The organism is Actinomadura barringtoniae (assembly GCF_017573505.1).
Lineage (GTDB): Bacteria > Actinomycetota > Actinomycetes > Streptosporangiales > Streptosporangiaceae > Spirillospora > Spirillospora barringtoniae.
Genome location: NZ_JAGEOJ010000042.1, coordinates 1 through 55,466, shown reverse-complemented (window position 1 = coordinate 55,466; position 55,466 = coordinate 1). Strand labels below are relative to the sequence as shown.

The following is a 55,466-nucleotide window of genomic DNA, read 5'->3' as shown; positions in this document are numbered from 1 at the left end:
CCAGGCAACAGTCCCGCCAGGAGAGGACCGAAGTCCCTTTTGGTGTGGTTGAGACGTACATAACTTGGTCCTCCTCACGCAAGGGGGACCAATGCGACGGGGATTCATCGGCCTGCTCCTGGCAGGCACCATGCTCACGCTCGGCGCCTGCGGGCAGGACACGGGAACCAAGACGGCCGCGGCCGGGACGCCATCGACCGCATCGCAGACGAGCACCGCATCGCCGACGACCACCGCGGCCGTGGCCGCCACACCCAAGGTCGAGAAGCGCACGTCACGACCACCACATCGATCCCGTACCGCACGACCGAGATCAAGGACGCCTCACTCACCGAAGGCACGACCAAGGTGCGCCGACCCGGCGTCAAGGGCGTCAAGAGGCTCACCTACGAGGTGACGCTCAGCGACGGCGCGGAGAGCGGCAGGCGCCTCCTGCGCCAGACGATCACTCGCCAACCGATCACCCGAGTCGTCGCGATCGGCACCAAGCCGGAGAGCCGGTGCGACCCGAACTACAGCGGCGCGTGCGTGCCGATCGCCTCGGACGTCGACTGCGCGGGCGGCAGCGGCGACGGCCCCGCCTACGTACAGGGTCCGGTTCGCGTGGTCGGCTCCGACATCTACGACCTGGACCGCGACGGCGACGGCACGGCCTGCGACACCTGAAAACCGATTGGCAGCCGAGCGGCACCCCCGTACGGTGCTGGCTGTTCCTCGATTCCGGGAGGCAGTCATGGACCGCGAATACGACGCCGAGGCGTCCTTTTGAGCCGACCAGCAAGCGCCGCCGGGGGTTCCCTCTAGCGAGACCAAGGTCAAGCGCGGCGCCCGCAAGGTCGGCGTCGACAAGGAGCTCGTCGAGAAGCTCGGCGGCAACGACCCATGCCCCTGCGGTTCTGGGCGGCGCTTTCAGGCGCTGCTGCCGCCCCACCGGCCGCTACGACGACTCCCTCGGCCACTACTACGTCCGCGAGTAGGCAGGGAGGGGGTCGGCTATTCGTCGGGCTTGGTCTGGGAAGAGCGCGTGCCGTACAGCGAACCGTGGGTCCGGTCGGTGAGGCCGGTGCCGTTGCGGTAAGCGGAGAAGAATCGCGCGGCCGAGTCGGAGAGACTCCCGAAGTGCGCGGAGTTCTCGGGCTCGGCCACTCCCTTGCCGAACGCCTCCCAGTACTTCTCCTCGCTGAGCCGCTCCCTCTTGGCGGCCTTGCTCTTCAGGACGAAGTCGAAGACCGTGTCGAGGACGATGACCAGGGTGCACAGGCACGCGATCCCGAGGAACAGCCAGGCCGCGGGCGAGCTCAGTCCGCCGCCCGATCGGGCCATGGCCGCCACGGCGGTGATGACCGCGCTGATGCCGCTACCGGCGACCCAGGCCGCCGGGCGGCCTAGGGCTCGGAGTCGTGGCATGGTGGCCCACCCTCGGAATCCATCGATTTGCTCCGGCGAATGCGATCAATATGCTCCGCTGAGGTTCAGTCTGCTCTACGATGGAGCAATCAGCAAGGCTTTGCTCCGGCGCAGGATGGGGTTCGCATGGACGAGGTGTCGGTGACCCGCCGGGTCGCCGATCGGGTGCGCAGCCTGCGTGCCGAACGCAGTTGGTCTGCGCGTGAGCTGGCCGAGGCCTGTATCCGTGCAGGAGCCCCGTCGCTTACGCGGAGCACCATCGCCAAAATTGAATCCGGTACCCGCAAGTCTGTCACTGCCGAGGAAATCGCGGTACTGGCTCAGGTCTTCGAGGTGAGCACCTCGGAGTTGCTGGGCTCGGGCTCTGACCTGGATCCGCTGAGGGCCGACTGGTCGCAGGTCCCTCGCGCGACGGACCTGCCCCAGGTCTGGGGCAGGGAGATTCCGTTCCGCAATCTGGACTTCACCGGCCGAGAGACCGAACTGGCGGCTCTCCGCGGCCGCCTGGTCTCCGAGTCGACCGCCCCGCAGGTCCTCTACGGCCTCGGCGGTGTGGGGAAGACAGAGATCGCCGCCGAGTATGCACATCGGTTCGCGGACGACTACGACGTGGTCTGGTGGGTGCGCGCCGAGCGCGAGGAGATCATCCGTGCTTCGCTCGTCTCGTTGGGACGCCTGCTGCAACTGCCCATGGAGGGACGGGACATCACCGGCGACGTGGAGGCCGTCCTGGACGCTCTGCGCACCGGGGATCCATCGCGGCGGTGGCTGCTGGTCTTCGACAACGTCGAGGATCCGGTCATGCTGCGCGAATACGTCCCGGACGGGCCAGGCCATGCGATCATCACGTCCCGAGTCGCGAGGTGGCGGCAGGCGCTCCGTGTGGACGGCGTCGAGGTCGGCGTATTCACTCGCCCGGAGACCATGGAGTATCTGCGGCGGCGGACACGAGGCCTCGAACGTGAGAGTCCGGCCGTCCCGGAGGACCTCGCGACCGAGCTGGGTGACCTGCCACTGGCGGTCGAGTACACCGCCGCGTTCCTGACGGCGACCGGCCTTCCGGTGACGAGCTATCTCGACAGGTGGCGCGACAACGTCCATGAACTCCTAGCGACGCCGGTCGACATCTACTACTCCGGTCAGGTCGCGACGACCTGGCGTGTCCCGCCTGGAAAGGTGACCGAAGATGCCGAGCTGCTCTTTCGGCTCCTGGCCTACTTCGGACCCGACCCGGTACCCGCAGAGCTCCTCGCCATCCGGCCAGATACGGCTCCAGTCCCCGTGGATCGCCTGTTGAGTAACCGCGCAGAGCTGCGGCGAGCGCTTGACGAGCTCGCCCGCTTCTCCCTTGTCAGGCTCAGCGCGGGGGCCAGCACGGTCGAGGTCCACCGGGTCGTGCAGGCGGTCACGCGCGGAAGGCTGGAGCAGGAGGACCCGCAGCTGGCGGAGGAACTGCGACGATGCGTTCACGTCTTGCTCGCGGCATCCGATCCCGGCCACCCGGAGGATGACGACAGCGACCGGCGGTACGAATGGTCGCGGCGGCATCTGATCCCGTCGGGTGCCCTGGAGTCTCGTGACGCGCGGGTCCAGGCTCTGGTCATCAACCAGCTCACCCGTCTGAACGCACGGGGAGACGTTCGCCAGAGCGTCGAACTGGGCCGGCAGGCACTTGCGAGCTGGGGCGACGAGGACTGGCCCGATGACCTGTCGATCCTGCACCTGCGCGTCCAGCTGGCCATCGCCCTGCGCGTGAGCGGGCAGGGCGACGAGGCGCGCAGGCTCAACGCCGAGACCCTTGAGCGGCTTCTCGGTTCTCAGGGGGAGCAGCACGAGGTGACGCTGCTGTGCCGGGCCAGCCACAACATCGACCTGAGACTCGCCGGGGCGTACGACGCCGCACTCGCCGAAGACGAACGTCTCGTCGAGATGCAGGAGCACCTTTACGGTGCGGACGACCGTCAGACGATGGTGGTCCGCGACAACCTCGCTGCGGATCTTCGTTCTCTCGGACGGTTCGTTCAGGCCCTCGACGTCGACCAGCGGGTCCACTCCTGGTACGAGGCGGAACTCGGACCGCTCGATCGCAGGTCGCTGGCCTCCAGCCTGATGGTCGCCCGCGATCTGCGCCAGCTGGGGCGGTACGAGCAGGCGCTGGAGATCGTCCGCCGCGTCACCGAGGCGACGGAGGACAGGGAGGAGCCGTGGAACGCCGACAGGCTGAACGGCCTCACCGAACTCGGGCTGAGCCTGCGCAGGGCGGGGCATCATCGTGAGGCTCGCGAACGTCTCGAGGAGTCGTTCGAACGGCATCGCGCGACGCTGGGCGACTCCCACCGGCAGACGCTGACCACCGCGACCAACCTGATTCACGACCGCCGGCTGAATTGGGATCTCGCGTCCGCCGAGTCTCTCGGACACGACATCGTGGCCGAATGGGACGCGGTCGCGGGTCCGGACCATCCCAACACCTGCGCCGCGTCTGCCAACCTCGCGATCACGCTGCGGGCGGCCGGGATGGCCAAGTTGGCCGGGCAGCGCAACGAGCAGGCGCTCTCCACACTGCGCGAGCGCCTCGGGACCGCGCATCCGTTCACGCTCGCCGTCCAGACCAACCTCGCCTCCGACCTCGCCGCGCAGGGCGAGGTCGACAGGGCGGCCCGGCTGGGTGAGGAAGTGGTGGCGGCCAGCTCCGAGACCTTGGGCGAACGGCACGTGCACACCCTTGCCGCATCGGCCAATCTCGCCTTCGACCGGCGTGCCTTGGGCGACGAAGGCGAGGCCCCCGAAATGCGGTATCGCGCGATCAGGCTCTTTGACGAGACGCTCGGGCGAGACCATCCCACGGTGCGCCTTCTGATCGGGGGCGGTCGCGTCGACGTCGACGTCGAGCCGATGTCTCTTTAGCCCTCGGCCAGGAGGGCTCGGGCGGCGGGGACTACGTCGTTGATCCAGCGGCGGAGCTGGAGTTCGGTGGGGTTTTCGGGCCAGTAGACGAAGGTGTCGAAGCCTGTCTCGGTGGTGAGGGTGGCCAGGATCTGGGCCCAGGCTGCGGCGTCGGTGCGGATGGGGGTCTCGCCTTCGAGGGTCACGGGGGCCGGGGTGTCGGTGATGTCGCCGACCAGCTGGGCCATGCGGCGGATGGTCGACGGGTCGCGGCCTGCGTCGATGGCGGCTGAGGAGATGACGTCCTGTTGGGCGCGCCACTTCTCGTACGGGAGGTAGTGGGGGATGGGGGCGGCCCAGCCGTCGGCGATGCGGCCTGTCAGGGCGTTCGCGCGGGGGCCGACGCTGCCGAACCAGATCTCGATCGGGTGGGCGGGCGCGGGGCCCGCGTGGACGCCCTTGACCGTGTAGTGCTCGCCCTCGACCTTGACGCGTTCGCCGGGGCGCCACATGGCGCGGATGATCTCGGTGGCCTCCTCGAGGGCTTGGAGCGCCTCGGGGTTGGTACGGGTGGGGCCGCCCATCGCCTGGATGGCGGGCCAGTACGCGCCGGCGCCGAGGGCGAGTTCGAAGCGGCCGCCACTGAGGAGGTCGAGGGTCGCGGCCTGCTTGCCGATCATGGCCGGGCCGCGCAGCGGGAGGCTGGCGACGTCCGGGAACACCCGCAGCCGCTCGGTCCGCGCCAGCACCGTCGTCAGGACGGCGAAGGTGTCGGCGAGCTCGGCGGCGTACGGGTGATCCTGGACGCCCAGCAGGTCCAGGCCCTCGCGGTCGGCGATCCGCGCCAGGTCGACGACCGTTCCCAGCTGCGTGACCGACGGGGCGAGCTGCACACCGAATTCGAGGTTCATGCAGGTCACGTTACTGAGGTGAGGGTTCGTGCCGAATCAGTAGGTACTACGGGTGGGTGAGCAGGCTCGGAGTGCCCGCGTTGGTGGCCCAGATGGCGTGCGGGCTCGCAGAGATTCCCTGGATGACGTTGTAGTCGCCGGTGGTGGGTGCGGTGTCCTGCGTCCAGCTCGTGCCGTTCCAGCGCAGGAGAAGGGCGTGGTAGACCCCCGCGGGGTCGCCGTCGGTGAACGTGAAGAAGAACCCGCCCGCCCAGACCTCGTTCGGGCCGCGGGCCGTGACGGTGTTCAGCTCACCGCTCGTGATGGAGTTCGGGGTGTTCGGGAGGTGGTCGTAGGGGCTGGGGACGATCGACCACTTGGTGCCGTCCCAGTGCTCGGTCAGCGTGAGCCCGGTGCCGAAGTTGCTCCGGTCGCCGACCATCCACACGTCGTTCGCTCCGACCGCTGCGATCGAGGCCGCCACCGGCTGGTTGCTGTTGGTCTGGCTGTCGGTCTGAGCCATGGTCACCACCCGCCAGGCGGTGCCGTCGTAGTGGAGCGCGTAGAGCGAGTCGGGGGCGGGCGCGGTGTTGGCGAACGTGCCGACGGCCCAGACGTCGGTCGCCGAACGTGCCGTGACCGCCGACAGCTTGGTGCGCATCGTGGTGGGGGAGGGGACCGAGACACGGGTCCAGGCCGTTCCGTCCCAGTGCTCGACAAGGGACTGGCTGCCGTCGGTGCCGACCGCCCAGGCGTTGGACGCGCTGACGGTCGCGACACCGCTCAGCGCCGCGTTGCGGCCGGAGATCGCCGGGCTCGGCGAGGCGGCCCAGGAGGTTCCGTTCCATCGTTCGATCTGCGGGCTGGAGACGTGGTAGCCACTGGTCACCTTGCCGACGGCCCACGCGTTGGACGGGCCGCCGTCGCCGATCGCCAGCACTATGCCGCGATCGGCGGGCGCGGGGACCTGCTGCCATGTGGTGCCGTTCCAGTGCGCGAAGCCGGGGTTGCCCAGGGCCCACGCGTCGCCGTCACTGAACGCGCTCACCGGGCCGCTCACGCCGGTCGCGGTGGAGGCCGTCCAGGTGCCGGCGGCCTGCGCCGGCGCGGTGGAACCGAGTGCCGGGGCGGCGAGAACGAGCGCCGCCGCGAGGGCCGTGGTGCCGATCAGGGTCGTTCGCATCAGGTGTTCCTTCGGACGTCGGAGACTTCTCGCCGGAATCACGCGAGGACCCCCGTCCGGGTTCGGACGCCGCCCTGGCAACTGTCGGCCACCTCGTTGAGTGAGGGTACGGTCACCGGCCAGAGTGTTGCCCTTGGATTTGTCGGCTTTTGGGGCGAAGGCGGGCTGATGTCGATCGTGATGGTGCCCGGCGTCGCCAAACGGCTCGAAGGCGATCTCTCGCTGCATCGGACGCTGTTCACCCCGCTCAGGCAGGGCCTGGCCCGCGCCGGTGTCGGCATCGGTCCGGAGGACGTCGTCGTCGTGAGCTACGGCAAGACCTTCCGCCCGAAGGACGAGATGCTCTCGCCGCAGCCGTACTACGACGCCGACGACGTGGAGCCGGGCTTCGAGCAGGACCTGCTGAGGGCTCTGTGGGAGCGAGCGGCGGACGTCGACGAGAAGGTGGTCGCTCCCGAGGCCGAGACGCTCTTCCGGAGCCCCGCGTGGGTGCAGCGGGCGCTGTACGCGCTCACCATGTCCGCGTTCTGGAGCGGCGTCGGCGAACAGGCCTTCATCTCGTTCCTGAAGCAGGTCCGGCGCTACTTCACCGACGACGACGTGCGCTCGGCCGCCCGCGCGGCGCTGGCCGGGGCGGTGAACGAGGACACCCGGGTCATCGTGGCGCACTCGTTCGGCTCGGTGGTCGCGTACGAGAGCCTGTGCGCCCACCCGGAGTGGCCGGTCGAGACCCTGGTGACGCTGGGCTCACCGCTCGCCCTGCGGCACATCGTCTACAACCGGCTGCGGCCCCCGCCCGCCCCGAAGGCGCGGTGGCCGGGCTCGGTCGAGTCCTGGACGAACGTCACCGACGCCGGTGACGTGATCGCCGTCGTGGAGGACGTCAGGCCGTTCTTCAGCGACCGCATCACGCAGATCCGCCTGGACACCGGCGGCGCCAAGGCCAACGACATGCGGTCCTACCTCACCGACGAGGCGACCGGACGGGCCATCGCGGCAGGGCTCGGTGGCGGCGGGACTGAGTGATTGAACTATGACCCTCAGGTCATACATCAGAGGCTCGCGGGGCTCAGAGGCCGGCGGGGCTGAGCTCGGCCTGCCAGTCGGTGAAGCGGCCCAGGCCGTCGAAGTGGGCACGGGCGGTGCCGCCGCCGGGGAGGCGGACCTCGGTCATGCCGTCGGTCTCCCGGTAGGGGACGCGGTGGTGGCTGAGGAGGCGGGCCAAAGTGAGGCGCGGGTCGCGGGGGAACAGGCTCACACCGTTCATCACCAGGCGGGGGACCGGAACCGGATCCCAGGTCGCCGGTGGCGCCTGCGGGTCGTCCACGTGCAGGTAGGCCGAGCCGCCGTCGTAGCCGGCGCCGATGTAGCCGCCACCGCCGAGCACGCCGCCGGCGGCCATCGCGATCAGCTCGCCGCCGTGCCCGGCCGGGCCCTGGTACCAGCCGAGGTCGACCTCGGGGGTGACGAACTCGGGGATCTCCAGGCGCTCGCCGAGGGCGCGGATCGCCAGCGTCGGGGCCACCGCGGGGTGATCGTCGCCGAACTGCGGGTTGGCCCAGCCCCAGAGCCAGGTGCGCTCGCGGGCCGCGTAGCTGCCGAGAAGGGACACCCGGACCGTCACGCCGCCGCTGGAGTAGGTGCGCGCGGTCAGGTCAGCACTCCAGTCCTCACGCGGCAGGAACTCGGCAAGCGTCTCCTGCTGCTGCAGGACGACGGCTGCGAGGGCCGCGCCGAGGCGCTCGAACGCTGAACTGAATCCGGACATGTCGGGCACATTATCTCAGGAATCGGGCCATGCGAGGCCGGGAATCGGACACCGGGCAGTAGTCGATCAGTTGAACAGGGAGGGCTAGGCTTCTCGTATCGGGGACGGATCGCGGACGACTTTCACAGCACTACTTTCACAAGGGAGCGTACGAGGTGGGGGGACCGGCCGGGAAGGCCTTGCGTACCTGGGCCGTGACCGCGGTGGTCGTGGCGGTCCTCGGACCGCTCGCCGGGTGGCTCTGGTCCGCCGTGAGCCCGGACGTGAAATACGTGGTCCTGCAGGGCAAACCGCTGCTGGCCGACCCCGAGGGGCAGGGCCCGATCGGGATCGACGGGCGGTTCGCCCTGATCACCGCGGTGGCCGGCCTGCTGTGCGGAGTGGTCGCCTACCTGGCCGGCGGGCGGCGGAACGACATCCCGCTCATCCTCGGCCTCGTGGTCGGCGGCGTCGCGGCGTCCCTGCTCGCCTGGAAGGTCGGGCACCACATCGGGCTGAGCGACTTCCAGGCCACCGTGAAGCACGCCAAGGACGGCGAGACCGTCACCGGCGTGGCGGACCTGCGCGCCAAGGGCGTGCTGGTGTTCTGGCCGCTGCTGGCCGTGGGGGTTTACGCGGTCCTGGAGCTGATCGTGAAGCGGCTACCCGCGCGCGATGCCGGCCAGCCTGGCCCCGGTGAGGCGGGCCAGATCGGCGGGGGCCAGCTCGATCTGCAGGCCGCGCCGACCGGCGGAGACGTACACCGTCGGGAACCCTGACGCCGACTCGTCGATCACGGTCGGCAGCCGCTTGCGCTGCCCGAGCGGGCTGATCCCGCCCACGACGTAGCCGGTGGCGCGCTCGGCGTCCTGCGGGTCGGCCAGCTGGGCCTTCTTGCCGCCCGACGCCGCCGCCAGCGCCTTCAGGTCCAGGCTGCCCGACACCGGGACGACGCCGACGGTGAGCCTGCCGTCGACCTCGGCGAGCAGGGTCTTGAAGAGCCGTTCGGGTGGTACGCCGATCGCCGCCGCGGCCGCCTCGCCGTACGAGAGGTCCCCGTCCGGCGCCACCTCGTAGGTGTGCAGGGTGTACTCGACCTTGGCCTTGGTCGCGGCCACCGTCGCCGGGGTGCCCTTCCCGCCGCCCTTGGAGGCGCCCTTGGACTTCGCTGAGCTCATGGCGCTCAGTCTGGCGGAGCCCGCCGCGCCCCCGCCAATCGATTCGCGCCGGTGGCGGGTCGACTCGCGCCGCTGGCGGGTCCGATGGTGGGTCGAGTCGCGCGGGTGGCGAGTCGACTCGTGCCGACGGCGGGTCGAGTCGCGCCGGCGGCCGGCTAGTTCGGGGTGAACGAGCCGTCGAGGAATTGGCCGGCGGGCACGGTGGCCATGACCTGGAGCAGGCGGTTCTCCCGCATGAGCAGCTCCTGCTCGTACTCCAGCCGGAGCGCGGCGTCCTCGGCCTCCAGCAGCCGCTGCTTGTCGGGCCCGTCCAGCACCACGGCGGCGGCGATGAGGTACGAGAGCCGTACGGGATCGTCGGGCAGCTCGACGGGCTCGGCCACCTCGGCGCCGACGGCGGCAAGCCGGTGCCGGTAGAGCTGGAAGAGCACCCGGACCCGCTGGGCCACGGCGCCGGTGTCAGTTCCTTCTTCCTCCGGCAGGAGCTCGACCTCACCCTGCAGATAGGCCCGTGAGGTATCGGTCTCCTTCACCCTGAAGCGCTGCCCGCCGACCGTGACGATGTCGAAGCGCCCGTCGCGGTGCGGGGTCACGCTGTGCAGCTCGGCCAGGCAGCCGACGTCGGCCAGGCGGTGGGCCGAGCCTTCGCCCACCTCATGGCCCAGTTCGATGCCCACGACTCCGAAACGGCGCGGCTCGGGCTGGTCCAGCAGGTCGTGCACCAGCATCCGGTAGCGCTCCTCGAACAGGTGCAAGGGCAGCACCAAGCCCGGGAACAACACCGTGCCCAACGGGAACAGTGGGAGCCTCTCGGTCACTGTGTTCCCCCCACAATGCCTAGATCGGGGCGGTCCGGGGAACGCCCCTCGGCGCCAGCGTACTTCCCGTTGCAACGATCTTGCCGCGATCGTGTTGCGCCGGATTTATCACAGTCTGAAGGCGTCGGTGATCGCCGCGTCATCGGCCGCTACGGGCCGGTAGGAGTCACCCGAACGGGGCATGGGCGCCTGGTCACCACGGGTCAGATGCGGGGGGTCGCCCGGCGAATCCGCGCACGTCGCGCCGCATATCCCGCTAGTTTCAGGCCACTCCCGGGAGGTGCGCCTCCCGGACAGGACATGGGAGACCCCCAATGTGGCTCAACCTGATCATCTTGAGTGCCGCGAGCCTGGCCGTCGGCTTCGTTCTCGGCTGGATCGTCGCCTGCCCCCGCCGCTGGGACGCCCACTTCGGTGAGCCCCCTACCGTCCCGCGCGAGGAACTGCCCTCCTTCTCCCGCGTGACCGGCGAAGTCTGACCCTCGCACACCCTTCGCACACCCCTCGCGCGAACGCTCCAAGGCCACTTCTGGGGGATTGGCCGTTCTTGATCCGACGGGGCTGATTTAGCGTCTTAGTCATGAAGATGCTGGTCGTCGACGCCTTCACCGATCGCCCGTTCGCCGGCAACCCGGCGGGCGTCTGCCTGCTGGAACGGCCCGCCGACCCCGCCTGGATGCAGCGGGTCGCGGCCGAGATGAGGCACTCCGAGACCGCGTTCGTCCGCCCGATCGAGGGCCCGGACGCCGACTACGAGCTCCGCTGGTTCACCCCGGTCATCGAGGTGGCGCTGTGCGGGCACGCGACCCTGGCCGGCGCGCACGCGCTGTACGGCACGGGCGCGGTCCCCGCCGATCGCCCGATCCGCTTCCAGACCCTGCGCAGCGGCGTGCTGACCGTCACCCGCGAGGCCGACGGCGGCCTGGTCATGGACTTCCCCGCCAACCCGCCGGCCGAGGTCCAGCCGCCGGACGACCTGGGGGAGGCCCTGCGCACGACGCCGTTCTGGACCGGCCGTACGGCACAGAACGACCTGTTCGTGCTGGTCGCCGACGAGGAGGCCGTGCGCAAGCTGGAGCCGGACAACGCGATCCTGTCGGGGGTGGAGGCGCGCGGGGTGATCGTCACCGCCAAGGCCGATCCCGGCCAGGAGCACGACTTCGTGTCCCGCTTCTTCGGCGGCGGGCTGCTGCTCGGCGACGGCGAGGACCCGGTCACCGGCTCGGCGCACTGCGCCCTCGGCCCCTACTGGGGGCAGGAGCTCGGCAAGGACGTCCTCACCGGCTTCCAGGCCTCCGAACGCGGCGGAACGGTCGGCGTCACCCTCCGTGGCGACAGAGTGATCTTGACCGGCCGCGCCGTGACCGTGCTGGAAGGCGAGTTCACGGCCTGATCCGGCTTGATCATGACGTGGCGTCTCGGCAAGTGAGACGTTGCGCGGGGGACAGGGGCTTCTCCGTAGACTGGACGGGTGATTTCCCGTATCGACCTGCGCGGCTCGCTCCCGGGCGACCTGCGCTCCGTGCTGCCCCGCGCCGAACTCGACGTCGAGGCCGCCCTGGAGAAGGTGCGGCCGATCTGCGAGGACGTGCGCCATAGGGGCGACGCCGCGGTACGGGAATACACCCAGGCCTTCGACGGCGTCGAGCTCGAGCGCACCCGGGTCCCCGCGGCCGAGATCCAGCGGGCCCTCGCCGATCTCGATCCCGCCGTACGGGACGCGCTGGAGGAGGCGATCCGCCGGACGCGCCTGGTCCACCACGACCAGCGCCGGGTCGACACCACGACCAAGGTCGTCCCGGGCGGTACGGTCACCGAGCGCTGGGTGCCGGTCGGCCGCGTGGGCCTCTACGTGCCCGGCGGCAAGGCCGTCTACCCGTCCAGCGTGGTCATGAACGTCGTGCCCGCGCAGGAGGCGGGCGTGGGCTCGCTCGCGGTCACCTCGCCGGCCCAGAAGGACTTCGGCGGGCTGCCGCACCCCACGATCCTGGCCGCGTGCGCCCTGCTCGGGGTGGACGAGGTGTACGCGGCGGGCGGCGCCCAGGCCGTGGCGATGTTCGCCTACGGCACCGAGGAGTGCCCGCGCGCCGACATGGTGACCGGCCCCGGCAACATCTGGGTGGCAGCCGCCAAGCGCCTGCTCAAGGGCGTGATCGGCATCGACTCCGAGGCCGGTCCGACCGAGATCGCGATCCTGGCCGACGGCACCGCCGACCCGGTGCACGTCGCCGCCGACCTGATCAGCCAGGCCGAGCACGACACCCTCGCCGCCGCCGTGCTGGTCACCGACTCGACCGAGCTGGCGGACGCGGTCGAGACCGAGCTCGCCGCCCAGGTGGCGCGGACCAAGCACACCGAGCGGATCACCGAGGCCCTGGCCGGCCGCCAGTCCGGCGTCGTCCTGGTGGACGGCGTCGAGGACGGCCTGAAGGTCGTCGACGCGTACGCCGCCGAGCACCTGGAGATCCAGACCGCGGACGCCCACGCCGTGGCCGCCCGCGTCCGCAACGCGGGCGCGATCTTCATCGGCGCGCACGCGCCGGTGTCGCTCGGCGACTACCTGGCCGGATCCAACCACGTGCTGCCGACCGGCGGCTGCGCCTGCCACTCCTCGGGCCTGTCCGTGCAGTCCTTCCTGCGCGGCATCCATGTCGTGGACTACGACGAGGCCGCATTGGCCGACGCGACCGCCCGCGTGGTCGCGCTCGCCGAGGCCGAGGACCTGCCCGCGCACGGCGCCGCTCTCAAGGCGCGCTTCAAATGGGAGATTCCCTCTTGACTTCACTGAACGATCTCCCGATCCGCGACGATCTTCGTGGCCGGGAGCCGTACGGGGCACCCCAGCTGGACGTCCCTTACGCGCTGAACACCAACGAGAACCCCTACCCGCCGTCCGCCGCGTTGGTGAACGCGATCGGCGAGGCCGTCAAGGGCGTCGCCGGAAGCCTCAACCGCTACCCCGACCGCGACGCCGTCAAGCTGCGCGAGGACCTTGCGGCCTTCCTCAACCGCGACACCCCGGGCGCGGGCCTGACCGGCCGCGACGTCTGGGCCGCCAACGGGTCGAACGAGATCATCCAGCAGATCCTGCAGGCGTTCGGCGGGTTCGGGCGCACCGCGCTCGGCTTCGAGCCGTCCTACTCGATGCACCCGATCATCACCTCGGTGTCCGGCACCGCGTGGATCAACGCCCACCGCGACGCCGACTTCGGCCTGGATCCCGAGCGCGCCATCAAGGCCGTCGAGGAGCACCGGCCGGACGTGGTCTTCCTGACCTCGCCCAACAACCCGACCGGCACCGCGCTGCCGCTGGAGGCCATCGAGGCCGTCCTCAAGGTCGCGCCGGGCATGGTCGTGGTGGACGAGGCCTACGCCGAGTTCCGGCGGGCGGGCACGCCGTCGGCGCTGACGCTGCTGCCGGGCAACCCCCGGCTGATCGTCACCCGGACCATGTCCAAGGCGTTCGCCATGGCGGGCACCCGGCTCGGCTACCTGGCCGCCGACCCCGCCGTGATCGACGCGCTGCTGCTGGTCCGGCTGCCGTACCACCTTTCGGCGGTCACCCAGGCCGTGGCGCGCACCGCCATCACGTTCGGCGACGAGCTGCTGGACTCGGTGAACGCGCTGCGCCGCGAACGCGACGACGTGGTCGCGTGGCTGCGCGCCGAGGGGCTCGAGGTCGCCGAGTCCGACGCCAATTTCGTCCTGTTCGGCCGGTTCGCGGACCGGCGGGGGGTCTGGGAAAGAATGCTGGACCGGGGCGTGCTGATCCGCGAGGTGGGACCGCCGGAGTGGCTGCGCGTGAGCGTCGGCACCCCAGAGGAGATGGCGGCCTTCCGCACAGCACTGAAAGAAGCTTCGAAGGAAGTCGGCGAAGCCGGGCCGGGGGGCGTGGGGGGTCGTCCCCCCTCGGGAGAGAGGGAGAGTCTGTGAGCCGCAAGGGCCGCGTTCAGCGGGGGACCAAGGAGACGGAGGTCCTGGTCGAGATCGACCTGGACGGTACTGGCGAGGTCGACGTCGCCACCGGCGTCGGCTTCTACGACCACATGCTGGCCCAGCTCGGCAAGCACGGGTCGTTCGACCTCACCGTGAAGACCACCGGTGACCTGTACATCGACAGCCACCACACCATCGAGGACACCTCGATCGCGCTCGGCCAGGCGTTCAAGCAGGCGCTCGGCGACAAGGCGGGCATCCGCCGGTTCGCCAACGCCTCGGTGCCGCTGGACGAGTCGCTCGCGCAGGTGACCGTCGACATCGCGGGCCGCCCCTACCTGGTGCACACCGAGCCCGAGGGCATGGCCCCGATGATCGGCCCGGAGTACGACACCACGATGACCCGGCACATCTTCGAGTCGTTCGTGGCGAACGCGCAGATCTGCCTGCACGTCCACGTCCCGTACGGCCGCAACGCCCACCACATCGTGGAGTGCCAGTTCAAGGCGCTCGCCCGGGCGCTGCGCGACGCCGTCGCGTTCGACCCCAAGGTGCACGGGATCCCGTCCACCAAGGGAGCCCTCTAGCCGTGGCCGCCGGGTCCAAGAACATCGTCATCCTCGACTACGGCTCGGGGAACCTGCGCTCGGCCGAGCGGGCGGTGGCGCGCCACGGCGTGGACGTCACCGTGACGCCCGACTGGGACGCGGCGCTGGACGCCGACGGCCTGATCGTCCCGGGCGTCGGCGCGTTCTCGGCCTGCATGGCGGGCCTGAGGTCGGTGCGCGGCGACCAGATCATCGGCCGCCGCCTGGCGGGCGGCCGCCCGGTGCTGGGCATCTGCGTCGGCATGCAGATCCTCTTCGCCAAGGGCGTCGAGCACGGCGTCACCACCGAGGGCTGCGCCGAGTGGCCCGGCACGGTGGAACGCCTGGAGGCCCCGGTCGTCCCGCACATGGGCTGGAACACCGTCGAGGCACCGGAAGAGACGGTCCTGTTCCGCGGCCTCGGGCCCGACACCCGCTTCTACTTCGTGCACTCCTACGGCGTGCGGCGCTGGGAGCTGCAGCCCGACCCGCTCGGCCACCTGAGGCCGCCGCTGGTCACCTGGGCCGAGCACGGCGACCGGTTCGTGGCCGCCGTGGAGAACGGGGCGCTCTGCGCGACCCAGTTCCACCCGGAGAAGTCCGGCGACGCCGGTGCCGAGCTGCTGCGCAACTGGCTGTCCACCGTCGACTGATCCATACGTCTAGAAGTTCGCCAAGTTCGCCAAGTTCGCCAAGTTCGCCAAGAAGGTTGTTCATGACTCTCACGCTTCTTCCCGCGGTCGACGTCGCCGACGGCCAGGCCGTGCGGCTGGTGCAGGGCGAGGCCGGCACCGAGACCTCCTACGGCGCGCCGCTGGACGCCGCGCTCGCCTGGCAGAACGCGGGGGCGGAGTGGATCCATCTGGTCGACCTGGACGCCGCGTTCGGGCGCGGCTCCAACCGCGAGCTGCTCGCCGAGGTCACCGGGCGGCTGGACGTCAAGGTCGAGCTGTCGGGCGGCATCCGCGACGACGACTCGCTGGCGGCGGCGCTGGCGACCGGCTGCACCCGGGTCAACATCGGCACCGCCGCGCTGGAGAACCCCGAGTGGTGCCGCAAGATCATCGGCGAGTACGGCGACCAGATCGCGGTCGGCCTGGACGTGCGCGGCACGACGCTGGCGGCGCGCGGCTGGACCCGCGAGGGCGGCGACCTGTGGGAGGTGCTGGCCCGCCTGGAGGAGGATGGCTGCCCCCGCTACGTCGTCACCGACGTCACCAAGGACGGCACGCTGCGCGGCCCGAACACCGAGCTGCTGCGCGAGGTCTGCACCCGTACGGACAAGCCGGTGATCGCCTCCGGCGGCGTGTCCTCGCTGGACGACCTGCGCGTGCTGGCCGGGCTGGTGGGCGACGGTGTGGAGGGCGCGATCGTCGGCAAGGCGCTGTACGCCCAGGCGTTCACCCTCGAAGAGGCCCTGGAAGCGGTCCGATGACCGTCGCCGTACGCGTCATCCCCTGCCTGGACGTCGACGCGGGCCGGGTGGTGAAGGGTGTCAACTTCCAGAACCTGCGCGACGCCGGGGACCCGGTGGAGCTGGCGCGGCGCTACGACGCCGAGGGCGCCGACGAGCTGACGTTCCTGGACATCACCGCCTCCAGCGGCGACCGTTCGACCACCTACGACGTGGTGCGGCGCACCGCCGAGCAGGTCTTCATCCCGCTGACGGTCGGCGGCGGCATCCGCGAGGTCGAGGACGTCGACCGGCTGCTGCGCGCGGGCGCCGACAAGGTCTCGATCAACACCGCGGCGATCGCCCGGCCCGAGTTCCTGCGCGAGGCGGCCCACCGCTTCGGGTCGCAGTGCATCGTGCTGTCGGTGGACGCGCGGCGCGCCGAGGGAACGGCCTCCGGCTACGAGGTCACCACGCACGGCGGCCGCAAGGGCACCGGCATCGACGCGATCGAGTGGGCGCGGCGCGGCGCCGAGCTCGGCGTCGGCGAGATCCTGCTGAACTCGATGGACGCCGACGGCACCAAGAACGGCTTCGACCTGGAGATGCTGCGCGAGGTCCGCGCCGCGGTCTCGGTGCCCGTGATCGCCAGCGGCGGCGCGGGCGCGCTGGAGCACTTCGCCCCGGCCGTGGACGCGGGCGCCGACGCGGTCCTGGCCGCCAGCGTCTTCCACTTCGGCGACCTGAAGATCTCCGAGGTCAAGGACGTGCTGGCCGCGGCGGGCCACCCGGTGCGCCTGGAGCCGCGCGCATGAGCGTCGCCCTCGCCACCTGTTCCGCCCTGCCCGACGGCGTCCCCGACGTGCAGGACCTGCTGGCCGCGCTGAACGACCTGGGCCTCAAGGCCGAGATCGTGATCTGGGACGACCCGGACCTGGACTGGGACTCCTACGAGCTCGTCGTCGTCCGTTCCACCTGGGACTACACGACCCGCCGCGACGAGTTCCTGGCCTGGGCCGAGGGCGTCCCGCGCCTGCTGAACGGGCCGGACGTTCTGCGCTGGAACACTGACAAGCGCTACCTGCGGGAGCTGGACGAGGCCGGGCTGCCCGTCGTCCCCACGCTCTGGGACCCGGCCGACCTCCCCGCCGACTGGCCGGAGTACGTGATCAAGCCCGCGGTGTCGGCGGGCTCCCGCGACACCGCCCGCTGGACGGCGGGCGCGGGCGACGAGAGCGCCGCCCGCGCGCATCTGGAGCGGCTGCGCGCCGAGGGCCGTACGACGATGGTCCAGCCCTACATGTCGGCGATCGACACCGACGGCGAGACCGCGCTGCTGTTCTTCGACCGCGAGTACAGCCACGCCGCCCGCAAGGCCCCGATCCTTCAGGTGGGCACCGGCGTCGTGGACGGCCCGCGCGGCGGCCAGACCGTTCCCGTGGACGCGACGCCCGAGCAGATCGAGGTGGCCGAACGGATCCTCGCCGCAGTCCCCGGCGACCTGCTCTACGCCCGCGTCGACCTCGTCCCGGGGCCGGACGGCGGCCCGGTGCTCATCGAGCTCGAGCTGGCCGAGCCGAACCTGTTCCTCCAGCACGGCGCGGGCGCCGCCGAGCGCTTCGCCCGCGCGATCGAACGGCGGCTCAGCCCACCGTCCGCTTGACCATCCCCTCCTCACCGGCGTTGATCCCCCAGGAGAAGATCGTCCGCGGGTGGATCCGGATGACGTCCGGGCTGAACCCCGGCATCGGCGGGTCGATCCCGGTGAGCGCCTCGGCGCGCCCCCGGATCTCGATGCCGCGCACGGTCCACGGGTCGGTGGAGGCGAGGTCGTCCACGACGATCGCGACCTGGTCGTTCTTCTGCACGTTGCGGAACTTGCGGGAGCCGGCCAGGCCGTGCCCGTAGATGTCCACGGTGCCGGTCTCGTCGTTGTAAAAGACGCCCACGGGGTTGTTCTGCGGGTCGCCCTTCGGTCCGACCGTGGCCAGGCGGCCCAGCGGCTGGGACTCGACGTACGCGTGTTCTTCGTCGGTGAGGCTCATGGATCACAGCCTGGTTCCTCAAGCTCGGTTGAGGTCAAGCGGGCGGGTCTGGCGGGTCTGGCCGGCGTTCCGTCCGAGGCGCAGCGCGGAGACGAGGAAGAAGACGCCGCCGAGCACGGCGTAACCGGCCACGCTGGTCAGAGAAGCTCCTGCCTTCGACGCCATGGCGAAGAACGACGCGCCGGCCAGCACGGAGATCGCCCCGCTGGCGATCATCGCCCACTGTCCTCCCAGACCGCGCCGCCGTACGGCCACGACGAGCTGGACGATGCCGGCCACGACGGCCCACGCCCCCCAGGCCCGTAGGACGGCTGGGATTCCGGAGGTGAGGGCGACGGCGAGTCCGACGGCGGCGAGGATGCTGATCGCGATGTTGACGTAGAGACCGACGTAGAAACCTTGGACGGACCCGTTCGTGCGGCCGTCGGCCATGGTGGCCCGCGCGGAGCGGACATCGACGACGGCGGCGGCCACGTCGAACGCCGGGTACAGCACGATCAGCGCCGCGGTCGCCAGGTTGATGCTCGACGCGGTCGGGAACAGCAGGATCGCCCAGACGAGGGCGAACCCGAACCGCACGAAGTAGAGACGCCGAAGCGTCGGTGCGACACCGGTCGGAGCCGGGGCGGTGGCGGTGGTCATGACAGATTCCCTTCATTCGGGTGGATCATGCTGGTCGCGTCGCAGCATGATGTTTTAGGTAGAAAGACTGTTCTCTCTTGCAGTCCTGAGCTTGGCAGACGTCATCGGCGTTTGCAAGACCGATCGTTCTTTCTGCTACGATCGGCCCATGGCGACACCGACCCGCTCCGCGCCCGGCGGCCAGCACGGCAGCTCGGGGAAGCGGGGGCGGTCCGAGGCCCGGGAACGGCTGCTGGCCACGGCCAGCGCGCTGTTCTACCGTGAGGGGATCCGTGCGGTCGGAGTCGAGCGGATCCTCGCCGAGGCCCCGGCCACGCGAGCGACGTTCTACCGGCACTTCCCCTCGAAGGAAGACCTCGTACTCGCCTACCTGCGCGGCGTCGACGCCCACATCCGCGCCGACACGCAGGCCGCCATCGAAGCCGCGCCGTCGCCGGCCGACGCGCTGCGCACGATCGGCACCGCCGTCGCCGACGACCTGGCCAGACCGGAGTTCCGCGGGTGTGCCTTCCTCAACGCCGCGAACGAGTACCCCGACCCCAGCGACCCGGTGCGCCAGGTCGTCCTCGATCACCGGGACTGGTACGTGACCACGCTCACGGAGCTGTTCGCGCAGGTCTTCGGCGACTCACCGCGACGCGGCAGACCAGAGCACGCCGCAAGACATTTCGTCATGATGCGCGACGGCGCCATGACCGCCGCCCACCTCGACGGCGTCGAGAGCGTCGGCGCCGCGTTCCAGCGTGGCGTCGAGGGCCTGCTCACCGTCCTTCACTGATCACTCGCCGCACCGCATCCGGCCGCCAAGCACCACACCGCGGCCGCAACCGATCGTCGTCGTTCGTCCCCAAAGGGAACGGGAACGTTGGGTGACGTGCTCGACGGCAGCGGTCTCCCCTTCCGTGGGGGTTGGGTGCCCGGCTGGCGGGTGGGGTGTTGGTTGAGGGCCGAAAGGCTCGGCGACGAGGAGGGTGGGGGCGGGGTCTGGGGTGTGCTGGTCGGGTGCGGGTTTCACGTGGCTGGGGTTTGTGCTTATGGCGGGTGCGTGGCTGGGTTGGCGTTCGTGCCTGTAGGTCCGGAGCGGGGTTGGGGTTCGTGCTTGGGGAGCGCGCTTCGCGCGGACTGGGCGGCAGCGGTCGCCCCTTCCGTGCCGGTCTGCTGCCCGGCTGCCGGGTGGGTCTTGGTTGAAGGCCGAAAGGCTCGGCGACGAGGAAGGTGGGGGCGGGGCCGGGGTGGGTTGTTCGGGTGCGGGGCGGCACGGGGCTGGGGTTCGGACCCTTGAGCCGCGCTTCGCGCGGGGGGTGGTGGGTGGTTGGGTTGGCGTTGGTGCCTGTAGGCCCGGAGTGTGGTGCCTCCGGGCCTGTTTCAGGCGGCTAGTGGTTGATCGTCGCGCCAGGGGTTGGCGTCGTGTTCGGGGATCGATCTTCGAGCTCTGGCGATCCCGTCCGGCGCCAGCGTCCGATAGATGTACCGGCCGTCGCTCTGGCTGATCTGTATCTGCTGGGGGTTGGTGTGTTTCCAGCGGTTGTGCCAGCCGCAGCAGAGGGTGAGTTTGTCGATGTCGGTGGGGCTTCCCAGTGCCCAGCCGTCGACGTGGTCGACTTCGCACAGGAAGCCGGGGACTTCGCAGCCGTGGACGGCGCAGGTGTCGTAGAGGGTCTCGAGCACGCGGCGTTGGCCGGAGCTGGCGATTCGGATGGTGTGGCCGAGGTAGAGGGGGGTGTGTCCGCGTCCGAAGATCAGGGGTGAGATTCCGGCGGTCAACGCCAGGCGGCGGACCTGCTCGGCGGGGATCGGGGTGCCGTCGCGGAGTCGCCCGGGGGTGTCGGCGCCGGTCAGCGTCTCCAGGTCAGCGATGACGGTCACCCGCGTCGCACCATGGCCACCAGCCAGCACAGTGGTGAGAGCAGCGGCGGTCCGCTCACCTAGATCACGACGGTCATCAGTCCCGGCAGGCTTGGCCAACGGGGCCAGCGTGCCGTCCAGGATCGCGGTGTCCTCAGGGTTGAGCCACCCCTTCAGGTAGCAGCCCCCATCCAGCGACCGGCTGACGGTCACCCAGGACCGCTCATACCCGCGCTGCACATCTTCGGGCGGCTTTTCCTCGCCGTTGTGCTCACGCACCAGGTCGTGGATCTTCCCGCCCAGCTTGGCGACCTTCCCCGCCGACAGGCCCTCACCAGCCGCAGTCAGGAGGATGTCCTCGGCCGCTGCGGTGTCATCGTCATTGAGGCGCTGCACGGCGTCGGCGATGGTGGCCGCGTAACCGAACGACAACTCGCCAGCGGCCAGGCCCGTGCGGACACGGCCGAGCCGGTGAAGTTGCCGGGCCAAGGTAATGCGCTCTTTGGCGCGGCCCTCGCGCATGCCCATCCGGCACCGCAGCCAGGCCTGCGTGGAGGGCAGACCCCACGCCTTCATCTCGCCGGTCCGGTCGACCACCGCGATCAGCCCAGCCAAGACATGCTCAGCCCGGTCGGTGACCGTGGAGAGCGCTTCAGCCAATTCCATGCAGGCGGCCCCGGACTCGGGCGCAGCCCTATTAGCGAGTTCGGAGAATATGGCGGATGCCGCTTCCACCAGTTGTTGGGTGGAAGCGGATTCGGGGTCCGCCACGATCGAACTCATACCGTTATTTTACCATCACTCTCCGCCATTTTCATGATCGAATAGAAATATTCGAAGATTCTTTCGATGGTGCTTTCCCGCGCGAAGCGCGGCTGCAAAAGCTTGTAGTCCAGCCCCGTGAGACCCGCACCCGAACAACCCAGCCCCCGGCCCCGCCCCTTCCTTCCTCGTCGCTGAGCTTTTCGGCCTTCAACCAGCACCAACCCGCAGACGGGCGCCCAACCCCAGCGGAAGGGGTGACCGTTGCCGCAAAAGGGCCCCACTCAAAGAGAAGAGAAAAGACCAGAGAAAGACCAGAGAAAAGACCAGAGATCAGGGTTCGGGTGCACGAGAAGCGTCAGGATCCTGGAGATCCAGCTCGTGGGTAAGAGAGTGCAGAGTCTCCGAGCTGATCTCGCCCGCACGGTAGAGACGCATCAGCTCCTCGCGTTCGGTCTGGATCAGCTCGCGGTGCAGGGCGCGACGCTGGTCGGCGTCGCGGACCAGGACTCGGTCGACGCGGAGGGCAGCCCGCTGCAGGGCCAGGACCTGCCGGTCGAAGCGGTCGTCTTCGGCGGCTTCGTCGAGGTGGCGGATCGCGGCGTCGGAGACGGCGGTACGGGCTAGGACTTCCTCGTGCTGAGGCGGGCCTGGGACAGCCGGGAAGAGCCTGCGTACGAGCAGGGTCAGGGCCGGGATCTGGACGAGGCCCGAGAAGAGCGCGGCGATGGCGACGATGGTGAGGACGGCGTCGCGTTCGGCCACTGCGGACGGGAGCGCTAGGGCGATCGCCAGGGCCAGGGGGCCCTGGGTGGCGCCTAGGGCGACGGTCAGGCGGGCGGTTCGGGGGAGGTGGCCGGCGGCGGGGCTGCCGCCGGGGATCCAGCGGGCGGCGGGGGCTGCCAGGAGCGACCAGGCCACTCGGCAGGCGATCACGACGAGGATGATCGCGGCGGACGCGATGAGGACGACTACGCCGGGCTCGGGGAGGTCGCGCAGCTGGATGCCTAGGAGGACGGCGAGGGTGCCGCCTAGGAGGAAGACCAGGACGCGCCAGGTGAGGCGTTCGGTGACGCGGCCGGGGGTGTGCAGGTCGGGGCCGGTGCGGGTGGCGGCGTAGATGCCGGCGGCGGCCGTCGCGACCGGGCCGGACGCGTGCAGCAGTTCGCCGGTGTGGTGGGCGATGAACGGGGTCGCCAGCGAGATCAGGATCAGCGTTCCCGGGTCGGTGATCCGGCGGCGGAGGCGGATCAGGAGCCAGGCGATCGCCAGGCCCAGCAGGGCGCCGCCCGCCAGTTCGCCTGCTGAGGAGACGAGATCGTTCAGTACGTGGGAACGGTCGTTGTTCCATTCGAGGGCTAGGGCGAACAGGACCAGCGCCACGCCCTCGTTCACCAGGCTCTCGCCCTCCAGGATGGTGATCACGCGGGCGGGTGCGCGGTGGCGGCGTAGGAGTGCGCAGGTGGGGACGGCGGCGGTCGGGGCCAGTGCGGCGCCGAGGGCCAGGGCCAGGCCGACGCCTACGCCGGAGAGCAGTGCCCAGGCGACGAAGCCGACGACCGTGGTGGTGACGGCGGTCAGGCCGACGCCGAGGACCAGGATGGGGCCGAGGTCGGCGCGGATCTCGCGGGGCGCGCTGCCGAACGCCGCGTGGTGGTAGATCAGCGGCGGTAGGAAGACGGACAGCACGAGGTGCGGGTCGAGGTCGACCTCAGGCAAGGTCGGGAGGAGTATTCCGGCCGCGACCCCGCACAGGACGAGCAAAGTCGTTGTTGGGACTCGGACGCGATGCGCCACGAGCCGGGTCAGGATCAGTGAGATCCCGACGATCGCGGCGACCGTGAAGACGCCGTTGGACATGGTGCACCCCCCGCAAAATGACGCCGGGGGGCAGGTGCTTCAGGTTAGGCGGGAATCCGGAACGGGCAAATCAGACTTCTTCGGCCTCCGGATCGGGCACGGCCGCCTCGGGAGAGCGGCGCACGACCGGGAGCATGATCGCCGAGCGGTGGTCGGGGTCGTGGAAGACCTCCTGCTCGGCGGGCAGCGCCCGGCCGAGGCCGTTCAGCGGCTCGCCCGTGCCGGGGTTCGCCGCGACCTTGGGGTAGGCGCCGCTGGTGACGTGCACCCGGACGCGGTGGCCGCGCCGGAACCGGTGCCCGGTCGGCCACATGTCGACGGCCAGCCTGAGCACGCCGTCGGTTCCGACGGGCTCGGCTGACGGCAGGTCCGGGTGAACGCGCAGTCCGCCTTCGCACACGTTCCGTGATGTGTGGTCGGGGGACACGTCGCAGAGGCGCACGACGAAGTCGGTGTGCTCGCGGCTGGACCGCACGAACAGGTCGGCGGAGACGGGGCCGATGACGTCGAGGTCCTCGGTCAGGGGAGGGGAGGTGAAGACCAGCACGTCCGGCCGCTTCTCCAGCGGCCGGTTGTCGACGGGGCGGGAGCTGCCGAGCAGCGTCGGGCCGCCGAGCGCGGGCGTCGGGTCTGCCGGGTCGAAGCGGTAGGAGCTCGGCGGTGCCTCCTGCGGGCCGTCCTCGCCCAGGCCGCCGCCCGCGTGCAGGTGCCAGGGCACCTGTGTCATGCCGGGTGGCGGCCAGTCGCGGTAGTCGCGCCATTCGCGGGCGGACGTGACGTACACCCGCACGGGGTTGCTGCGCAGGCCCGAGAAGTCGCCGCGCAGGTGTGCGCGGAACCAGGCCAGCGAGTCGCGCATCGTGGGCAGCGCGTGGCGGGCGTCGGCGTGCCACCACGGTCCGATCGTGAGGTACGGGTGGCGACCGGCGGCCCGCAGCGCCAGGTAGTCCTTGATCTCCCACGGCAGGAAGATGTCGTACCAGCCGCCCAGCAGGTTGACGGGCGCCTCCACCTGGCCGAGCGTGCCGCTGAAGTCCCGGTCACGCCAGAAGTCGGTGCCGGGCTCCCCGTTGGCGATCAGGTCCTGGTAGAAGCGCATCGGCGCGCCGCCCGCGACCTCGTCCAGCTCGGCGAGCGGGCGGCCCGAACGGGCGGCGGCGATCGCGCGGCGCCGCGAGGTGAGCGGGCCGGTCAGCATGCCGAGCCGCTGCTGCTGCCGGGAGGTCAGGTGGGCCCAGGTGAGCGTGGACTCCAGCGCGAACGAGCCGCCGACGTGGGCGGCCTCCAGGATCCTGGACGTGGTGATCTGGAGCGACAGCGCCTTCAGTTCGGGCCCGGCCTCGGCCGCCAGTGCCCACGCGGTGTAACCGAGGTAGCTCGGCCCGTACACGCCGAACGATCCGGAGAACCATGGCTGCCGCTTCAGCCACTCCACCGTCGCGACGCCGTCGGCGTGCTCGTTGGTGAGCGGGTCGAACTCGCCGCCCGAGCCGAACGTGCCGCGCGCGCTCTGCACCAGCAGCTGGAACCCGAACGGCACGAACTGCAGGCCGTTCACCACCGCCGCCGGTCCGCGCCGCCCGTACGGCGTGCGCACGAGGATCGTGGGCGGAGGCCGCCGCGCGCCCGCCGGTACGTAGCGGTCCGCCAGCAGCGTGACGCCGTCCGGCATGGTCACCGGGATGTCGCGCTGAACGGTGTAGCGGGGGAGCCGACGCGGGCGGGGGAGACGGATCGGCGGAGCGGGAAGGCGATCCCTCAGGGCCATGCATTCTCCTGTGCCGGGGAGCCGGAAAGGCTACTCAGTAGTAACGGTAGTCGTTCCTGTCAGGAGGAACCAGGGATCGTCGCCCATATCACCCAATACCGAGGCCCAGTACGACTCCGAGCCGTACTCCTCGCGCCACGCCCAGAGGCGCCGGGTGCGCCTGTGCAGCGGGTACTCCTGCGTGACGCCCATCGCGCCGTGCACCTGGTGGGCGATCGCGGCCACCCTGCCCGCCGCCCGCGAGGCGTTGGCCTTGGCCGCCGCCACGGCGACGAGGTCGTCCGGCGCGCGGACCGCCGCCCGCACCGCCACGTCGGCGACCGCCACCTCCCCGGCCAGCTCGGCGAGCCGCTGCTGAACGGCCTGGAACCGCCCGATCGGCCGCCCGAACTGCTCCCGCCGCCCCGCGTAGTCCACGGTGAGGTCGAGCGCGCGTTCCATCGCGGCCGTGAGCTGCACCGCCCGCGCCAGCGCGCCGCGCATCATCAGGTCGTCCGCGCCCTCGGCGGCCTCGCCTTCGGTGACGACTCCGGCGACGGCTCCGCTGTGCGCCACGGCCCCGCGGTCTGTCGCGGCCTCGCAGGGGGCCGCCGACAGGCGCACGTCGTCGCGGGGTTCGCCGGCCACGTTCGCGCCTTCGGTGATCTCGGCGTGTACGGGGTCGATGATGGCGACCATGCCGCCGGTCAGGACGACGAGCCGGTGCGCGGAACGCGCCCACGGAACGCGCGCCAGGGTCCCGGTCAACCGCGGCCCGCCGCCGCCCTGGACGACCTCGAGCTCACCGGACGCGACGGTCAGGACGCCCTCGGGCACCGGCAGCCCGGCGCCGGCCAGCGTCCGCCCGGCCAGGATCGTCTCGGCCAGCGGGACCGAGGCCGCGTGGTGGGCGGCGATCCGCAGCAGCATGGCGGCCTCGGCGAACGTTCCACCGCTGCCACCGGCCTCCTCGGGGATGCCGACGCCCGTCAGCCCCGCCTCGATCAGCGCGGGCCAGGGGTCGTCCGTCGCGAGGATGTCGTGCGCGGTCGTCTCCAGCAGCCGGTCCATCAGCGCACCCCCAGGCCGCGCGCGACGATGCCGCGCAGGATCTCGTTCGTTCCGCCGCGCAGCGTGAAGCCGGGCGCCTGCACGACCGCCTCGGCGAGCGCCCGCGCCAGCGGATCGTCCGAGGCCGGATCGGGTTCGAGCGGGCTGTGTGCCCGGACGACCTCGATCACCTCGTTCTCGAACCGCGTCCCCAGGTCCTTCACCAGCGCCGCCTGCACGTCGGGGGTCTCGCCCGCCGCCAGCGCGCCCGCGACCGCCAGCGAGGCCTGCCGCAGCGACCACAGCCGGGCGAGGAGCCCGCCGAGCGCGCGGCGGGCCGCCGGATCGGTCGCGCGCTCGTTCAGCAGCCTGATCAGCAGGAACGTGCTCAGCAGCCGTTCGGGGCCGCTGCGCTCGTACGCCAGCTCGGCGGTCACCTGGCGCCAGCCGTCCCCGACCCGGCCCAGGACCAGCTCGTCGGGCACGAACACGTCCTCGAAGACGACCTCGTTGAAGTGGTGCTCGCCCGAGATCCCGAGGATGGGCCGGATCGTGACGCCCTCGCTCGGCAGCGGCACGATGAACTGGCTGAGCCCGGCGTGCCGGTCGTCCTCGCGCGGCGCGCTGCGGGCCAGCAGCAGGATCGCGTGCGCGATGTGGGCGCCGCTCGTCCAGAGCTTGGTGCCGTTCAGCCGCCAGCCGCCGTCGGTCCGCTCCGCGCGGGTACGGACCGAGGCCAGGTCCGAGCCGGAGTCGGGCTCGCTCATCCCGATCGCGAAGAAGCACTCGCCGCGCGCGATCGCCGGGAGGAAGCGCCGCCTCTGCTCCTCGGTGCCGTGCGCGAGGATGCTCGGCCCGGTCTGCCGGTCGGCGATCCAGTGCGCCCCGACCGGGGCGCCCGCCGCGAGCAGTTCCTCGATCACCACGAAGCGCTCCAGCGGCGAGCGGCCGTGGCCGCCATAGGACTCCGGCAGCGTCATGCCGAGCCAGCCGCGCTCGCCCAGCGCCCTGCTGAACGCGGGGTCGGCGCCGGTCAGCCAGCTGTCGCAGCGCGGGGTGAACGGCCAGGACGCCAGGAACTCGCGCACCTGGGCGCGCAGCTCCTCCGCCCGCGGGGGCAGCGTCCCCGGTTCGAGTTCCGACAGTGCCGCCACGTGCGCCTCCTCAGTCTCAGGAGGACGCTATCGAATGCGGAAATCCGGATATGGTGGGCCACCATGTGGGCCGGACCGAACGCGCCGATGCTGCCTCCGCAGGGCCCGGGCCAGCCCTGGGCGCCCCGGCAGCCCGTCCGCCCCCGCGCGGGCTGGTACGCGCTGCCCGCCATCCTCATCCTGAGCGCCGTCGTGAGCTTCGGGCTCACGCTCGCGGTCAACTTCGACGACACCCGGGTATCCGACGACCCGAGCGCCGCGGGCAACGCGGCGACGGGGGTCACGGTCGGGATGGTCTCCGGCCACTCCTACTTCGTGTACGTGCGCGACGGCGCGTCCGCCCCGACGGCCTGCTCGATCCGCAAACCGGGCACCGCCGCGATCCCGCTGGACCTCACGAAGAAGAACGACTGGGCCTCGTCGGACTACAAGTCCTACCACTACGCCTCGACGTTCCAGGCGCCGTTCGGCGGCAACGCCGTGACGGTGACCTGCCAGGGCGTGAACGGCTCGATCGTGGTCATGCCGGACGACACCTCCAGCTTCTACCTCGGCATCGCCGTGATCGTCGGCGGCATCCTCGGCGGCCTCGGGGTCATCGCGTTCATCGTGATCATCGTTCGGCGCCGCAACGCCAAGCGGACCATCCGCTCGGGCCCGCCGCCGCCCGCCCGGCCCGCCTACCCGCACATGCCGCCGCCCGGCCCCTACGGCGGCTGAAGACCTGATCAGGCCAGCTGTTCGGCCATGAAGGCCCTCAGCGGCTCGACATGGCGTTCAGGCCGCCGCCAGTTCGCGAGCAGGTCCTCCAGCAGGTGCCGTTCGGCGGTCATCTCCTGGCGGCTGTAGCGGCGGATCACCGGGTGGATGAACGCGCTCTCCGACGCGCGCTCGGGACGTGGGTGACGCTGGATGGCGAAGACGTCGGCGTAGTCGTCGCGGCCCCAGCGCAGACCGGCGGTGAAGACCCGGTCGTGACCGCCGAAGCGCTCGACGGCGTAGTCCTCGGGCAGGTCCTGGTAGTGGCGGAAGCCGCCGGTCTCCGGGTCGGGGACGAACGCGTCGCACAGGTACTCGAACTGGGTCCACAGCGCCGAACTCCAGTTGAGCCGGTCCAGGATCACCTGCGTCAGCCGGTCGGGGTCGGCCGGCACCAGCTCGTACGGCAGCTCCACCCCCTCGTAGCGCTCCCGCAGCAGCCGCACGAGGGTCCGGATGTTGTAGCGGAACCCGTCGATGAACGCCGACGAGGCGCGCTTGAAGTCGCGGCTCTGCATCAGCGTTCCGGCGAAGTAGAGGCCGTCCACGTTGGCCGAACGCCAGTCAGGCCCCAGCGCCGGGATCCGCCCGTTCGGCGCCGCCTCGGGCACGCACCCCGCCCCGAAGATCGAGGTGTCCATGCGGAAGCCCGTGCAGCGCAGCACAGCGTCGTAGTCGAGGGTCTCCTGCTCGCCCTCGGCGTGGCTGTAGGTGATCAGGACCCGGTACGCGTCGCCCTCGCGCCAGATCCGCTCGATGTCGCAGTCCAGCACCGAGTGCAGCGTCTTGAACTGGTAGCTGTCCAGCAGCCGCCCGTAGTGGCCGCGCACGTCGCCCGGATGCTTGGTGTTCCAGGCCAGGCGGACCGGCCGCGGGCTGGCCAGGTGCACCATCGTGGCGTGGTCGAGCAGCCGCTCGGCGGTCTCGAACGCCGAGTTGCCCTTGCCGATGATCAGGACGCGCTGGTCTTCGAAGCCGGCGGGGTCGATCGGCATATCCTCGTAGCCGACGGCCAGCTCGATGCCGGGGATCTCGGGCACGTTCGGCCGGCCCCAGCCGGTCGCGACGATCACGCATTCGGCGCGCAGCTCGCCGTCGCCGGTGGTGACGACGAAGCCCCGCTCGTCCTTGTCGATCCGTTCGACCGCCGTCTCGTAGCGCACGTTCGGGGCGTGCTCGCGCTGGAAGTCGCCCAGGTAGCGCACCAGGTCGTCGGCGTGCGGCAGGTACTCGCGCGAGTAGTTCGGGAACCGCAGGCCGGGCGAGTCGTTCAGCAGCGAGTTCCAGTCCCAGCGCAACCTGATCTCGGGGTCCTCGCTGGCGGTGTGCACCTTGTTGAGGGAGATCAGGCGCCGGTGCCTGGGGAAGCGCCGGAAGAACGCGCCCGGTTCGGCGTCGCGTTCGAGCACCAGATGGTCCGCGCCGGCGCGCTGCAGGAAGTAGGCGAGCTGGAGCCCGGCGGGGCCCCCACCGATGACGAGGTAGCGGTGGTCGATGACGGACTCCCCGGGGGCGAAGGGTCTGCTGTTGATCCACAGCGTAAACATCCGCCCGGGCATCGGCATTGCTTTCGGTATCGGCCCAGGCAGCGACCGGATCGCAGGCCCGCGGCTGCCTAGTCTCGCTGGAGATCGGCGAGGCTTTGGGGGAGGCCGCATGGGGATCTGCGACCGACTGCGCGGCGGGCTGGCGCTGGCCCCGGGCGTGCTGCGGGAGGCGCGGCGCGACTTCGCGCCCGCGACCGGTGACGCGGCATGCCGCCTGGACGAGGTCGTCGACGCGTTCGCGCACGGCTACAACGCCGTGCTGCGCGGCGGGTACGACCCGGCGGAGCTGCCCGCGGGCCTGCGCGGCTTCGGCTACGAGGGCGCGGCGATGAGCAGCACGCTGCTGGACCTGATGACGGTGTCGCGGGGGCGGCGGCTGCACGAGCTGGGCGAGGGCACCGGCGCGGGCTACCCCCACCTGATCAACGTGGGCGCGGGCTGGGCGTACGCCCGGATGCGCCTGCGCCCCTGGTGGACGGTCCGCCCCGGCACCGATGAGCAGGGCGTCGGCTCGCCGCTGCTGCGCTGGCTGGCCTGGGACGGATGGGGCTTCCACCGGGCGTTCTTCACGCCCCGCAGGGTCTTCGCCGACCACGCGCCGGGGCCGCCGCGCGTGCGGCGCATCTGCGACCAGGGCGCGGGCCGGGCCCTGTGGTTCTACGCGGGCGCCGACCCCGACCGCATCGGCGACGTCATCAACGGTTTCCCCGGCGTGCGCAGGCCCGACCTGTGGGCGGGCGTCGCGCTGGCCGCCGCCTACACCGGCGCGCAGCCACCGGGCGTGCTGGCGGCGCTCGCCGAACGCGCCGCCGCCCACCGCGCCCACCTCGCGCAGGGCGCGGTGTTCGCGGCGAAGGCGCACGTGCTGTCGGGGGAGATGCCGGGCGGCTCGGCGGCGGCCGTACGGGCGCTGACCGGCGTCGGGCCGGGCATCGCCGCCCGCTGGGCCGACGACGCGCTCGCCGCGAGCATCGGCGGCCCCGACTCACCGGCGGGCTACGAGGGATGGCGCGGGGGAATCCGCCACGCCTGGACGCGGACGAACGAGAGGCAGACGGTCGGATGAACTCACTCCTGTGGCGCGTGGCCGCCCCGGCGACCGCGGTGACGATGGCCGTCGGCGCCTGGCAGGTCGCGCGCCTCCCCGAGCCGTCGGAGGCCGCCGTCCGGCGCGCCGCCGAGGGGCTCGCCTTCGCCCGGCAGCCGCTGAACGGCGCCGCCGGCGACCGAACCGTGCGCACGGTGGCGCCCGCCTACGAGCGGATCCGGTCGTGGATCTCCTCGGTCGGCGCCGCGGTGGCCCTCACCGACTTTGACGGCAACGGGCGCCCCGACGACTCGTGCGTGGTCGATCCGCGTGACGACTCGGTGACGCTGAAGCCGGTCCCCGGCACAGGCGACCGGTACGCGCCGATCCTGCTCGACCCGGCGCCGCTGCCCTACAACGCGACCATGGCGCCGATGGGGTGCGTGCCGTCCGACTTCAACGAGGACGGCCGCATCGACGTGCTCGTCTACTACTGGGGCCGTTCCCCGGTCGTCTTCATGAACCAGCCGGGCCTCACGAACCAGCCGGGCCTCACGAACCAGCCGGGCTTGATGAACCAGGCCGGGGCCAAGCGGCTGCGGCCCCGCGAGCTGGTGACGCCCTACCGGGTCTGGAACACCAACGCGGTGTCGCTGGCCGATGTGGACACCGACGGTCACGCCGACGTGGTGGTCGGCAACTACTTCCCCGACGGCGCCCGGGTCCTGGACCCCAGCGCCCACCAGAGCCGGTTGCGGATGCAGCACTCCCTGTCGGCCGCCTACAACGGCGGCAGCGACCGCGTGATCCTCGCCCGCCCCGGCTTCGGCGGGAAGGTCGACTTCACCGACGTGCCGAACGCGCTGAAGGCCGTTCCGAAGCAAGGCTGGACGCTGGCGATCGGCTCCCAGGACCTGGACGGCGACGCCCGGCCCGACCTGTACCTCGCCCACGACTTCGGGCCCGACCGGCTGCTGCGCAACCTGTCCACGCCCGGGCACGTGCGGTTCCAGCAGATGCACGGCGTACGGCATCCGAGCACGCCCAAGTCGCGCGTGCTCGGCAGCGACTCGTTCAAGGGCATGGGCGTCGGGTTCACCGACCTGAACGGTGACGCGGTCCCCGACATGGTCGTCAGCAACATCACCGAGCCGTACGCCCTCCAGGAGAGCAACTTCGCCTGGATGAGCGAGCGCCGCCGCGTGCTCGGCCGCGACGGCACCGCCTACTACGACGACCACAGCGAGCCGCTCGGGCTCGCGCGCTCGGGCTGGGGCTGGGATGTCAAGACCGGCGACTTCGCCGGGACCGGCAGCCCCGCGATCCTCCAGGCGACCGGTTTCGTCAAGGGGCGGGTGAACCGCTGGCCGCAGCTCCAGGAGCTGGCGATGACCAACGACGACCTGCTGGAGAGGCCCGGCGCCTGGCCGCGCTTCGCGCCCGGCGACGACCTGTCCGGCCACGACCCGGACCGCTTCTACGCCCGTGCGCCCGGCTCGGACGGGCGCTTCGCCGACATCGCGCCCGCGCTCGGCGTGGCCGACCGGGGCGTGTCCCGGGGCATCGCGCTCGGCGACGTCGACCACGACGGGCGGCTGGACTACGCGGTCGCCGGGCAGTGGCGGCAGTCGTTCTTCTACCGCAACACCCGCACGACCACCCACCCGTACCTGGGGCTGCGGCTGGTGCGCCCGGCCGGCTGCGACGACGGCGGCCCGGAGACGCCCGCGATCGGCGCCGAGGTGACCGTCGAGTCCGGCGCGGCCGGGCTGCGCACCGGCCAGGTCTACCCGGCCAACGGGCACGCGGGGGTGTCGTCCCCCGAGCTGCTCTTCGCGCTGCGCGGACCCGACGCCCGGATCGCGGTGACCTGGCGGGACGCCTGCGGGCGCCGCCACACCGCGCGCGGCGTCGTCGCGCGCGGCTGGCACGAGCTGGTCCTGCGGCCCGACGGCACGATCAAGGGAGCCGAACGATGACGTTGAAGGATCCGCGCGTCGCCGCGCTCCGCCGCTTCGCGATGTCGATCACCGCGCTGACGGTGCTCGGCCACCTGGTGCTGGGGTTCGAGCAGGCCTACCTCACCCCGGTCGTCGCGGTGCTGGTGGCGTACGCGCTGGACCTCGCCCTGGAGACGCTGGACGCGCTGGGCCGGGGCCGCCTGCCCAAGTACTTCGGCGGCCGCAAGGACATGCTCGACTTCCTGCTCCCGGCGCACATCACGGGCCTCGCCTGCGCGATGCTGCTGTTCGCGAGCAGCCGCCTCGGCCCGGTCATCTTCGCGGTGACGGTGGCGATCGCGTCCAAGTACGTCTTCCGGATGCGGGTCGGCGGCAAGGTCCGGCACGTGCTGAACCCGTCCAACTTCGGCATCGCGATGACGCTGCTGGCGTTCCCGTGGGTCGGGATCGCGCCGCCGTACGAGTTCACCGAGCGGATCGGCGGCCCGCTGGACTGGCTGGTCCCGGCGGCGATCCTGGCCGCCGGGACGATGCTGAACGCGATGCTCACCAAGAAGATCCCGCTGATCGCGGCGTGGGTCGGCGGGTTCGCGCTGCAGGCGATCGTGCGCGGCGTGCTGGAGGGCACCGGCCCGGTGAGCGCGCTGCTGGTGATGAGCGGCACCGCGTTCGTGCTCTTCACCAACTACATGATCACCGATCCGGGCACGACGCCGGTGAAGCCCGCCCGGCAGGCGGCGTTCGGCTTCGTGACCGCCATCGTCTACGGGCTGCTGGTGACGGCGCACATCGCGTTCGGGCTGTTCTTCGCGTTGGTCATCGTCTGCGCGGGCCGCGGCGCCTGCCTCGCGTTGCTGGGCCTGCGGCGGCGCACGCCCACGGCGATCCCGCCGCAGCGCGTCGCCACCGGCACCGCGAGCGGCACCGCCACCGAGATCGCCGAACCGGTGCCGGCCGTCGCGCCATGACCGAGGCGGCGATGACCGGGGCGATCGCGATCGTCGGCATGGGGTGCCGCTATCCCGACGCCGACGGGCCCGACCGGTTGTGGGAGACCGTGCTGGCCGGGCGCCGGGCGTTCCGCGGCATCCCGCGAACCCGGCTGAACCCCGACGACTACGTCGGCGAGGCGGGCGACCCGGACCGGACGTACGCCAGGACCGCCGCCGTGCTGGAGGGCTGGGAGTTCGACCGGGCGCGGTTCCGGGTGCCCGGCCCGGCCCATCGCGTGACCGATCCCGCGCACTGGCTGGCGCTGGAGGTCGCCTCCGAGGCTCTGGCCGACGCGGGTTTCCCGGGCGGCGAGGGGCTGGACCGCGACCGGGTCTCGGTCGTTCTCGGCAACACGATGGCCGGGGAGGTCAGCCGGGCGGCGCAGCTGCGGCTCCGCTGGCCGTACGTGCGCCGTACCGTCGCCGCCGCGCTCGCCGGGGAGGGACTGGACGACCCGACGCAGGCGCGGCTCCTCGCCCGGCTGGAGCAGACCTACAAGGCGCCCTTCCCCGAGCCGAACGACGAGTCCCTGGCGGGCGGCCTCGCCAACACCATCGCCGGGCGGATCTGCAACCACTTCGACCTGCGCGGCGGCGGCCACACCGTCGACGGCGCGTGCGCGTCCTCGCTCCTGTCGGTGATCGCCGGGTGCTCGGCGCTGCTGTCCGGCGACGCCGACCTGGTGCTCGCGGGCGGCGTCGACCTCAGCCTGGACCCGTTCGAGCTGGTCGGGTTCGCCCGGACGGGCGCGCTCGCGACGGACGCGATGCGGGTGTACGACGCGGCGCCCACCGGCTTCTGGCCCGGCGAGGGCTGCGGGATGGTCGCGCTCATGCGTTCCGAGGACGCGATCGCCGCGGGCCGCACGCCGCTGGCGACCGTTCAAGGCTGGGGGACCTCGTCCGACGGCCAGGGCGGCATCACCCGGCCCGAGGCGGGCGGGCAGCTGCTGGCGCTGCGCCGCGCCTACCGCCGGGCGGGCTTCGGGCCGCAGACCGTCGGGCTGTTCGAGGGCCACGGCACCGGAACGGCCGTCGGTGACCGCGCCGAGCTCGAGGCGCTCATCGCCGCGCACGAGGGCTCGCGCCGGAACGGGCCGCCCGCCGCCCTCGGCACCGTGAAGGCCAACATCGGGCACACCAAGGCCGCGGCGGGCGTCGCCGGGCTGATCAAGGCCGTTCAGGCGCTGCGGCACCGGGTCCTCCCGCCCACCACGGGCTGCGAGACACCTCATCCGCTGCTGGAGGACGCGCCGCTGCGCGTCGTCGGCGAGGCCGAGGCCTGGCCGGACGGGCCGATCCCGGCGCGTGCGGCGGTGAGCGCGATGGGGTTCGGCGGCATCAACACCCATGTCGTCCTGGAGGCGGCCCAGCACGTTCCCGGGCAGGTCACCCTGCGCGGGCCGCTCGGCGAGCAGGTCTTCGTGATGGCGGCCTGGTCCCGCGAGGAGCTGCACGTCCTGCTCGACCGGATCGCCGTACGGGCCGAGACGATGTCGCACGCCGAGCTCCTGGACCTGGCGGCGACGCTGCCGACCGAGGGCGAGTTCCGCGTCGGGATCGTCGCCTCCGACCCCGGGCGGCTCGCCCGCCGGGCCCGCCTCGCCGCCCGCCTCGAAACGGGCGGAGGGCTGGCCGCCGGGCCCGGGATCTACGCGGGCAGCGGGGCGCGCATGCCGATCGGGCTGCTGTTCACCGGCCAGGGCTCTGCCGTGAAGGGCACTGCGGTCGACGGTGGCACGGACACGGCGGTCGCCCAGCCCGCGATCATCGGCGCCGCGCTCGCGGCGCTGCGTCGGCTGGAAAGACTCGGCGTACGGGCGGCCGGAGCCGTCGGGCACAGCCTCGGCGAGATCGCCGCGCTGCACTGGGCAGGGGCGTTGACCGAGAACGACGCGATGACGCTCGCGGAACGGCGCGGCCGGATCATGGCCGCCCAGGGCCGTTCGGGCACCGGGATGGCGTCCGTCGCCGCCGAGCCGGACGCCGTCGCCGAGCTGCTGCGCGGGACCCGCCTGGTCGTCGCGGCCGACAACGGCGTGGCCCAGGTGATCGCGGGCGACCTCGGTGAGCTGGACGCGGTCGTGGCGAAGGCCCGGGACCAGGGGCTCACCGTGCGGCGGCTGGAGGTCGGGCACGCCTACCACTCCCCGGCGATGGCCGCCGTCGCCGAACCGCTGGCCGCGTTCCTCGCGGGCATGCTGATCTCGGTGCCCGGCCGCCCGGTCCACTCGACGATCACCGGCGTGCGGCTGTCGGCCGACGAGGACCTGCGCGGGCTGCTGGTCCGGCAGGTCACCGCCCCGGTGCGCTTCCGGGAGGCGGTGTCGGGGCTCGCGCGCGAGTGCGGGCTGCTCGTGGAGGTCGGGCCCGCCGGGGGCCTGGCCGGGCTCGCCGAGGCGGTGACCGGCGTCCCGGCGGTGACACTGAACGCGGGGGGCGTGGCCGCACTGTTCGCGGCGGGCGCGATCCGCGACGCCGCGCCGCTGTTCGCCGGGCGCTTCCGCCGGCCTTTCGATCTGTGGCGCGATCCGGTGTTCCTGGAGAGCCCGTGCGAGCGTGCGCCGGAGGTGCGGATCCCGCAGCAGCGGACCGTTCAGGCTCCGGTGCCGCGGCACACGAGGCCCGGGCACGGATCGGTGGCCGAGACCGTTCGGCGGCTGGTGGCCGAGGCGCTCGAACTGCCGCTGGACGCGATCGGAGACGGCGACCGCCTGCTCGCCGACCTGCACCTGAACTCCCTGCGCGTCGCCCAGCTCGCGGGCCGCGCGGCGACCGACTGCGGACGGGCCGCACCGACGGCACCGCCCGCCCTGGCGGACGCGACCGTCGGCGCGGTGATCGAGATGATCGAGGCGCTGCCGCGCGCCGGGTCGGCGGATCCCGCCGCGCCGGTCGCCGGGGTGGGTGAGTGGCACCGCATCCTGGTGCCCGAGCCCGTGGCTCCCGAGCCCGCGCCCGTGGTGGGCGACGATGCGGTCCGGGTCGTCCTGCCGGAGGCGCCTGGAGATGACGACATGGAACGGCTCGTCGCCGCCGCCCGTGACTCGCTCGCGTACGCGGTGCCGCTGGAGGTCGTCGACCCCGGCAACGTCGCGTCGGGGTTCGTCGGGACGCTGCGGGCCGAGCATCCAGAGCTGACCGTTCACCATGTGCCGGGGAACGCGGTCCGCCACCGGCCGCTGATCTTCTCGGGGGAGGCGTCAGGGGAGCCGGAGTTCCCGTTCGGGCCGCAGGACGTCGCACTCATCACCGGCGGCGCCAAGGGGATCGGGCTGGAGAGCGCCCGCGCGCTCGCCCGGCACGGCGTGCGGCTGGTCCTGATGGGGCGTTCCGCCGACCTCGATCCCGCCGCCGTCCACGGGCTGGGCGACGACGTCCGGTACGTGAACGCGGACGTGACCGACGCCGACGCGGTCGCGAAGGCGCTCGCGGCGATCGGCCCGGTGAGCGTGCTGATCCATGCGGCGGGCGTCAACCGGCCCGCGCGGTTCGCCGACCTGGACGCCGCCGACTTCGCCGACCACGCCGCCCCCAAGGTGCGCGGGCTGGCGAACGTGCTGGACGCCCTCGACGCCCTCGACCCCTCCGACAACTCAGTGCTGCGGGCGGTGGTCACCTACGGGTCGGTGATCGGACGGTTCGGGCTCGCGGGCGAGGCCCACTACGCCCTGGCCAACGGGCGGATGCGCGAGCTGGTCCGGCGGACCGCCGCGCGGCTGCCCGGCTGCTGGGTCTGCAACGTCGAATGGACGGTCTGGTCGGGCGCGGGCATGGGCGACCGGCTCGACGTGCTGGACGGGCTCGGCCGGGCCGGGGTCGTCCCGCTGCCCGCCGAACGCGGCGGCGAACTGCTGCTGCGGCTGCTCGCGGCCCGCCCGGCCGTGCCGTCCGTGCTGGTCACCGGCAGGCTGCCCGCCTTGGAGGCGGAGGCGGAGGCCGGGGTCGCCGGGCCGCACCGGGTCCACACGCCCGGAGTCGAGCTCGTCACCGAACGGGAGCTGACCGCCTCCGCGCCGCTCCTCGCCGACCACCGCGTCAGCGGGGTGACGGTCGTGCCGGCCGTGGTGATGCTGGAGGCGATGGCCTCGGCGGCGCGCGAGCTGACCGGGCGCGCCCCGTCGGGTTTCGCGGACCTGCGCTGGCACCGGCCGGTCACGGTCCCCGACGAGGGCGCGCGCACGCTGCGGATCTGCGCCCTGCGCCGCGAGGACGGCACCGTCGACCTCGCCGTCCGCACGGACGAGACCGGCTTCGAGGTCGACCACGCCGCAGGCCGTACCGCCGGAGGACCGCTCACCCCGCCCGGCGTCGCCGCTCCAGAGACCGCGCCTCCCGCGCACGAGGGCGCCGAGCTGTACGGATCGCTGTTCTTCCACGGTCCCGCCTACCAGCGGCTGATCCGGTACGAACGGCTGGAGTCCAAGGGGTGCGCGGCGATCCTGCGCGGCGGCGACGGCCTGGCCATCGACGACGCCTCGATCCACGTTCTGCAGGGGTGCGTGCCGCATCGTCGCCTGCTGCCCGTGGGATGCGAGGCGTTCGCCCGCCATCCGTACGAGAACCCGGGCGGCGAGCTTCGTGTGACCGCCGTGGAACGCGACCACCAGGGCGCCGACTACACCTACGACGTCGTGGTGACCGCCACCTCCGACGGCAGGCCGGTGCTTTCGTGGCGAGGCCTCAGGCTTCGCGACGCAGGGCCCCTCGAGCATCCGGGCGGGCTTCCCGCCGTTCTCGCGGGCCCCTACCTGGAGCGCAACGCGGGAGCCCTGCTCGGCAAGGGGCGGCGCGTGCGCGTCGAGTCCGAGCTCTGCCTGCCCGAGGAACCGTCGCCCTGGCCGGGAGTCGCCGGTGAGATCGTACGGCTGACCGGCGAGCCCGAGGAGCACGCGTTCACCCGCGTCCGGACCGTCGAGGAGTGCCTCTCCCAGCAGGGCCGGGACGCGGCGTCGGTGCCGCTCACGGTCGAGGGTGTCTACGAGGACGGCTGGGTGCTGATGCGCGTCGGGAACGCGACGGCGGCCTCCTGCGTGCTCAGGCTCGCGGGCCGTACGGACCCGGTGGCGGTCGCCGTTCTCGCCGAGGGGGAGGAGGTGGAGGGGCGGTGAGGCCGCACTTCACCTACGAGCACATGGTCACGTTCGCCGAGACCAACCTCGTGGGCAACGTCTACTTCGCGCACTACGTCACCTGGCAGGGCGCCTGCCGCGAGCGCTTCCTCGCCGAGCACGCGCCCGGGGTGGTCGCCCGGCTGGCCACCGACCTGGCGCTGGTGACGGTCTCCTGCTCGTGCGACTACCTGTCCGAGCTGTACGCCCTGGACCGGGTCTCGATCCGGATGTCCCTGCGGGCGACGGCGGGCAACCGGGTGGCGATGGACTTCTCCTATTACCGCGTGGGCAATGGGCCTGCGCAACTCGTCGCCCGTGGCACGCAGGAGATCGCGTGCATGACGCGGGAGGGCGGACGGCTCGTGCCGGTGCCCGTTCCCGAGGAGCTGGAGCAGGCACTGGCCGCGTACATCCCGGCCTGAGCGCGCAGGTGGTCGCGCAGTTCGTCGCGTAGGCAGTCGCGCAGCTAGTTGCGCGGGTAGTTGCGCAGGATTTTCAATTCTCCTGGCCACCGCTTTTCTCTCGCACCACGGCCGCCGTTCCCTTGCTGAGCGATCATGAAACTCAGCTGATCCACAGTTGCAAGGGAAAGAAAAATGTCCAATACAGACAAGTCCAATACGGACAAAAATCCCGACGGCGACAATCGTGGGGAAAACGCCGGTCCGCATGCGGACCGGCGGCGCTTTCTGGCCGGGGCGGCCGCCGCGGGCGCGGCCGGTGCCGCCGCGGTGGCGGGCGGTGGGCTCACGCCCACCCCGGCGATGGCCGCGGCGCCCGGTGGCTCGGGCCTGCTGGCCCCGACCGGCTTCACCTGGGCGGGTGCCATTCCCGGCAACCCGTACGTGAAGTACTACCCGGAGCTGGCCAACCGGCCCTACATCCCGGGGTACGGCTTCGCCGAACTGCCGATGCCCACCGAGCCCGGCGCGTTCCTGTCCGAGGCGCTCAAGCGGATCTTCGGCGTGTTCCAGCGGTGCCTGTGCATCACCCCGGAGGCGGTGCTGAACTTCGCCACCCTGGGGGCCGCCAACCTGCAGAGCGACAAGCAGCGCGAGACCATCCGGATGGAGGGCGGCGTCGGCGTCGGCATCGGCGGCGGCCAGGACAACCTGATCCAGCAGGTCTTCAACGTGATCCTGCACCCGGGCGAGCACATCTCGATGGGCATCGCCGAGCTGGTCGGCAAGATCACCGTTGACCACGACGGCAACCGCAAGGTGGAGCCGAGCTTCATCCTGCCGATCGACACCGAGCAGATCATCGGCCAGTTCATCCGGATCGTGAACCCGCTCAACTGGCCGACCATCATCGGGAACTTCGTGAAGAACCCGCTCTCGATCTTCGAGGAGCTGCTCGCGTTCTTCTTCCCGGTGCGCCAGCGGATGAACTTCAACGTCAAGGTCAAGTGCGAGAAGTTCCCGGACGTCGAGCTGATCAACAAGGCCACCATCCAGGTGGACAGCGGCCATCTCAGCTCGTTCCCGCCGAAGAACGCGCCCTACCGCACGCCGGGCCCGGTCGAGTTCGTCGACGCCAAGCACCCGAACAGCCAGCCGCTGGTCGTCATCGAGAAGTGGCAGCCGACGGTGGACCACCGCAAGAACCTGCCGCCGCAGGTGCTCGACCCGTCCAAGGCCGTGTACCCGGAGACCGTGGACGTGGACCTGCCCTGCGCCGAGGACCGGCGGCGCTGAGCATCTCTTCAGCACTGTTCGAATTCAGCGCTGTTCGAAGCGCCACGACGAGGGGCGGCGGCCGTGACGGCCGCCGCCCCTCGGTGCGTCTCCGAGCCGGTCGGTCGCAGGCGGGTCAGGCACCCAGGAAGCGGACCAGGGCGAAGCTGTCGCCGTTCACCGGGTCGTGGCTGCGGCCGCCGACCACGATGTTGCCGTCCGCCTGCAGGGCCACCGCGTGGCCGCGGTCCGACGGCGAGCCGAAGTCGCTGATGGCGACGCCGTTCTTGCCGAAGCCGGTGTCGGGGTCGCCGTCGGCGTCGTAGCGCACGACCGCGACGCTGTCGCCGGTGTCGGCCGCCGTGGTGAACCCCGACACCACGACCTTGTCGTCGGGCTGCACGGCGACCGCGCGGCCCTGCGAGGCCGAGCCGATCTGGGTGACCACGCGGCCCTGGTCGCCGAACGTGGCGTCGGCCCTGCCGTCGGCGGTGTAGCGGGCCGCGGCGATGTGGCCGTCCACGGTCCCGGCCGCCACGATCTTGCCGTTCTTCTGCAACGCGACACCGTGCGCGGTGCCCGAGGTGGTCTTGAAGTCGATCGCCGCGGCGCCCTTCTTGCCGAAGCCCTGGTCCAGCACGCCCGCGGGCGTGTAGCGGGCGACCAGGAAGGCGGCGCCGACCTTGCCGGAACTGGACCCGGCGACCACGATCTTCCCGTCGGGCTGCAGGGCGACCGCGCTGCCGCGGTCGGAGGCCCCCAGCTTGGAGACCACCGAGCCGCCCTTGCCGAACGAGGCGTCGCGCTTGCCGTCGGTGCCGTAGCGGGCGACGGCGACCGCCTTGCCGCTGGTGCCGACGGCCACGATCTTGCCGTCCGGCTGCACCGCGACCGCGTAGGCGGCGTCGGCCTGGCCGCTGATCCGGTCGACCACCCGGCCGCCGTAGCCGAACGTGCGGTCGCTCTGGCCGTTCGGCAGGAAGCGCTGCAGGGCGAAGTTGCTGCCGACGCCGGGCTCGACGCTGTAACCGGCGACCACGATCTTCCCGTCGGGCTGCACGGCGACCGCGCGGCCCTCGGCCAGCTTGCCGATCGCCGACACCCGCTTGCCACCCGTGCCGAACGCGGGGTCCAGCCGCCCGTCGGGGCAGTAGCGGGCCAGGGCGAGGCCCGAGCCGCTGTCACCGACGGCGAGGATCTTGCCGTCCTTCTGCACCGCCAGCGCGTACACCGCGTCCTTCTGCTTGCTGAACGCGGTGACGACCTGGCCCGAGACCACGTTGTCCGAGCCGAACGCCGGGTCCATCCCGCCGGCGTCGGCGAGGGCGGCCGGCGCGGCGAGGACGGCCACCGCCGCGGCCCCGCCGAACAGCCCCGCCGCCCGCGCGGCCGAGCGGCCGGCGGACCGGCCGGCGGACGGGCCGGTTCGCCGACCGGTCGGTCGTGATCGCCCGGAATTGTGGTGTGTATTTGCATTCATGGTTTTTCTATCCTTCCTAGTGCCGCATGGCGCACAGCAGGTTCTTGCCATTGGCAGGCGACTCGACCCGTTTCACCCGATTGTTTGGCGGATTGCTGAATGCTCTTTATCCTTCGCAGTCCGCTCATTGGGGTTGTCCGCCCGTGCGGATGGCAATTTGCTATGGGGTAAACGCCATTCGGGGGGTTAGATGACTTATCAGAGACGCGTGCGCCCACGGGGGCCGCACGCTCGGATTGCAGGTACGGCGATCGCCGTCGCCGCGGCGGCGCTGGTCGCCGTGCCGCAGGCGGGCACCGCCGGTGCCGCCGCCCGCGAGGAGCTGGTCTCCGAGTCCTTCTCCGGGTCCTCGACCACGCCGGGAATGTGGGCGGCGCCGAGCCCGCGAGGCTCGCACACGCCGTGTCTCACCGCGGCGACCGACCCGCCCGCGGGCTCGCTCAAGGCGTGCAACGCGGTCAAGTCCGGGAGGTCCAAGGCCGACCCGCCCGGTGAGGGCGTCTTCCAGTTGACCGACAACTCCAAGAAGGACGCCGGTGGGCTGGTGCTGACCAAGCCGCTCACCACGAAGAAGGGCCTGCGGCTCGACTTCGACATGTACATGTACGACCAGTCGACCAAGAAGGCGGCCGACGGGATCGCCTTCTACCTGCTCGACGGTGCCCAGAAGGAGGTGACCGCCGGCGAGATCGGCGGCGCGCTCGGCTACAAGGGCATCAAGGGCGCCGTCATGGGCTTCGGGTTCGACCAGTTCGGCAACTTCGCCACCAAGATCGGCGGCGCGACGGAGAACTCCAAGTTCACGCCCGACAACATCGGCGTGCGCGGCGCGGAGTCGACCGGGTACCGCTACATCACCGGTGTGAAGGCGCCCGCCTCGCTCGACGCCCCGGACGCCAAGTCCCGGCAGTCGGCCAAGCGGCACGTGAGCATCGCCGTGAGCCCGGCCAACTTCCTGTCGCTGTCGATGGACTTCAACGACGGCAAGGGCAGCCGCAAGCTCATCAAGGACTTCGACCTGGACGGCATCAAGGGCCAGCCCAAGCTGCCGGACACGCTGAAGCTCGGCTGGTCGGCGTCCACCGGCGCCTACACCAGCTACCACGAGATCTCCGGCTTCCGCGCGGCGAGCCTGGACCCGAACCTGTCGGTGAAGCTGACCGGTGACCTCCAGGTGAGGGCGGGCGGCGCGGGCAGCGCCCAGCTCGAGGTGTCCAACGCGGCGGCCGCCGCGGCCACCGACGGCACCGTGACCGCCACCTACAAGATCGCCGCCGGGCTCAAGGTGGACCGGGCGAGCGGTGACGGCTGGTCCTGCGACGTCGCGGGCGACCTGGTCACCTGCAAGCGGCCCGACGTGCTGGAGCCGGGCGCGTCCGCCCCGCCGATCACGATCAGGTACACCGCCGGCGGCGCCGCCACCGGCCTGCTGAACTCGATCGCCAAGGCGACCACCCCGGGCCAGGCGCCCGGCGAGGACCCGGCGGCCAAGCTGGCCGTCCAGATCATCGGGCAGATCGTCACGCCGCCGGTGGGCAAGGACCCGTCGGTGTCGCTGTCGATCACCCACGACGGCGACCCGGTGCCGGGCGGCGTCACCCCGTACCACCTGACCGTGCGGAACGACAGCCACGCCGGGCCGACCGACGGCACCGTCACCGCCACCTTCGACGCGCCGTCCGTCGGCACGATCAAGCTGGCGCGCGGCGACGGCTGGCGCTGCAAGGTGGACGGCAAGCGCGCCACCTGCACGCGCCGCGGCATGGGCGACGACGCGCTGAAGCCGGGCAAGACCTACCCGCCGGTGACGGTGGAGGTCGCCTTCCCCGACGACGCCGCGGGCGCCGTCGTGGAGGCCCAGGGCAAGATCACCGTCCCGGGCGACGCCGACGAGTCCGACAACGAGGCCGTGGAGCCGGTGACGGTGGCCAAGCCGAACAAGGAGGCCCGCACCGGCCTGAAGATCCACGTGGACGCCTCGCCCAGGCAGTACAAGGCCGAGCAGCCGTTCACCTACACCGTGACCGTCACCAACGACGGGCCGGACCTGGCCAAGGACGCCGTGGTGAACGTGCACCTGCCCGACAAGTGGACCAAGGTGCCGTGGGCCTGCAAGGCGACCGGCGGCAGCCGGTGCCCGAAGCCGATCGTCACCAAGGACAAGTACGTCCTGCCGATCAAGGGCAACCTGGACACGACGATCGACGTCGCGCCGGGCGGCAAGGTGGTTCTTCAGGTGAGCTGCAAGCCGCCGAAGGGGTTCACCAGCCCGATCGAGATCATGGGCGCGATCACGCCGCCGCCGGGCGCCGTGAACGCGGGCTGCACGGGCACGTGCAAGGCCACGCTGACCGCGCCGAAGAGCACGTCCTGGTTCTAACGGGGACGACGCTCGCGACGCATTAGCGGGATGAACGCGGCGGGGACGGAGCGATCCGTCCCCGCCGCTTCACGCTTGGTGTCGTGTCTCAGCGCCGCTTCACGTCTTGGGCTCGCCTGAGACCGAGATGCCCATCCAGCCGTCCGGCAGCCCGGCGCCGCCGTGCCAGGCCAGGTCGGAGAGGTAGCCGACCAGCTGGGCGCGGGGCATGGCCGTTCCGCCGCGCAGCCACCACTCGATCGCGGCGATCGCCGAGCCCATCATCGCCCGCGCGCCGGGCGCGGCCATCTCGGCGTCGCGGCCCGCGGCGGCCTGCGCCGGTCCGAGCATCGTCTCGATGGCGCCCGCGAGCAGGTCGAACAGGCCCGGTCCGGTGTCGTCCTCGTTCAGCGGGCGGATCAGTGCCCAGTACAGCTGCGGCCGTTCCTCGGCCCAGGCGAACAGCACGTCGAGGATCGCGGCGAACTGCGACTTCGGCTCGCGCTCGCCCGTCGCCCGGCCGAACATCTCCAGCAGGATGATCCCGGCGTGCCGTTCGCTCAGCGCGGCGAGCACCTCGGCCTTGCCGGAGAACGCGGCGTAGACCGCCGAACGCGCGTACCCCGCCTCGCGGGCGACCTCGGCCAGCGACACGCTCGTGCCCATCGCGCCGATGGCCCGTTCGGCCGCGTCCAGCAGCTCCTCCCGCCGCCGCGCGGCGTCCACGCCCGGCCCGCGGGGCCGGCCGCGCCCCCTGGCGGGCGCTCCTCCCTCTGTCACCCGGCCAATGCTAGGGCGCCGAGGGTTGACATCGGGTCAGCAAAAAGTACAGCCTGTCTTTTATGGTCCTCACCGCCGCGCCCGGCCGACACTGGGCACCGATTCAGGGCGAGTTCGACCTCGCCGTCACCGAGATCACCGGCAGGCTGCCCGCCGGACTGACGGGCACCCTCTACCGCAACGGCTCCGGCCGCTGGGACATCGGCTCGACCGCCGTCGACTGCCTCTTCGACACCGACGGCATGATCAGCGCGTTCGCCCTGGACGGGCAGGGCGTGCGGTTCCGCAACCGGTTCGTCCGGACCAAGCAGTACGTGCGGGGCGAGCGGGCGGGCCGCATGACCACGCGCGGCCTCGGGCAGCAGCGGCCCGGCGGCGTCGCCGCCAACGCCCTGCGCGGCCCGGCCAACACCGCCAACACCAGCGTGCTCGTGCACAACCAGCGGCTGCTGGCGCTGTGGGAGGCCGGGCGGCCGTACGTGCTGGACCTCGACTCGCTGGAGACACTCGGCCAGACCAACCTCGGGGGCACGCTCAAGGGCCTGCTCGGCGCCTACTCCGCGCACTACGTCCAGGACCCGCACACCGGGTCGGTGGTCAACTTCGGGTTCGACCCGTACCTCCCGCGCCTGGACCTGCGGTGGGTGCGCGAGGCGGCGACGCCCGCCGAACGGCTCCGCCGGATGCGCGAGCAGGTCGGCGAGGCGCGGCCCAGGGTCCGGCTGCGGCTGTACGAGACCGACCGCGCGGGCACCACCCGCTACCTGCGCTCGGTGCCGCTGCCCGCCATGTGCTACATCCACGACATGGCGCTGACCCGCAACTACGCCATCTTCGCCGCCACGCCCTGGCGCATCGATCCGCTCCCGATCGCCGCCGGCACGTCCCCGATGCTCGACGCGATGCACTTCGTCCGGAACGCGCCGAGCTACTTCCTGCTAGCGCCGCGCGCCGTGGGACCGGTGCGGGTCGTGGAGACCGACCCGTTCTTCATGGTTCATTTCGCCAACGCCTTCGAGGTGGCGGGCGCGTCTGGCGACGAGGTCGTGGTGGACCTGCCCCGGTACGCGCCCGAGACGTTCCACACGGCCATGGCGTTCTTCGCCGACCCACGTTCGGCGCCCGCGGCGGGCGGCACGCTGACCCGCTACCGGATCGGCGCCACCGGCAAGGTCACCACCGAGCAGATCAGCGACGCGCTGTGCGAGGCGCCGCAGTTCGACCAGCGCCGGTCCACCAAGGACTATCGCTGGTCGTACTCCATCGCGCGGACCGACGGGGTGAGCGCGCCGCTCGGCCCCGGCTTCGGCATCGCCCGCTTCGACCACCGCACCGGCGCCGCCGACACCTACATCACCGCCGACGACGGGCTGATCGAGCCGGTCTTCGTGCCCCGCTCACCGGACGCCGCCGAGGACGACGGGTGGATCCTGACCGTCGGCTACAGCGCTTCTGAGCACCGCAGCCGGCTGATGGTCTTCGATGCCGCCCATCTCCCCGACGGCCCGGTGGCGGAGGCCTGGCTCCCGTTCCACGTCCCGATCAGCTTCCACGGCACGTTCACCGAACGCGTCGCGACCTGACCGGGGGAGTATGCGAGGTCAGACCGGGATCGAGGTCAGGCCGGGATCGAGGTCAGACCGAGATGGGGAGGCGCTCGGGTCCGCGCAGGTTGATGCGGCCGTTCCACTCGACCTCACCGTCGGGGGCGAGGCCGGGGAACCGCCGTACGAGCCGTTCGATCGCGACCCGGCCCTCCAGCCGGGCGAGCGCCGAGCCGAGGCAGTGGTGGCGGCCCACGCTGAACGAGACGTGCGCCCGGGCGTTGTCGCGGTCGATCCTCAGCCGGTCGGCGTCCGGACCCCAGTAGTTCTCGTCGCGGTTGGCCGAGGCCAGCGCCGCCACCACGAACGTGCCGGGCGGGATCTCCCGGTCGCGCACCGTGTACGGCCGGGTCGTGACCCGCCGGGTCTGCTGCACCGGCGAGTCGTAGCGCAGGAACTCCTCGACCGCGTTGTCGGCCAGGTCCGGGCGCTCGCGCAGCATCGCCAGCTGCTCGGGCGCGCGCAGCAACGCGACGACGCCGTTGGCGATCAGGTTGACGGTGGTCTCGTGACCGGCGACGTACAGCAGCGTGACCTGCGCGACCAGCTCGTCGTCGGTCAGCCGGCTGCCCTCGTGCTCGGCCATGATGAGCGAGCTCAGCAGGTCGTTGGCCGGACGCTTGCGCTTCCACGCGATCAGCTCCCGAATGATCGCGGTCATCTCGACGCCGGCCTCGGCGATCGAGGCGAGCATCTCCGGCCCGTTCACCGGCTCCAGCGAGCGGACCAGCAGGCCGCTCAGCTCGCGGACGCGCTCGCTGTCGGTCGGCGGCATGCCGAGCATCCGCGAGATCACGGTGAACGGCAGCGGGAAGGCCAGCGCCGGAACCAGGTCGGCGCGCCCGGCCTCGGCGATCTCGTCGAGCGCGGCGTCCACCAGCTCGGTGACCTCCGGTTCGAGCGCGGAGACCTTGCGCGGGGTGAACACCTTGGCCACCAGCGAGCGCAGCCGGGTGTGGTCGGGCGGGTCGCGATCCAGCATCGACAGCGTGAGCACGTCCAGGCCGCTGCTGGCGAGCTCGTCGCTCTGCTCGCGGAACGCGCCGGAGGTCACCCGGCCGACGTCGACCGACAGGTCCGAGCGCAGGACCTGCGCCACCTCCTCGTAACCGGTCAGGATCCAGAGCCCGAACGGGTGCTCGTGCACCGGATCGGTCTCGCGCATGCGCCGGTACGTCGGGTACGGGTCGTCGGTGAAGCCGGGCTCGAACGGGTTGAACAGCAGTTCTGTCTCGAGCGGGATCTCGGTCATCGGAAGCCTCTCAGGTGGTGGAGGGCCGGGGGAGGGAGAAGAGCGGACACGAGCTCAGGTGCGACACGGTGAACACCTACTCTGCGTTGGAGACATACGCTGTGTATGTTCGTATACTCCGTGCATGTCACCTGTCAAGAGCCGCCGGGAGCAGTACTCCGAGGCGACCAAGGCCGCGCTGCTGGAGGCCGCGACCCGGCGCTTCGCCGAGCGCGGCTTCGCCGGCACGTCGCTGGAGGACGTCGCCTCCGACATCCAGGCCACCCGAGGCGCGGTCTACCACCACTTCGCCAACAAGACGGCCCTGTTCGAGGCCGTTTTCGACGCGCTGGAGGTCGAGACGATCCGCCTGTCCATGGAGGCGGCCGCGAACCAGGAGGATCCCTGGGAGGCGGGGCAGGCGGCGCTGAGCTCGTTCCTGGACGTGTGCTGCGACCCGGTCTACGGCCGCATCGTCTGGCAGGAGGCGCCCCTCGCTCTGGGCTGGGAGCGCTGGAAGGAATGCGAGCAGAAATACGCGCTCGGCCTGATCGAGGGCATCATCAAGAGCCTCGTCGACAGCGGGGACCTGCCGGAACTGCTGCCGCTGGAGGCGACCGCCCGCATCACGTTCCACATCCTCGGCGCGGCCGGCATGGCGCTGTCGGAGACGCCCGAGCCTGACAAGCCCCGCGTACGCGAGGAGTACGGCCGCTCGATCACCTACCTGCTCACCAACGCCCGAGTACAGGCGGCCGGCTGACGTTCACCCGGCCGTGGTGAAGCTCAGCTGAGGTGTTACTCGGCGGCGCTCAGTTGCTCGGCGGCGCTTAGTTGCTCGGCGGGGCTCGGTTGCTCGGCGGGGCTCGGTTGCTCGGCGGGGCTCGGTTGCTCGGCGGGGCTCGGTTACTTGGCGACGCTCTTGGCGAGGTGGCGGCCGATGACCATGCGCTGGATCTGGTTGGTGCCCTCGAAGATCTGCATGACCTTGGCCTCGCGCATGTAGCGCTCCACCGGGAAGTCGCGGGTGTAGCCGTAGCCGCCGAGCACCTGGACGGCGTCGATCGTCACCTTCATCGCGGCGTCGGTGGCGACCAGCTTGGCGATCGAGGCCTGGCGGCCGAACGGCAGCCCGCGGTCCTTGCGGCGGGCGGCGTCCAGGTAGGTGGCGCGCGCCGACTCGACGGCGGCGGCCATGTCGGCCAGCAGGAACGCCAGCCCCTGGTTGGCGATGATCGGGCGGCCGAACTGCTCGCGTTCGGTGGCGTAGCGGACCGCGTGGTCCAGCGCGCCCTGCGCGAGCCCGACCGCGCACGCGGCGATGCCCAGCCGCCCGGAGTCCAGCGCCGACAGCGCGATCGGGAAGCCCTGGCCCTCGTCGCCGAGGCGCCACTCCGCCGGCACGCGCGCGTTGTCGAAGTGCAGCTGGGCCGTGGTCGAGCCGGTCAGGCCCATCTTGCGTTCGGGCGGCCCGAACGTCAGGCCCGGCATCTGGCCCTCGGTGAGGAAACAGCTGATGCCCTTGCCGCCGTCGTCGGACGTACGGGCGAACAGCACGTAGAAGTCGGCCTCGCCGCCGTGGGTGATCCACGTCTTGGTGCCGTTGACCAGGTAGTGGTCGTCCTCGGCGACCGCGCGGGTGCTGAGCGCGCCGGCGTCCGAGCCCGCGTGCGCCTCCGACAGCGCGTACCCGCCGAGCAGTTCGCCGCCGAGCAGCTCGGGCAGCTGCTTGCGCTGCTCCTCGTCTCCGAACGCCGACAGCGGATAGCAGGCCAGCGTGTGCACGCTGAGCCCGACCGCGACCGACGCCCACACCGAGGCGATCTCCTCCAGCACCTGGAGGTAGACCTCGTACGGCTGCCCGCCGCCACCGTCCTCCTCCGGGTAGGGCAGCCCGAGCAGCCCCGAACGGCCCAGCAGCCGGAAGATGTCGCGCGGGAACGCGGCGGCCTCCTCGGCAGGCGCGGCGCGCGGCGCCAGCTCCTTGCTGACGAGCTCGCGGGTCAGCGCGATGAGGTCCTCGGCTTCGGGGGTGGGAAGCATCCGTTCAGCGGGCATGCCCCCATCATCGCGGATCAGGAGACCAGCTCGCGCTCCAGAGGGGTCCTAAAGCGAGGGATCGCGCGGACATCCCCGAACCATCCGGGCAGCCTGCCCGCCTCGGCCTCGATCGCGGCGATCGCATCGGCCCCGACGTCCTCCAGGAGCTGAGTGGCGATCTCGCCGTCCTTGCGCTGGGCCCAGCCGCCCACGATCCGGCCGTTCCACCAGATCGTCGGGCCGATGTTGCCGTTGCGGTCGAACAGGCGCGGGGCGTGCTCGCCGAGGTACCAGCCGCGTTCCTGCCAGCCCATCGGGGTCGGGTCGAGCGCGGGCAGCAGCGCCGCCCAGGGCTCGGGCTCGGCGACCGGGTCGAGGTCGTCGGCGAGGACGAGGCCGGTCGTGCCGTCCAGGTCGACCTCGGCGACGTCCAGCCGGGCGAGGGCCTTCTTGACGTCGGCGACCGTCCAGCCCGTCCACCACTTGATGTCGGACGCGGGCGCCGGGCCGAACGCGCGCAGCCACTGACCGACCAGCTCGGCCTTGGCCTCGTCGGCGTCCAACTGGGCGATGCCGCCGGGCAGCCAGGCCTCGATGGGCGTCCACTTGTACTGGCTGCTGGACCACGAGCCGTTCGGCCGGCCGCGCACGATCCGGCCCTCGCAGCCGAGCGTCACCAGCACCCAGGTCGTGATGTTGGTCGGGCGCGAATAGGACTTGCCGGGCGCCGGGTCGACCTGCGTGCGCAGCCTCGGCTCGTCCGCGCTGAGCTGCGCGCCGGTCGCCTCGCCGCGCGCCAGCAGTGCCTCGTGCGTGGCGTTCTCGACGTCGCGCAGCCAGCCCTGCACGTCGCCGTCGATGACGCCGGCCTGCTCGATCAGCCTGCCGTACGTGCGGCGCTGCTTGACGGCGAGCGCGTCCGCGCAGGACGCCTGCAGCACCGGAACGAGCTCGACCGGTACCACGAACATCGTCCGCCGCATCGCCAGCAGGCGCAGCAACGACCGGTCCTCATAGAGGGCCTTCTCCACGTGCGCGGGCGTCGCGGACACGCTGCGCGCCGCGACCGACAGGAACACCGTCGCGGGATCGGTCGCGTGCAGGGCCACCAGTGAACGGGCGATGCCGGCGGCGTCATCGGTCCGCTGTGACGCCGCGAGCCGGTGCCGCACGGCCAGCCGGGCGCGCCGCTCGGAGGGCGTGATCGAACGCATGGTCGAAACCCTATACGCCCCCGCCCCGCCCCGCCCGGGGTCAGCTGTGCTGGATCTTGACGGTCACCTTGTCCTTGGTCACCGACTGGACCGAGACGTTGAAGCCGTCGGCCTGCTGCTGACCGTCGCCCACCGGGACGGTCACCTGCTCTCCGGCGATCTTGAGCGTCACGGTCTCGTTCTGCACGCTGACCAGCTCGGCCTTCACGCCGAAGATGCTCGCGTTGGCGTCCACGCCGCGATCGAAGGTGACCGTGCAGGAGTTGGCGTTGCAGTCGGTCTTGGAGTTCTCGCCGCCGCATGCCGCGACCGCACCGAACGGCAGAAGCACGAGGGGCAACACGGTCAGGGTTCGCTTCAACGGGGAGATCATGGCAGCGAGTCTAGAAGTCCGCGCCACTCGGCCGTGCCCTTCCTCGGGAGGATTCACCCGGATGCGGAAGTAGTACCGGAGAGGGGCATCGGCTCGGTCAGGTAGCGCTGGACGGTGGGGGACAGGCTCGCGACCAGCGTGTTCACGTCCATGGCGACGACCGGCGGCAGCCGCAGGATGTACCGGCAGAGCGCCGTGCCGAGCACCTGGGTCGCGACCAGCCCGGCCCGCGCGGGCAGCTCCGCCGGGTCGTCCACCACGGCCGCGGCGGCCACCGCGACCTGCGAGCCGAAGATCGAACGCAGCTGGTCGGCGGCGGTCTCGTTCGTGATCGCCGACCGGAACAGCACGGTCAGCACCTCGTCGGCCAGGCCGCCCTCCCAGCGTTCGACGAAATGCCGCACCAGCGTCTCGCCGATCCGGTCGCGGTCCACCACCGTGAGGTCGGGGAACTGCAGGTCGATGTCGGTGGCGGCGGCGAACAGCCCGTCCTTGTTGCCGTAGTAGCGCATCACCATCGACGGGTCGATGCCCGCGTCCCCGGCGATCGCGCGGATCGTCGCCTTCTCGAACCCGTCGGCGGCGAAGCGGCGGCGGGCGGCGGCGAGGATCGCCGCCCGGGTCTGGTCGGAACGCGTCGTGAAAGCCATGCCAACAACTGTAGGCCAACATCTGTTGTCAAACCAACTCCGGCGCGCTAACGTCAATGCCAACAGATGTTGGCAAACGAACGTTGACCGGAGGTCGCCATGTCAGATCGACTCCCCACCACCACCGACGTCCTGATCGTCGGCGCCGGCCCCGTCGGCCTCACCCTCGCCGCCACCCTCCGGCAGCGCGGCGTGGACGCCGTCCTGGTCGACCGCCAGGCCGAGGGCGCCAACACCTCCCGCGCCGCCGTGGTCCACGCCCGCACGCTGGAGGTCCTGGAGACGATCTCGGTCAGCGACGAGCTCGTGAGCCGCGGGATCATCACCCCCCGCTTCACGGTCCGCGACCGCGACCGCGCTCTGCTGACCGTCGACTTCGACGGCCTCCCGACCAGTTACCCGTACACGCTGATGGTTCCCCAGAACGTCACCGAGGCCGTTCTGCTGGACCGCCTGCACGCGCTCGGCGGCCAGGTCCACCGCCCGTACGAGCTGGCCGAGATGACCCAGGACCCCAACGGCGTCACCGCGACCATGAGCACCGGCGAGACCATCCGCGCCCGCTACGCCGTCGGCGCCGACGGCATGCACAGCAAGGTCCGCGAGCAGGCAGGCATCGGCTTCACCGGCGCCACCTACGCCGAGTCGTTCGTGCTCGCCGACGTCCGCATGGACTGGGACCAGCGCCCCGACGAGGTCATGCTCTACTTCGCCCCCGAGGGCCTGGTCGTCGTCGCGCCGCTCCCCGGCGGCCACTACCGCATCGTCGCCACCGTGAACGAGGCCCCCGAGCACCCCACCCTGGAGGACGTCCAGGCCCTCCTGGACTCGCGCGGCCCCGCCAAGCGCCCCGCGAAGGTCACCGAGGTCGTGTGGAGCTCCCGCTTCCGCGTCCACCACCGCCTCGCCGACCACTACCGCGCCGACCGCATCTTCCTCGCGGGCGACGCCGCCCACGTCCACAGCCCCGCCGGCGGCCAGGGCATGAACACCGGCATCCAGGACGCCGTGGCCCTCGGTGCCCGCCTCTCCTCAGTCCTCGCCGACGGCAAGCCCGAAACCGACCTCGACTCCTACGAGACCGACCGCCGCCCCGTAGCCGCCGGCGTGGTCGCCTTCACCGACCGCATGACCCGGGTAGCCACCCTCGGCCACGCCCCCCAGCGCAAGGTCCGCAACCTCTTCCTCCGCGCCCTCAACCACATCCCCGCAGTCCACCGCACCATGGCCATGCGCCTCTCCGAACTGAGCACCGACCCCACCCGATGACCACCCCACCCGTTCCAGCACTCCGGCCCCCGCGCCAACCCCTCCAGCACCACTGCCAGGCCGGCCGTTCCAGCACGGTCGGCCCGCAGGCCGTCCGGCCCGGCGCTCACGTGCCCCCGCCCCGGCTCGAGCGCGACTGCCAGGTCGGCCGCTCCAGCATGGTCGACGCGCAGCCCCGACCAGTCCGGCCTTCCGGCTCCCACGCCGATGCTCCAGTGCGGCCGTCTGGTCGTCTGCGTGGCCTGCCTGCAGGCCGGGTGGTCCAGTGCTCCGGCGCTCGTGCCGACCGGTCCAGCGCGGCGGTCAGGCCGACCAGTTCAGCGTGGTCGGCCCGCTGGCCGGGCGGTGCAGCGCTCCGGCAGCCGCGCCGAACGGTCCAGTGGATGGCACCTCGGATGGGCCGTCCCCGTCGACGTCCACCAGCTCGAACGTCGTGCCCGGCACTTGGCCGGGCGCCGGCATGGCCGGCATTGCGCTGCGGTGCGGTCCGGGTTGCGCGAGGGGCGGGCGTCGGGCCTTCGGTCAGTTGAGGGCTGTTAGGGCGGTGTCTATGGCGGTGAGGCCTTCGGCGATCTCTTCGGGGGTGACGGTGCAGGGGGGTGTGATGTGGAGACGGTTGCCGTTGGCGAGGATCCACAGGCCCTGGGAGCGGCAGTCGGAGACGAGCTGCTGGATGGGGCGGGCCTGGGCGCCGGCTGCGGCGTACGGGACCAGGGGCTCGCGGGTTTCGGGGTCGCGGACCAGTTCCAGGGCCCAGAAGACGCCCAGGCCTCGGACGTCGCCGATGACCTGGTGGCGGGCCTTGAGGTCGCGTAGGGCGGGGGCCAGGACGTCGGTGCCGATGTGGGCGGCGTTCTCGACGGTCTTCTCGTCCTCCATGGCGCGGATCGTGGCCACGGCGGCGGCGCAGGCCAGGGGGTGGCCCGAGTAGGTGAGGCCCCCGGGGTAGGGGCGCTCGCGGAAGGTGTCGAAGATCGGGCCGGAGATGATCACGCCGCCGAGGGGGACGTAGCCGGAGTTGACGCCCTTGGCGAAGGTGATGAGGTCGGGTGTCACGTTCCAGTGGTCGAGCGCGAACCACGCGCCCGTGCGGCCGAAGCCCGCCATCACCTCGTCCGCGATCATCACGATGCCGTGCCGGTCGCACAGGTCACGGACACCCGCGAGGTAGCCGTCAGGCGGGACATGCAGGCCCGAGCCGCCGACCACCGTCTCCATGATGAGGGCCGCGATCGTGGCGGGACCTTCGAGGGTGATGACCTGTTCCAGATGAGCCAGGGCTCGTTCGCACTCCTGGGCTTCGGTGGTGGCGTTGAACGCCGAGCGGTAGAGGTAGGGGCCGAAGAAGTGCCGGACGTGGGGGTCGGCGTGGCCCGCTGCCTCGTTCGCGATGCGGCGGGGGTCGCCGGTCGCGGCGATCGCCGTCGAGGTGGCGCCGTGGTACGAGCGGTAGGGCGCCAGCACCTTGACGCGGCCCGTGTGCAGCCGCGCCATCCGGATCGCGTTCTCCACGGCCTCGGCGCCGCTGTTGGTGAACAGCACGTGCTCCAGCCCGTCCGGTGCGTGCCCGGCGACCAGGGCGGCAGCCTCGCCGCGCACGTCGTTGGCCATGACCGGGCTGATCGTGCACAGCCTGGCCGCCTGCTCCTGGATCGCCGCGACGACCTTCGGGTGCTGGTGGCCGATGTTGACGTTCACCAGCTGCGACGAGAAGTCCAGGTAGCGGTTGCCCTCGAAGTCCCAGAAGTAGGACCCCTCGGCCCCGGCGACCGGAAGCGGGTCGATCAGGTCCTGCGCGGACCAGGAGTGGAAGACATGCGCGCGGTCGGCCGCGCGGACCTGCTTGCCGAGTTCGGGCTGGTTGGCGTCCATGCGGCCATTGTTTCGGCAGGCTTCGCGCGGTCGGTCGGCCGGGGTGGGGCAAACCGGCTGCGCGTCAGCCAGGGTGGGGTCAGCTGGCTGTGGGCGTCGGCCGGGGTGGGGGAAGTCGGCTGTGCGCGTCGGCCGGGGTGGGGCAAGCGGGCTGTGCGCGTCGGCCGGGGTGGGGTCAGCTGGTCGTGCGCGTCAGCCGGGGTGAGGGCAGGCCGGCCGTGGGCGTCGGCCGTGGTGAGGCAGGCTGGCTCTGCGCGTCGGCCGGGGTGGGGGAAGTCGGCTGTGCGCGTCGGCCGGGGTGGGGCAAGCGGGCTGTGCGCGTCGGCCGGGGTGGGGTCAGCTGGTCGTGCGCCTCAGCCGGGGTGAGGGCAGGCCGGCCGTGGGCGTC

Annotated in this window: 48 protein-coding genes and 1 pseudogene; 26 read left to right on the top strand and 23 right to left on the bottom strand. The window is 71.6% G+C overall.

Features of this window, described 5'->3' with window-relative positions; genetic code table 11:
• Positions 1–102: 102 nt before the first annotated feature.
• Together J4573_RS52645 and J4573_RS56885 are read left to right on the top strand one after the other, a co-directional pair.
• Positions 103–666, top strand: a complete 564-nt coding sequence (locus tag J4573_RS52645) for a G5 domain-containing protein (protein ID WP_307797562.1) — start codon at positions 103–105, stop codon at positions 664–666.
• Positions 667–874: 208 nt separating this feature from the next.
• A pseudogene (locus J4573_RS56885) lies at positions 875–1,078 on the top strand (SEC-C metal-binding domain-containing protein); the annotation flags it as partial.
• Here J4573_RS56885 and J4573_RS52635 read toward each other — a convergent pair.
• Positions 994–1,407, bottom strand: a complete 414-nt coding sequence (locus J4573_RS52635; protein ID WP_208264045.1) for a hypothetical protein — start codon at positions 1,405–1,407, stop codon at positions 994–996. The pseudogene J4573_RS56885 and the gene J4573_RS52635 overlap by 85 nt on opposite strands.
• A 39-nt stretch (positions 1,408–1,446) precedes the next feature.
• Here J4573_RS52635 and fxsT point away from each other — a divergent pair, with 39 nt between their 5' ends.
• A complete protein-coding gene (gene fxsT / locus J4573_RS52630) occupies positions 1,447–4,314 on the top strand; it encodes an FxSxx-COOH system tetratricopeptide repeat protein (RefSeq protein WP_208264044.1) in 2,868 nt (955 codons plus the stop codon).
• Here fxsT and J4573_RS52625 read toward each other — a convergent pair.
• Both J4573_RS52625 and J4573_RS52620 read right to left on the bottom strand, forming a co-directional pair.
• Positions 4,311–5,204, bottom strand: a complete 894-nt coding sequence (locus J4573_RS52625) for an LLM class flavin-dependent oxidoreductase (RefSeq protein WP_208264043.1) — start codon at positions 5,202–5,204, stop codon at positions 4,311–4,313. The two genes, fxsT and J4573_RS52625, sit on opposite strands and share 4 nt — an antisense overlap.
• A 46-nt stretch (positions 5,205–5,250) precedes the next feature.
• On the bottom strand, positions 5,251–6,366 hold the full coding sequence (locus J4573_RS52620; RefSeq protein ID WP_208264042.1) for a hypothetical protein: 1,116 nt from the start codon (positions 6,364–6,366) through the stop codon (positions 5,251–5,253).
• A gap of 168 nt (positions 6,367–6,534) precedes the next feature.
• Here J4573_RS52620 and J4573_RS52615 point away from each other — a divergent pair, with 168 nt between their 5' ends.
• Positions 6,535–7,392: a hypothetical protein gene (locus J4573_RS52615; protein WP_208264041.1), complete on the top strand. Its 858-nt coding sequence runs from the start codon at positions 6,535–6,537 to the stop codon at positions 7,390–7,392.
• A 43-nt stretch (positions 7,393–7,435) separates the two neighbouring features.
• Here J4573_RS52615 and J4573_RS52610 read toward each other — a convergent pair whose 3' ends face one another.
• On the bottom strand, positions 7,436–8,134 hold the full coding sequence (locus J4573_RS52610; RefSeq protein ID WP_208264040.1) for a DUF6882 domain-containing protein: 699 nt from the start codon (positions 8,132–8,134) through the stop codon (positions 7,436–7,438).
• A gap of 155 nt (positions 8,135–8,289) precedes the next feature.
• Between J4573_RS52610 and J4573_RS52605 the strand changes: the two genes are divergently transcribed.
• Complete coding sequence (locus J4573_RS52605; protein WP_307797561.1) at positions 8,290–8,892, top strand: hypothetical protein; 603 nt, start codon at positions 8,290–8,292, stop codon at positions 8,890–8,892.
• Here the strand turns inward: J4573_RS52605 and ybaK are convergent.
• Both ybaK and J4573_RS52595 read right to left on the bottom strand, forming a co-directional pair.
• Positions 8,776–9,291 (bottom strand): Cys-tRNA(Pro) deacylase, encoded by a 516-nt coding sequence (ybaK, locus tag J4573_RS52600; protein ID WP_208264039.1) that lies wholly within the window; start codon positions 9,289–9,291, stop codon positions 8,776–8,778. The genes J4573_RS52605 and ybaK overlap by 117 nt on opposite strands.
• A gap of 155 nt (positions 9,292–9,446) precedes the next feature.
• Positions 9,447–10,109 carry an LON peptidase substrate-binding domain-containing protein gene (locus tag J4573_RS52595; RefSeq protein WP_208264038.1) on the bottom strand — a complete coding sequence of 221 codons (663 nt, stop codon included), beginning with the start codon at positions 10,107–10,109 and terminating at the stop codon, positions 9,447–9,449.
• Positions 10,110–10,423: 314 nt separating this feature from the next.
• On the opposite strand from J4573_RS52595, the gene J4573_RS52590 reads away from it, so the two are divergent.
• The 9 genes from J4573_RS52590 (at position 10,424) to J4573_RS52550 (ending at position 17,688) form a co-directional block, all read left to right on the top strand.
• Positions 10,424–10,588: a hypothetical protein gene (locus tag J4573_RS52590; RefSeq protein ID WP_208264037.1), complete on the top strand. Its 165-nt coding sequence runs from the start codon at positions 10,424–10,426 to the stop codon at positions 10,586–10,588.
• 101 nt (positions 10,589–10,689) lie between these two features.
• Positions 10,690–11,502 (top strand): PhzF family phenazine biosynthesis protein, encoded by an 813-nt coding sequence (locus tag J4573_RS52585; RefSeq protein ID WP_208264036.1) that lies wholly within the window; start codon positions 10,690–10,692, stop codon positions 11,500–11,502.
• Between the two features lie 78 nt (positions 11,503–11,580).
• On the top strand, positions 11,581–12,888 hold the full coding sequence (hisD, locus tag J4573_RS52580) for a histidinol dehydrogenase (protein ID WP_208264035.1): 1,308 nt from the start codon (positions 11,581–11,583) through the stop codon (positions 12,886–12,888).
• The gene (locus tag J4573_RS52575; RefSeq protein ID WP_243775016.1) at positions 12,885–14,042 is read left to right on the top strand and encodes a histidinol-phosphate transaminase; all 1,158 of its coding nucleotides are present in this window, start codon (positions 12,885–12,887) and stop codon (positions 14,040–14,042) included. Before hisD ends, J4573_RS52575 begins: the two co-directional genes overlap by 4 nt.
• Positions 14,039–14,632: an imidazoleglycerol-phosphate dehydratase HisB gene (gene hisB, locus J4573_RS52570; RefSeq protein ID WP_208264033.1), complete on the top strand. Its 594-nt coding sequence runs from the start codon at positions 14,039–14,041 to the stop codon at positions 14,630–14,632. The genes J4573_RS52575 and hisB overlap by 4 nt, the downstream gene beginning before the upstream one ends.
• 2 nt (positions 14,633–14,634) lie before the next feature.
• The gene (gene hisH, locus J4573_RS52565) at positions 14,635–15,285 is read left to right on the top strand and encodes an imidazole glycerol phosphate synthase subunit HisH (RefSeq protein WP_307797560.1); all 651 of its coding nucleotides are present in this window, start codon (positions 14,635–14,637) and stop codon (positions 15,283–15,285) included.
• A gap of 62 nt (positions 15,286–15,347) precedes the next feature.
• A complete protein-coding gene (priA, locus tag J4573_RS52560; RefSeq protein ID WP_372443056.1) occupies positions 15,348–16,067 on the top strand; it encodes a bifunctional 1-(5-phosphoribosyl)-5-((5-phosphoribosylamino)methylideneamino)imidazole-4-carboxamide isomerase/phosphoribosylanthranilate isomerase PriA in 720 nt (239 codons plus the stop codon).
• Complete coding sequence (hisF, locus tag J4573_RS52555) at positions 16,064–16,840, top strand: imidazole glycerol phosphate synthase subunit HisF (protein ID WP_208264031.1); 777 nt, start codon at positions 16,064–16,066, stop codon at positions 16,838–16,840. The genes priA and hisF overlap by 4 nt, the downstream gene beginning before the upstream one ends.
• Positions 16,837–17,688, top strand: coding sequence for an ATP-grasp domain-containing protein (locus tag J4573_RS52550; RefSeq protein WP_208264030.1), 852 nt, complete (start codon positions 16,837–16,839; stop codon positions 17,686–17,688). Before hisF ends, J4573_RS52550 begins: the two co-directional genes overlap by 4 nt.
• On the opposite strand, the gene J4573_RS52545 is transcribed toward J4573_RS52550, so the two are convergent.
• Both J4573_RS52545 and J4573_RS52540 read right to left on the bottom strand, forming a co-directional pair.
• A complete protein-coding gene (locus tag J4573_RS52545) occupies positions 17,669–18,070 on the bottom strand; it encodes a PPOX class F420-dependent oxidoreductase (RefSeq protein ID WP_208264029.1) in 402 nt (133 codons plus the stop codon). The genes J4573_RS52550 and J4573_RS52545 overlap by 20 nt on opposite strands.
• A gap of 18 nt (positions 18,071–18,088) precedes the next feature.
• Positions 18,089–18,712, bottom strand: a complete 624-nt coding sequence (locus J4573_RS52540; RefSeq protein WP_208264028.1) for a hypothetical protein — start codon at positions 18,710–18,712, stop codon at positions 18,089–18,091.
• Between the two features lie 148 nt (positions 18,713–18,860).
• On the opposite strand from J4573_RS52540, the gene J4573_RS52535 reads away from it, so the two are divergent.
• Positions 18,861–19,490, top strand: coding sequence for a TetR/AcrR family transcriptional regulator (locus tag J4573_RS52535; RefSeq protein WP_208264027.1), 630 nt, complete (start codon positions 18,861–18,863; stop codon positions 19,488–19,490).
• Between the two features lie 587 nt (positions 19,491–20,077).
• On the opposite strand, the gene J4573_RS52530 is transcribed toward J4573_RS52535, so the two are convergent.
• The 5 genes from J4573_RS52530 to J4573_RS52510 form a co-directional block, all read right to left on the bottom strand.
• Positions 20,078–21,340, bottom strand: coding sequence for an HNH endonuclease signature motif containing protein (locus tag J4573_RS52530; protein ID WP_208264026.1), 1,263 nt, complete (start codon positions 21,338–21,340; stop codon positions 20,078–20,080).
• Between the two features lie 312 nt (positions 21,341–21,652).
• A complete protein-coding gene (locus tag J4573_RS52525) occupies positions 21,653–23,179 on the bottom strand; it encodes a cation:proton antiporter domain-containing protein (protein WP_208264025.1) in 1,527 nt (508 codons plus the stop codon).
• 70 nt (positions 23,180–23,249) lie between these two features.
• Positions 23,250–24,947, bottom strand: coding sequence for a CocE/NonD family hydrolase (locus tag J4573_RS52520; protein WP_208264024.1), 1,698 nt, complete (start codon positions 24,945–24,947; stop codon positions 23,250–23,252).
• A 30-nt stretch (positions 24,948–24,977) separates the two neighbouring features.
• The gene (locus tag J4573_RS52515) at positions 24,978–25,997 is read right to left on the bottom strand and encodes an acyl-CoA dehydrogenase family protein (RefSeq protein WP_208264023.1); all 1,020 of its coding nucleotides are present in this window, start codon (positions 25,995–25,997) and stop codon (positions 24,978–24,980) included.
• Positions 25,997–27,130 (bottom strand): acyl-CoA dehydrogenase family protein, encoded by a 1,134-nt coding sequence (locus J4573_RS52510; RefSeq protein ID WP_307797558.1) that lies wholly within the window; start codon positions 27,128–27,130, stop codon positions 25,997–25,999. Before J4573_RS52510 ends, J4573_RS52515 begins: the two co-directional genes overlap by 1 nt.
• 63 nt (positions 27,131–27,193) lie before the next feature.
• Here J4573_RS52510 and J4573_RS52505 point away from each other — a divergent pair, with 63 nt between their 5' ends.
• Positions 27,194–27,850, top strand: coding sequence for a hypothetical protein (locus J4573_RS52505; RefSeq protein ID WP_208264022.1), 657 nt, complete (start codon positions 27,194–27,196; stop codon positions 27,848–27,850).
• A gap of 8 nt (positions 27,851–27,858) precedes the next feature.
• On the opposite strand, the gene J4573_RS52500 is transcribed toward J4573_RS52505, so the two are convergent.
• Positions 27,859–29,436 carry an NAD(P)-binding domain-containing protein gene (locus J4573_RS52500; RefSeq protein ID WP_208264021.1) on the bottom strand — a complete coding sequence of 526 codons (1,578 nt, stop codon included), beginning with the start codon at positions 29,434–29,436 and terminating at the stop codon, positions 27,859–27,861.
• A gap of 109 nt (positions 29,437–29,545) precedes the next feature.
• Between J4573_RS52500 and J4573_RS52495 the strand changes: the two genes are divergently transcribed.
• From J4573_RS52495 to J4573_RS52470, 6 genes are all read left to right on the top strand, one after another.
• Positions 29,546–30,502 carry a DUF1702 family protein gene (locus tag J4573_RS52495; RefSeq protein WP_208264020.1) on the top strand — a complete coding sequence of 319 codons (957 nt, stop codon included), beginning with the start codon at positions 29,546–29,548 and terminating at the stop codon, positions 30,500–30,502.
• Positions 30,499–32,442, top strand: a complete 1,944-nt coding sequence (locus tag J4573_RS52490) for an FG-GAP repeat domain-containing protein (protein ID WP_208264019.1) — start codon at positions 30,499–30,501, stop codon at positions 32,440–32,442. Before J4573_RS52495 ends, J4573_RS52490 begins: the two co-directional genes overlap by 4 nt.
• Positions 32,439–33,392, top strand: a complete 954-nt coding sequence (locus J4573_RS52485) for an RnfABCDGE type electron transport complex subunit D (protein ID WP_208264018.1) — start codon at positions 32,439–32,441, stop codon at positions 33,390–33,392. The genes J4573_RS52490 and J4573_RS52485 overlap by 4 nt, the downstream gene beginning before the upstream one ends.
• Positions 33,389–38,527, top strand: a complete 5,139-nt coding sequence (locus tag J4573_RS52480; RefSeq protein WP_208264017.1) for a type I polyketide synthase — start codon at positions 33,389–33,391, stop codon at positions 38,525–38,527. Before J4573_RS52485 ends, J4573_RS52480 begins: the two co-directional genes overlap by 4 nt.
• The gene (locus tag J4573_RS52475; RefSeq protein WP_307797557.1) at positions 38,524–38,952 is read left to right on the top strand and encodes an acyl-CoA thioesterase; all 429 of its coding nucleotides are present in this window, start codon (positions 38,524–38,526) and stop codon (positions 38,950–38,952) included. The genes J4573_RS52480 and J4573_RS52475 overlap by 4 nt, the downstream gene beginning before the upstream one ends.
• A gap of 174 nt (positions 38,953–39,126) precedes the next feature.
• Positions 39,127–40,227: a hypothetical protein gene (locus J4573_RS52470; RefSeq protein WP_208264016.1), complete on the top strand. Its 1,101-nt coding sequence runs from the start codon at positions 39,127–39,129 to the stop codon at positions 40,225–40,227.
• A gap of 115 nt (positions 40,228–40,342) precedes the next feature.
• Here the strand turns inward: J4573_RS52470 and J4573_RS52465 are convergent, their stop codons facing one another.
• Positions 40,343–41,686, bottom strand: coding sequence for a delta-60 repeat domain-containing protein (locus J4573_RS52465; protein WP_208264015.1), 1,344 nt, complete (start codon positions 41,684–41,686; stop codon positions 40,343–40,345).
• Positions 41,687–41,894: 208 nt separating this feature from the next.
• On the opposite strand from J4573_RS52465, the gene J4573_RS52460 reads away from it, so the two are divergent.
• Positions 41,895–44,066, top strand: a complete 2,172-nt coding sequence (locus J4573_RS52460) for a lectin-like domain-containing protein (protein WP_208264014.1) — start codon at positions 41,895–41,897, stop codon at positions 44,064–44,066.
• A 99-nt stretch (positions 44,067–44,165) separates the two neighbouring features.
• Here J4573_RS52460 and J4573_RS52455 read toward each other — a convergent pair whose 3' ends face one another.
• Positions 44,166–44,825, bottom strand: coding sequence for a TetR/AcrR family transcriptional regulator (locus tag J4573_RS52455; protein ID WP_208264013.1), 660 nt, complete (start codon positions 44,823–44,825; stop codon positions 44,166–44,168).
• 62 nt (positions 44,826–44,887) lie between these two features.
• Here J4573_RS52455 and J4573_RS52450 point away from each other — a divergent pair, with 62 nt between their 5' ends.
• On the top strand, positions 44,888–46,408 hold the full coding sequence (locus J4573_RS52450; protein WP_208264012.1) for a carotenoid oxygenase family protein: 1,521 nt from the start codon (positions 44,888–44,890) through the stop codon (positions 46,406–46,408).
• 52 nt (positions 46,409–46,460) lie between these two features.
• Here the strand turns inward: J4573_RS52450 and J4573_RS52445 are convergent, their stop codons facing one another.
• Positions 46,461–47,681, bottom strand: coding sequence for a cytochrome P450 (locus J4573_RS52445; RefSeq protein WP_243775015.1), 1,221 nt, complete (start codon positions 47,679–47,681; stop codon positions 46,461–46,463).
• Positions 47,682–47,805: 124 nt separating this feature from the next.
• On the opposite strand from J4573_RS52445, the gene J4573_RS52440 reads away from it, so the two are divergent.
• Positions 47,806–48,423 (top strand): TetR/AcrR family transcriptional regulator, encoded by a 618-nt coding sequence (locus J4573_RS52440; RefSeq protein ID WP_208264011.1) that lies wholly within the window; start codon positions 47,806–47,808, stop codon positions 48,421–48,423.
• Between the two features lie 143 nt (positions 48,424–48,566).
• On the opposite strand, the gene J4573_RS52435 is transcribed toward J4573_RS52440, so the two are convergent.
• The 4 genes from J4573_RS52435 to J4573_RS52420 are packed head-to-tail and all read right to left on the bottom strand — an operon-like array spanning position 48,567 to position 51,937.
• A complete protein-coding gene (locus tag J4573_RS52435; protein WP_208264010.1) occupies positions 48,567–49,718 on the bottom strand; it encodes an acyl-CoA dehydrogenase family protein in 1,152 nt (383 codons plus the stop codon).
• A 17-nt stretch (positions 49,719–49,735) separates the two neighbouring features.
• A complete protein-coding gene (locus tag J4573_RS52430) occupies positions 49,736–50,914 on the bottom strand; it encodes a winged helix DNA-binding domain-containing protein (protein ID WP_208264009.1) in 1,179 nt (392 codons plus the stop codon).
• Between the two features lie 40 nt (positions 50,915–50,954).
• Entirely contained in the window at positions 50,955–51,287 is a 333-nt protein-coding gene (locus tag J4573_RS52425; RefSeq protein WP_208264008.1) for a hypothetical protein, read from the bottom strand.
• A gap of 53 nt (positions 51,288–51,340) precedes the next feature.
• Positions 51,341–51,937 carry a TetR/AcrR family transcriptional regulator gene (locus J4573_RS52420; protein WP_208264007.1) on the bottom strand — a complete coding sequence of 199 codons (597 nt, stop codon included), beginning with the start codon at positions 51,935–51,937 and terminating at the stop codon, positions 51,341–51,343.
• Between the two features lie 99 nt (positions 51,938–52,036).
• Here J4573_RS52420 and J4573_RS52415 point away from each other — a divergent pair, with 99 nt between their 5' ends.
• Positions 52,037–53,206: an FAD-dependent monooxygenase gene (locus tag J4573_RS52415; RefSeq protein ID WP_208264006.1), complete on the top strand. Its 1,170-nt coding sequence runs from the start codon at positions 52,037–52,039 to the stop codon at positions 53,204–53,206.
• A gap of 303 nt (positions 53,207–53,509) precedes the next feature.
• On the opposite strand, the gene J4573_RS52410 is transcribed toward J4573_RS52415, so the two are convergent.
• Positions 53,510–53,677 (bottom strand): hypothetical protein, encoded by a 168-nt coding sequence (locus J4573_RS52410; protein ID WP_208264005.1) that lies wholly within the window; start codon positions 53,675–53,677, stop codon positions 53,510–53,512.
• Between the two features lie 51 nt (positions 53,678–53,728).
• Complete coding sequence (locus J4573_RS52405) at positions 53,729–55,078, bottom strand: aspartate aminotransferase family protein (RefSeq protein ID WP_208264004.1); 1,350 nt, start codon at positions 55,076–55,078, stop codon at positions 53,729–53,731.
• Between the last annotated feature and the right edge of the window lie 388 nt (positions 55,079–55,466).

Excerpts from the sequence above, each read along its gene's own strand:
- J4573_RS52635 (WP_208264045.1), bottom strand. The coding sequence starts at position 1,407 with ATGCCACGACTCCGAGCCCTAGGCCGCCCGGCGGCCTGGGTCGCCGGT.
- fxsT (WP_208264044.1), top strand. The coding sequence starts at position 1,447 with ATGCGATCAATATGCTCCGCTGAGGTTCAGTCTGCTCTACGATGGAGC.
- J4573_RS52625 (WP_208264043.1), bottom strand. The coding sequence starts at position 5,204 with ATGAACCTCGAATTCGGTGTGCAGCTCGCCCCGTCGGTCACGCAGCTG.
- J4573_RS52620 (WP_208264042.1), bottom strand. The coding sequence starts at position 6,366 with ATGCGAACGACCCTGATCGGCACCACGGCCCTCGCGGCGGCGCTCGTT.
- J4573_RS52615 (WP_208264041.1), top strand. The coding sequence starts at position 6,535 with ATGTCGATCGTGATGGTGCCCGGCGTCGCCAAACGGCTCGAAGGCGAT.
- J4573_RS52610 (WP_208264040.1), bottom strand. The coding sequence starts at position 8,134 with ATGTCCGGATTCAGTTCAGCGTTCGAGCGCCTCGGCGCGGCCCTCGCA.
- ybaK (WP_208264039.1), bottom strand. The coding sequence starts at position 9,291 with ATGAGCTCAGCGAAGTCCAAGGGCGCCTCCAAGGGCGGCGGGAAGGGC.
- J4573_RS52590 (WP_208264037.1), top strand. The coding sequence starts at position 10,424 with ATGTGGCTCAACCTGATCATCTTGAGTGCCGCGAGCCTGGCCGTCGGC.
- J4573_RS52585 (WP_208264036.1), top strand. The coding sequence starts at position 10,690 with ATGAAGATGCTGGTCGTCGACGCCTTCACCGATCGCCCGTTCGCCGGC.
- priA (WP_372443056.1), top strand. The coding sequence starts at position 15,348 with ATGACTCTCACGCTTCTTCCCGCGGTCGACGTCGCCGACGGCCAGGCC.
- hisF (WP_208264031.1), top strand. The coding sequence starts at position 16,064 with ATGACCGTCGCCGTACGCGTCATCCCCTGCCTGGACGTCGACGCGGGC.
- J4573_RS52550 (WP_208264030.1), top strand. The coding sequence starts at position 16,837 with ATGAGCGTCGCCCTCGCCACCTGTTCCGCCCTGCCCGACGGCGTCCCC.
- J4573_RS52545 (WP_208264029.1), bottom strand. The coding sequence starts at position 18,070 with ATGAGCCTCACCGACGAAGAACACGCGTACGTCGAGTCCCAGCCGCTG.
- J4573_RS52540 (WP_208264028.1), bottom strand. The coding sequence starts at position 18,712 with ATGACCACCGCCACCGCCCCGGCTCCGACCGGTGTCGCACCGACGCTT.
- J4573_RS52535 (WP_208264027.1), top strand. The coding sequence starts at position 18,861 with ATGGCGACACCGACCCGCTCCGCGCCCGGCGGCCAGCACGGCAGCTCG.
- J4573_RS52530 (WP_208264026.1), bottom strand. The coding sequence starts at position 21,340 with ATGAGTTCGATCGTGGCGGACCCCGAATCCGCTTCCACCCAACAACTG.
- J4573_RS52525 (WP_208264025.1), bottom strand. The coding sequence starts at position 23,179 with ATGTCCAACGGCGTCTTCACGGTCGCCGCGATCGTCGGGATCTCACTG.
- J4573_RS52520 (WP_208264024.1), bottom strand. The coding sequence starts at position 24,947 with ATGGCCCTGAGGGATCGCCTTCCCGCTCCGCCGATCCGTCTCCCCCGC.
- J4573_RS52515 (WP_208264023.1), bottom strand. The coding sequence starts at position 25,997 with ATGGACCGGCTGCTGGAGACGACCGCGCACGACATCCTCGCGACGGAC.
- J4573_RS52505 (WP_208264022.1), top strand. The coding sequence starts at position 27,194 with ATGTGGGCCGGACCGAACGCGCCGATGCTGCCTCCGCAGGGCCCGGGC.
- J4573_RS52500 (WP_208264021.1), bottom strand. The coding sequence starts at position 29,436 with ATGTTTACGCTGTGGATCAACAGCAGACCCTTCGCCCCCGGGGAGTCC.
- J4573_RS52495 (WP_208264020.1), top strand. The coding sequence starts at position 29,546 with ATGGGGATCTGCGACCGACTGCGCGGCGGGCTGGCGCTGGCCCCGGGC.
- J4573_RS52490 (WP_208264019.1), top strand. The coding sequence starts at position 30,499 with ATGAACTCACTCCTGTGGCGCGTGGCCGCCCCGGCGACCGCGGTGACG.
- J4573_RS52485 (WP_208264018.1), top strand. The coding sequence starts at position 32,439 with ATGACGTTGAAGGATCCGCGCGTCGCCGCGCTCCGCCGCTTCGCGATG.
- J4573_RS52480 (WP_208264017.1), top strand. The coding sequence starts at position 33,389 with ATGACCGAGGCGGCGATGACCGGGGCGATCGCGATCGTCGGCATGGGG.
- J4573_RS52470 (WP_208264016.1), top strand. The coding sequence starts at position 39,127 with ATGTCCAATACAGACAAGTCCAATACGGACAAAAATCCCGACGGCGAC.
- J4573_RS52465 (WP_208264015.1), bottom strand. The coding sequence starts at position 41,686 with ATGAATGCAAATACACACCACAATTCCGGGCGATCACGACCGACCGGT.
- J4573_RS52450 (WP_208264012.1), top strand. The coding sequence starts at position 44,888 with ATGGTCCTCACCGCCGCGCCCGGCCGACACTGGGCACCGATTCAGGGC.
- J4573_RS52445 (WP_243775015.1), bottom strand. The coding sequence starts at position 47,681 with ATGACCGAGATCCCGCTCGAGACAGAACTGCTGTTCAACCCGTTCGAG.
- J4573_RS52440 (WP_208264011.1), top strand. The coding sequence starts at position 47,806 with ATGTCACCTGTCAAGAGCCGCCGGGAGCAGTACTCCGAGGCGACCAAG.
- J4573_RS52435 (WP_208264010.1), bottom strand. The coding sequence starts at position 49,718 with ATGCCCGCTGAACGGATGCTTCCCACCCCCGAAGCCGAGGACCTCATC.
- J4573_RS52430 (WP_208264009.1), bottom strand. The coding sequence starts at position 50,914 with ATGCGTTCGATCACGCCCTCCGAGCGGCGCGCCCGGCTGGCCGTGCGG.
- J4573_RS52425 (WP_208264008.1), bottom strand. The coding sequence starts at position 51,287 with ATGATCTCCCCGTTGAAGCGAACCCTGACCGTGTTGCCCCTCGTGCTT.
- J4573_RS52420 (WP_208264007.1), bottom strand. The coding sequence starts at position 51,937 with ATGGCTTTCACGACGCGTTCCGACCAGACCCGGGCGGCGATCCTCGCC.
- J4573_RS52415 (WP_208264006.1), top strand. The coding sequence starts at position 52,037 with ATGTCAGATCGACTCCCCACCACCACCGACGTCCTGATCGTCGGCGCC.
- J4573_RS52410 (WP_208264005.1), bottom strand. The coding sequence starts at position 53,677 with ATGCCGGCCATGCCGGCGCCCGGCCAAGTGCCGGGCACGACGTTCGAG.
- J4573_RS52405 (WP_208264004.1), bottom strand. The coding sequence starts at position 55,078 with ATGGACGCCAACCAGCCCGAACTCGGCAAGCAGGTCCGCGCGGCCGAC.